This is a genomic window from Sphingomonas sp. TX0543, assembly GCF_048565505.1.
GTDB lineage: Bacteria > Pseudomonadota > Alphaproteobacteria > Sphingomonadales > Sphingomonadaceae > Sphingomonas.
On sequence record NZ_JBLZUS010000002.1, the window covers coordinates 1,824,105 to 1,880,773 of the forward strand.

51 protein-coding genes and 3 tRNA genes (2 of these 54 cut by a window edge) are annotated in these 56,669 nt (G+C 64.2%); 34 read left to right on the plus strand and 20 right to left on the minus strand.

The genetic code is table 11. From position 1 onward, the window contains the following. From rplJ to ACM61V_RS09385, 5 genes are all read right to left on the minus strand, one after another. Window positions 1-320, minus strand: the 5' portion of a protein-coding gene (rplJ, locus tag ACM61V_RS09365) for a 50S ribosomal protein L10 (protein ID WP_137785743.1). 196 nt of this gene lie to the left of the window's left edge; 320 of the gene's 516 nt are visible here — the first part of the coding sequence; it begins with the start codon at window positions 318-320; its stop codon lies beyond the left edge, outside the window. 295 nt (window positions 321-615) lie between these two features. Then, entirely contained in the window at window positions 616-1,860 is a 1,245-nt protein-coding gene (locus ACM61V_RS09370; RefSeq protein WP_249341431.1) for an alpha-hydroxy-acid oxidizing protein, read from the minus strand. 71 nt (window positions 1,861-1,931) lie between these two features. Next, entirely contained in the window at window positions 1,932-2,624 is a 693-nt protein-coding gene (rplA, locus tag ACM61V_RS09375) for a 50S ribosomal protein L1 (RefSeq protein WP_137785742.1), read from the minus strand. Window positions 2,625-2,626: 2 nt separating this feature from the next. Next, the gene (rplK, locus tag ACM61V_RS09380; RefSeq protein ID WP_137785741.1) at window positions 2,627-3,058 is read right to left on the minus strand and encodes a 50S ribosomal protein L11; all 432 of its coding nucleotides are present in this window, start codon (window positions 3,056-3,058) and stop codon (window positions 2,627-2,629) included. Between the two features lie 154 nt (window positions 3,059-3,212). Further along, on the minus strand, window positions 3,213-3,977 hold the full coding sequence (locus ACM61V_RS09385) for a CAP domain-containing protein (protein WP_137785740.1): 765 nt from the start codon (window positions 3,975-3,977) through the stop codon (window positions 3,213-3,215). Here ACM61V_RS09385 and ACM61V_RS09390 point away from each other — a divergent pair. Continuing rightward, complete coding sequence (locus tag ACM61V_RS09390) at window positions 3,967-4,284, plus strand: hypothetical protein (RefSeq protein WP_137785739.1); 318 nt, start codon at window positions 3,967-3,969, stop codon at window positions 4,282-4,284. The two genes, ACM61V_RS09385 and ACM61V_RS09390, sit on opposite strands and share 11 nt — an antisense overlap. Window positions 4,285-4,338: 54 nt before the next feature. Here the strand turns inward: ACM61V_RS09390 and ACM61V_RS09395 are convergent, their stop codons facing one another. From ACM61V_RS09395 to ACM61V_RS09415, 5 genes are all read right to left on the minus strand, one after another. Then, a complete protein-coding gene (locus tag ACM61V_RS09395) occupies window positions 4,339-5,649 on the minus strand; it encodes a HAMP domain-containing sensor histidine kinase (protein ID WP_137785948.1) in 1,311 nt (436 codons plus the stop codon). A 38-nt stretch (window positions 5,650-5,687) separates the two neighbouring features. Next, the gene (locus ACM61V_RS09400; protein WP_419714257.1) at window positions 5,688-6,407 is read right to left on the minus strand and encodes a response regulator; all 720 of its coding nucleotides are present in this window, start codon (window positions 6,405-6,407) and stop codon (window positions 5,688-5,690) included. A gap of 101 nt (window positions 6,408-6,508) precedes the next feature. Then, window positions 6,509-7,114 (minus strand): hypothetical protein, encoded by a 606-nt coding sequence (locus ACM61V_RS09405; RefSeq protein ID WP_171007492.1) that lies wholly within the window; start codon window positions 7,112-7,114, stop codon window positions 6,509-6,511. A gap of 121 nt (window positions 7,115-7,235) precedes the next feature. After that, window positions 7,236-8,021, minus strand: coding sequence for a thioesterase family protein (locus ACM61V_RS09410; RefSeq protein ID WP_137785737.1), 786 nt, complete (start codon window positions 8,019-8,021; stop codon window positions 7,236-7,238). Next, entirely contained in the window at window positions 8,018-9,550 is a 1,533-nt protein-coding gene (locus ACM61V_RS09415; RefSeq protein WP_419713958.1) for a class I adenylate-forming enzyme family protein, read from the minus strand. The genes ACM61V_RS09410 and ACM61V_RS09415 overlap by 4 nt, the downstream gene beginning before the upstream one ends. A 31-nt stretch (window positions 9,551-9,581) precedes the next feature. On the opposite strand from ACM61V_RS09415, the gene ACM61V_RS09420 reads away from it, so the two are divergent. Next, complete coding sequence (locus ACM61V_RS09420; protein ID WP_212742161.1) at window positions 9,582-10,409, plus strand: SDR family NAD(P)-dependent oxidoreductase; 828 nt, start codon at window positions 9,582-9,584, stop codon at window positions 10,407-10,409. A 135-nt stretch (window positions 10,410-10,544) separates the two neighbouring features. On the opposite strand, the gene ACM61V_RS09425 is transcribed toward ACM61V_RS09420, so the two are convergent. After that, window positions 10,545-11,753 carry an MFS transporter gene (locus ACM61V_RS09425; RefSeq protein WP_171007491.1) on the minus strand — a complete coding sequence of 403 codons (1,209 nt, stop codon included), beginning with the start codon at window positions 11,751-11,753 and terminating at the stop codon, window positions 10,545-10,547. A gap of 160 nt (window positions 11,754-11,913) precedes the next feature. Here ACM61V_RS09425 and ACM61V_RS09430 point away from each other — a divergent pair, with 160 nt between their 5' ends. From ACM61V_RS09430 to ACM61V_RS09445, 4 genes are all read left to right on the plus strand, one after another. Further along, a complete protein-coding gene (locus tag ACM61V_RS09430) occupies window positions 11,914-13,134 on the plus strand; it encodes an acyl-CoA dehydrogenase family protein (RefSeq protein WP_419713959.1) in 1,221 nt (406 codons plus the stop codon). Window positions 13,135-13,253: 119 nt separating this feature from the next. Next, a complete protein-coding gene (locus ACM61V_RS09435; RefSeq protein ID WP_137785735.1) occupies window positions 13,254-14,318 on the plus strand; it encodes an acyl-CoA dehydrogenase family protein in 1,065 nt (354 codons plus the stop codon). 104 nt (window positions 14,319-14,422) lie between these two features. Further along, complete coding sequence (locus ACM61V_RS09440) at window positions 14,423-15,727, plus strand: spinster family MFS transporter (RefSeq protein ID WP_137785734.1); 1,305 nt, start codon at window positions 14,423-14,425, stop codon at window positions 15,725-15,727. 248 nt (window positions 15,728-15,975) lie between these two features. Next, window positions 15,976-16,638 (plus strand): helix-turn-helix domain-containing protein, encoded by a 663-nt coding sequence (locus tag ACM61V_RS09445; protein ID WP_171007490.1) that lies wholly within the window; start codon window positions 15,976-15,978, stop codon window positions 16,636-16,638. On the opposite strand, the gene ACM61V_RS09450 is transcribed toward ACM61V_RS09445, so the two are convergent. Next, window positions 16,635-17,879 (minus strand): TetR/AcrR family transcriptional regulator, encoded by a 1,245-nt coding sequence (locus ACM61V_RS09450; RefSeq protein ID WP_137785732.1) that lies wholly within the window; start codon window positions 17,877-17,879, stop codon window positions 16,635-16,637. The two genes, ACM61V_RS09445 and ACM61V_RS09450, sit on opposite strands and share 4 nt — an antisense overlap. Before the next feature lie 155 nt (window positions 17,880-18,034). Here ACM61V_RS09450 and ACM61V_RS09455 point away from each other — a divergent pair, with 155 nt between their 5' ends. From ACM61V_RS09455 to ACM61V_RS09480, 6 genes are all read left to right on the plus strand, one after another. After that, window positions 18,035-19,342 carry an acyl-CoA dehydrogenase family protein gene (locus tag ACM61V_RS09455; RefSeq protein WP_137785731.1) on the plus strand — a complete coding sequence of 436 codons (1,308 nt, stop codon included), beginning with the start codon at window positions 18,035-18,037 and terminating at the stop codon, window positions 19,340-19,342. 71 nt (window positions 19,343-19,413) lie between these two features. Continuing rightward, window positions 19,414-20,502, plus strand: coding sequence for a Zn-dependent alcohol dehydrogenase (locus ACM61V_RS09460; protein ID WP_137785730.1), 1,089 nt, complete (start codon window positions 19,414-19,416; stop codon window positions 20,500-20,502). Between the two features lie 68 nt (window positions 20,503-20,570). Continuing rightward, complete coding sequence (locus tag ACM61V_RS09465; RefSeq protein WP_137785943.1) at window positions 20,571-21,557, plus strand: phosphotransferase family protein; 987 nt, start codon at window positions 20,571-20,573, stop codon at window positions 21,555-21,557. Window positions 21,558-21,571: 14 nt separating this feature from the next. Beyond that, window positions 21,572-22,351 (plus strand): SDR family NAD(P)-dependent oxidoreductase, encoded by a 780-nt coding sequence (locus ACM61V_RS09470; RefSeq protein ID WP_137785729.1) that lies wholly within the window; start codon window positions 21,572-21,574, stop codon window positions 22,349-22,351. A 15-nt stretch (window positions 22,352-22,366) separates the two neighbouring features. Further along, window positions 22,367-23,167, plus strand: coding sequence for an SDR family NAD(P)-dependent oxidoreductase (locus ACM61V_RS09475; RefSeq protein WP_137785728.1), 801 nt, complete (start codon window positions 22,367-22,369; stop codon window positions 23,165-23,167). Between the two features lie 73 nt (window positions 23,168-23,240). After that, window positions 23,241-23,750, plus strand: a complete 510-nt coding sequence (locus tag ACM61V_RS09480) for a nuclear transport factor 2 family protein (RefSeq protein ID WP_137785727.1) — start codon at window positions 23,241-23,243, stop codon at window positions 23,748-23,750. 70 nt (window positions 23,751-23,820) lie between these two features. Here the strand turns inward: ACM61V_RS09480 and ACM61V_RS09485 are convergent, their stop codons facing one another. From ACM61V_RS09485 to ACM61V_RS09515, 7 genes are all read right to left on the minus strand, one after another. Next, a complete protein-coding gene (locus tag ACM61V_RS09485) occupies window positions 23,821-25,644 on the minus strand; it encodes a DUF885 domain-containing protein (RefSeq protein WP_137785726.1) in 1,824 nt (607 codons plus the stop codon). 26 nt (window positions 25,645-25,670) lie between these two features. Next, window positions 25,671-26,564, minus strand: a complete 894-nt coding sequence (locus tag ACM61V_RS09490; protein ID WP_419713960.1) for an acyl-CoA thioesterase — start codon at window positions 26,562-26,564, stop codon at window positions 25,671-25,673. 79 nt (window positions 26,565-26,643) lie between these two features. After that, entirely contained in the window at window positions 26,644-27,771 is a 1,128-nt protein-coding gene (locus tag ACM61V_RS09495) for an acyl-CoA dehydrogenase family protein (protein ID WP_137785724.1), read from the minus strand. Window positions 27,772-27,822: 51 nt separating this feature from the next. After that, window positions 27,823-29,007, minus strand: coding sequence for an acyl-CoA dehydrogenase family protein (locus ACM61V_RS09500; RefSeq protein ID WP_137785723.1), 1,185 nt, complete (start codon window positions 29,005-29,007; stop codon window positions 27,823-27,825). Further along, entirely contained in the window at window positions 29,007-30,326 is a 1,320-nt protein-coding gene (locus ACM61V_RS09505; protein WP_137785722.1) for an amidase family protein, read from the minus strand. The genes ACM61V_RS09500 and ACM61V_RS09505 overlap by 1 nt, the downstream gene beginning before the upstream one ends. Continuing rightward, window positions 30,326-32,350 carry a 3-hydroxyacyl-CoA dehydrogenase NAD-binding domain-containing protein gene (locus tag ACM61V_RS09510; protein WP_137785721.1) on the minus strand — a complete coding sequence of 675 codons (2,025 nt, stop codon included), beginning with the start codon at window positions 32,348-32,350 and terminating at the stop codon, window positions 30,326-30,328. The genes ACM61V_RS09505 and ACM61V_RS09510 overlap by 1 nt, the downstream gene beginning before the upstream one ends. Before the next feature lie 67 nt (window positions 32,351-32,417). Continuing rightward, a complete protein-coding gene (locus ACM61V_RS09515) occupies window positions 32,418-33,641 on the minus strand; it encodes a serine hydrolase domain-containing protein (RefSeq protein WP_137785720.1) in 1,224 nt (407 codons plus the stop codon). A gap of 114 nt (window positions 33,642-33,755) precedes the next feature. On the opposite strand from ACM61V_RS09515, the gene ACM61V_RS09520 reads away from it, so the two are divergent. The 9 genes from ACM61V_RS09520 to clpX all read left to right on the plus strand — a co-directional run bounded on the left by ACM61V_RS09520 (window position 33,756) and on the right by clpX (window position 42,980). Then, on the plus strand, window positions 33,756-35,492 hold the full coding sequence (locus ACM61V_RS09520; protein ID WP_249341429.1) for a class I adenylate-forming enzyme family protein: 1,737 nt from the start codon (window positions 33,756-33,758) through the stop codon (window positions 35,490-35,492). Between the two features lie 95 nt (window positions 35,493-35,587). Next, window positions 35,588-36,310, plus strand: coding sequence for a Crp/Fnr family transcriptional regulator (locus ACM61V_RS09525; protein ID WP_137785941.1), 723 nt, complete (start codon window positions 35,588-35,590; stop codon window positions 36,308-36,310). Between the two features lie 63 nt (window positions 36,311-36,373). Then, window positions 36,374-37,642, plus strand: a complete 1,269-nt coding sequence (locus ACM61V_RS09530) for an AI-2E family transporter (RefSeq protein ID WP_137785719.1) — start codon at window positions 36,374-36,376, stop codon at window positions 37,640-37,642. 23 nt (window positions 37,643-37,665) lie between these two features. Next, window positions 37,666-37,742: transfer RNA gene (locus tag ACM61V_RS09535), tRNA-Asp, on the plus strand. Window positions 37,743-38,044: 302 nt separating this feature from the next. Next, a tRNA-Leu gene (locus tag ACM61V_RS09540) sits at window positions 38,045-38,129 on the plus strand. A gap of 61 nt (window positions 38,130-38,190) precedes the next feature. Next, window positions 38,191-39,816 (plus strand): trigger factor, encoded by a 1,626-nt coding sequence (tig, locus tag ACM61V_RS09545; protein ID WP_137785718.1) that lies wholly within the window; start codon window positions 38,191-38,193, stop codon window positions 39,814-39,816. Window positions 39,817-39,910: 94 nt separating this feature from the next. Beyond that, window positions 39,911-40,870: a glycosyltransferase family 2 protein gene (locus ACM61V_RS09550; protein WP_171007489.1), complete on the plus strand. Its 960-nt coding sequence runs from the start codon at window positions 39,911-39,913 to the stop codon at window positions 40,868-40,870. Between the two features lie 54 nt (window positions 40,871-40,924). Further along, entirely contained in the window at window positions 40,925-41,614 is a 690-nt protein-coding gene (locus ACM61V_RS09555; RefSeq protein ID WP_137785717.1) for an ATP-dependent Clp protease proteolytic subunit, read from the plus strand. A 100-nt stretch (window positions 41,615-41,714) separates the two neighbouring features. Next, window positions 41,715-42,980 carry an ATP-dependent Clp protease ATP-binding subunit ClpX gene (gene clpX / locus ACM61V_RS09560; protein ID WP_137785716.1) on the plus strand — a complete coding sequence of 422 codons (1,266 nt, stop codon included), beginning with the start codon at window positions 41,715-41,717 and terminating at the stop codon, window positions 42,978-42,980. Between the two features lie 92 nt (window positions 42,981-43,072). Here clpX and ACM61V_RS09565 read toward each other — a convergent pair whose 3' ends face one another. Beyond that, complete coding sequence (locus ACM61V_RS09565; RefSeq protein WP_137785715.1) at window positions 43,073-43,852, minus strand: helix-turn-helix domain-containing protein; 780 nt, start codon at window positions 43,850-43,852, stop codon at window positions 43,073-43,075. Between the two features lie 191 nt (window positions 43,853-44,043). On the opposite strand from ACM61V_RS09565, the gene ACM61V_RS09570 reads away from it, so the two are divergent. From ACM61V_RS09570 to ACM61V_RS09630, 13 genes are all read left to right on the plus strand, one after another. Then, a complete protein-coding gene (locus ACM61V_RS09570) occupies window positions 44,044-45,162 on the plus strand; it encodes a calcium:proton antiporter (protein WP_137785714.1) in 1,119 nt (372 codons plus the stop codon). Beyond that, window positions 45,159-45,743, plus strand: coding sequence for a GNAT family N-acetyltransferase (locus tag ACM61V_RS09575; protein ID WP_137785713.1), 585 nt, complete (start codon window positions 45,159-45,161; stop codon window positions 45,741-45,743). Before ACM61V_RS09570 ends, ACM61V_RS09575 begins: the two co-directional genes overlap by 4 nt. A gap of 384 nt (window positions 45,744-46,127) precedes the next feature. Continuing rightward, window positions 46,128-48,524, plus strand: a complete 2,397-nt coding sequence (lon, locus tag ACM61V_RS09580) for an endopeptidase La (protein ID WP_137785712.1) — start codon at window positions 46,128-46,130, stop codon at window positions 48,522-48,524. Between the two features lie 161 nt (window positions 48,525-48,685). Continuing rightward, window positions 48,686-48,958 (plus strand): HU family DNA-binding protein, encoded by a 273-nt coding sequence (locus tag ACM61V_RS09585; RefSeq protein WP_137785711.1) that lies wholly within the window; start codon window positions 48,686-48,688, stop codon window positions 48,956-48,958. Window positions 48,959-49,033: 75 nt separating this feature from the next. Further along, a tRNA-Val gene (locus ACM61V_RS09590) sits at window positions 49,034-49,108 on the plus strand. Window positions 49,109-49,305: 197 nt separating this feature from the next. Continuing rightward, the gene (locus ACM61V_RS09595; RefSeq protein ID WP_249341428.1) at window positions 49,306-49,953 is read left to right on the plus strand and encodes a PEPxxWA-CTERM sorting domain-containing protein; all 648 of its coding nucleotides are present in this window, start codon (window positions 49,306-49,308) and stop codon (window positions 49,951-49,953) included. A gap of 274 nt (window positions 49,954-50,227) precedes the next feature. Beyond that, entirely contained in the window at window positions 50,228-50,839 is a 612-nt protein-coding gene (locus ACM61V_RS09600; protein ID WP_419713961.1) for a type II secretion system protein N, read from the plus strand. Window positions 50,840-50,850: 11 nt separating this feature from the next. Beyond that, the gene (locus ACM61V_RS09605) at window positions 50,851-51,057 is read left to right on the plus strand and encodes a PDZ domain-containing protein (protein WP_419714258.1); all 207 of its coding nucleotides are present in this window, start codon (window positions 50,851-50,853) and stop codon (window positions 51,055-51,057) included. Further along, window positions 51,054-53,240 carry a type II secretion system secretin GspD gene (gspD, locus tag ACM61V_RS09610; RefSeq protein WP_137785709.1) on the plus strand — a complete coding sequence of 729 codons (2,187 nt, stop codon included), beginning with the start codon at window positions 51,054-51,056 and terminating at the stop codon, window positions 53,238-53,240. The genes ACM61V_RS09605 and gspD overlap by 4 nt, the downstream gene beginning before the upstream one ends. Further along, the gene (gene gspE, locus ACM61V_RS09615; RefSeq protein WP_137785708.1) at window positions 53,237-54,778 is read left to right on the plus strand and encodes a type II secretion system ATPase GspE; all 1,542 of its coding nucleotides are present in this window, start codon (window positions 53,237-53,239) and stop codon (window positions 54,776-54,778) included. The genes gspD and gspE overlap by 4 nt, the downstream gene beginning before the upstream one ends. Window positions 54,779-54,801: 23 nt before the next feature. Then, window positions 54,802-56,025: a type II secretion system inner membrane protein GspF gene (gspF, locus tag ACM61V_RS09620; RefSeq protein WP_419714259.1), complete on the plus strand. Its 1,224-nt coding sequence runs from the start codon at window positions 54,802-54,804 to the stop codon at window positions 56,023-56,025. A gap of 8 nt (window positions 56,026-56,033) precedes the next feature. Beyond that, window positions 56,034-56,477 (plus strand): type II secretion system major pseudopilin GspG, encoded by a 444-nt coding sequence (gene gspG, locus ACM61V_RS09625; RefSeq protein WP_137785707.1) that lies wholly within the window; start codon window positions 56,034-56,036, stop codon window positions 56,475-56,477. Then, a protein-coding gene (locus tag ACM61V_RS09630) for a GspH/FimT family pseudopilin (protein WP_137785706.1) crosses the window boundary here: on the plus strand, window positions 56,452-56,669 show its 5' portion. 349 nt of this gene lie beyond the right edge of the window; the window shows 218 of its 567 coding nt (coding positions 1-218); its start codon is at window positions 56,452-56,454; the stop codon falls past the right edge of the window. Before gspG ends, ACM61V_RS09630 begins: the two co-directional genes overlap by 26 nt.

Genomic DNA, 56,669 nt, shown 5'->3' on the forward strand with positions numbered 1-56,669 from the left:
CCCACGATTTCGAACTTGTCGTTCGTCTTCGCGAATTCGACCGCCACCTTCGCCGCAGCGACGGGATCGATCGAAGAGGCGAGACCGACCGGACCCGTGAGCAGATCGCCCAGCGAGAGATAGTCGGTGCCGTCGAGCGCGATCTTGGCAAGCTTGTTCTTCGAGACCTTGTAGCTCGCGCCGGCTTCCCGCATCTTGTTGCGCAGCTGGGTTGACTGCGCGACGGTCATTCCGCGGTTACGGGTGACAATCACCACGCCGACCTCGGAAAAATTGCGGTTGAGCTCGGCGACGGCCGCGGCCTTTTGAGCACGATCCATGCCATTCTCCACGTTCTGGGCATGAGCCGAAGCGCATGCCCGGTTGCATTTCCCCACACGCCTTGCGAGCGGATGGGTTGTCCAGCGATGGGGAATGGGAAGCAGACGCAGCCACGCTCAATCGCGGACCGCGGCAGACCGGCGCGTCACATCGATGACCAGCCGGCAAAATCCTGTCCCCGCCTCGGTAGGAAATTAAGCCGGCATTCCGGCACCTACTGTCTCGGACGGTGCCCGGCGGCACGAAGCTGCCGGGCGAGCGCGGGCCAATACAGGCTTGCGCGTGAAAGTCAATCTATCGGTCGGTCCGCCTCGCGCCCTCCGCGCGAACCGCCGCCAGATCGGGATAACCGTTCACGGCCATCAGCAGATCCGCTTCGGCGAGGATCGATTTCAACACATGCGCCGCGCCCTCCGCGCCGCCAAGCGCGAGTCCGTAGGTATAGGGGCGGCCGATCCCCACCGCATCCGCGCCCAGCGCGATCGCCTTGATCACGTCGCTGCCGGATCGAATGCCTGAATCGAACAGCACCGGCACACGGCCATCCACCGCCGCCGCCACGCCCGGCAACATGTCGATCGCGGCGATCCCGCCATTGGCCTGCCGGCCGCCGTGGTTCGAGACGTAAATGCCGTCCGCGCCGCCATCCAGCGCGCGCCGCGCATCATCGGGATGACAGATGCCCTTCAACACGATCGGCAGCTTCGTGAGCGATTTGAGCCATGGCAGATCGTCCCAGGTCAGCACCTTGCCGAAGGTCGCGCTCCACGTGTTGATCGCCGCGCGCAGATCCTCCTCCGCCGGCTTCGCCAGCAAGGCGCGGAAGGCAGGATCGACGAAATAGTTGGTCAATACGTGCCCGCGCAGCTGCGGAAAGTTCGACACGTTCAGGTCACGAGGCCGCCAGCCCGTTACCCACGTGTCGAGCGTTACCACGATCGCCCTGTATCCGGCCGCCTCCGCGCGGCTGACCAGACTGGCGGCGACATCCTTGTTGCGCGGAGTATAGAGCTGGAACATCGCCGGCGTCGTGCCGCTCGCGTGGAGCACGTCCTCCAGCGGATCGTTCGCCAATGTCGATGCGCACAGCGGCACGCCAGTGGTGGCTGCGGCGCGCGCGGCGGCCAGATCGCCGTGCTGGTCCTGAGTTACAATCCCGGTCACGCCGATCGGCGCCATGAAGAGCGGGGAGGGGAGCTTATTGCCGAACAGGTCGATCGACAGGTCTCGGCTCGTGCAATCGACCATCATGCGCGGCACCATGCCCCAGTGCCGGAAGGCCCGGGCATTTTCGTCCTGTGTGAATTCGTCGCCGCATCCGCCCTGTACATAATTGAGCACCGAGGGCGGCATCGCTGCCTCCGCCCGCGCTTTCAGCGTCGCGAAATCTACCGGAAGCGTCGGCTGCACGCCGGTGAGGCCGGCGCCGTAGATCGAATTCTGGAAATCGCCGTAATGCGGCATCCGCTGCCTCCCCCAGTCACAATTGCGTGCGGGGTTTTCGGCAGCCTTGGCGACGGCGTCAAGGAACGTTGGCATCGGCTGCCCGCCTGCAAACAAAAAGGGCCGGGATCGCTCCCGGCCCTTTTCGGCATTGATGTGTCGTAAAATCAGGCGCCGGCGACTTCCGCCACGTCCACCTTGATGCCCGCGCCCATCGTCGAGCTGACGGCCACCTTGCGAACGTACTTGCCCTTCGCACCCGATGGCTTGGCTTTCACCACGGCATCGACCAGCGCATCGAAATTGCGACGCAGGTCTTCCTGGCTGAAAGATGCCTTGCCGATGCCGGAGTGGATGATGCCGGCCTTCTCGACGCGGTACTCCACCTGGCCGCCCTTGGCCGCCTTCACCGCCTCGGCGACGTTCATCGTGACGGTGCCGAGCTTCGGGTTCGGCATCAGCCCCTTGGGACCGAGCACCTTGCCGAGCCGGCCGACGATGCCCATCATGTCCGGGGTCGCGATGCAGCGATCGAAATCGATCGTGCCACCCTGGATCGTTTCCATCAGGTCTTCCGCACCGACGACATCGGCGCCCGCTTCGCGCGCCTCGTCCGCCTTCGCACCCTTGGCGAACACGCCGACGCGCACCGTCTTGCCGGTGCCGGCCGGGAGCGTGACGACGCCGCGCACCATCTGATCGGCGTGGCGCGGATCGACGCCGAGGTTCAGCGCGACTTCGATCGTCTCGTCGAACTTAGCGGTGGCGCCCGCCTTGGCCAGCGCGATCGCCTCGTCCACGTTGTGCAGCTTCTCGCCATCGACCTGGTTGGCCTTCTGCTTCTTGGTCAGCTTAGCCATGTTCAGCCCTCCACCACTTCGAGGCCCATGGCCCGCGCGCTGCCTTCGATGATCTTCGTCGCGGCTTCGATATCGTTCGCGTTCAGATCCTTCATCTTCACCTGCGCGATTTCCGAAAGCTGCGAGCGCTTGATCTTGCCCGCGACCACCTTGCCGGGCTCCTTCGAGCCGGACTTCAGGTTCATGGCCTTCTTGATGAGGAAGGTCGCCGGCGGGGTCTTCGTCTCGAACGAGAACGAGCGATCGGCATAGACGGTGATGACCGTGGGGAGCGGCGCGCCCTTTTCCATGTCCTGCGTCTGCGCGTTGAACGCCTTGCAGAATTCCATGATGTTCACACCGCGCTGACCGAGCGCGGGGCCGATCGGCGGCGAGGGATTGGCGGCGCCCGCAGGCACCTGCAACTTGATGTAACCCGTAATCTTCTTTGCCATGTCACTCTCTCAATCCGGCCGCGCCCACGGGAGACGGCCTGGTTTCAAGTTTAGCGGTTCGATCGGGCCAGAGCCCTCCCGCAAGCATTTCCGTCGCTGTCACGAGGAAGGTGGGGCCGTTAGCCGAAACGGCGCCCGGTTGCAACCGCGCCGGTCAGACGACGCGGAACGTGTAGGTGTAGCTGGTTTGCGGCGCGCCGGAAACGCCGCTTATCTTCACCGTATAGGATGTTCCGGCCTGCAGGCCGGTCACACGCCACTGGATGCTGTTCGGCACGCCATAGCCCTGATTGTCGGTGCTGATATCGGTCACGGTCATCGCGCCGGCGGGACCGGTCACGGTGATCGTTGCGCTGGCGAAGCTGACCGCCTGATTGGCCCATGAGCTGCTGGTGCTGCTGATCGCGGTAAACGACAGATAATTGCCGAGGCCGAAATAGCGCTGCGGATAATCACCGTAGGGATAGGCGACGAAGGGGGGGATGCCGCTCGGCACCGCGGGGCTGGTATGAAAGTTAAACACCCGCATCGACGCAGCGCTCGCGCGCGATCCGTCCGCCAGCACCACAGCGACGCGACCGTAGGAGGTCTTGCCGAGGAACGGGCTCAGGATCCAGCGGCGGTGGCCGATATCGGCGGAACCGTTCTCGGTGAGCCACAGGCCGAGATAATCGTCCTCGCTGTTGAACGGCAGGCCGGTGCCCCAGCCGCCGACAAGGTTGCTCGATCCCGCGCCCGCCGCGCCGCTCGAACTGTAGCATGGCCAGGTCGTCGCCGGCGTGTGGCTGAGCTGCTTCGCCACCGCCATCATCAGCGAGGTATCCTGCTCCTGGCTGTCCTCCTCATTCGAATAGGCGACTGCCGGCAGATTGTGCAGCGCGCGGATCGTGTTGAGCTGTGCAAGGAACGTGGCCTTCACGGAGTCTTTCAACGTGCCGGAAGTGCAGGCGGTGGCATCGGGCTGCACATCATACATCGCCGCTGCCTGGCCAGCCCAGGTCGTTGAGGTGGGCGTACCGGTCGGTGTACCGGTCGGCGTTGCCGTGGGGCTGGCAGTCGGGGTTCCGGTCGGGCTCGCGGTAGGCGATGTGGAGGGGCTGGCGACGGGGGCGGCGCTGCCACTCGAGCCGGTTCCGTCCGAACCGCCGCAGCCGGAAACAAGCGTGGCAAGGGCAAGAGCGGCGAACGATCGTGAGGAGATACGCATGGGAGACGATTACCGGTAAAATACTGCGAATTCGCAAAGACCTTCGGTCAGTTCGTCGATTCGTTCGGGCGGCTCATCGCGCGGGCAGCGTAACTATCGCCTCCAGCCCTCCGCCCGCGCGATTGGCGAGCGAGAGTTCGCCCCCGGCCTCGCGCACGATCGCGCGGGCGATCGCCAGCCCAAGCCCGCTCCCCCCGGTATCGCGATTGCGGGAGGTTTCCAGCCGGACGAAAGGCTCGAACACATCGGCGAGGCGCTCGGGCGGAATGCCCGGCCCGCGATCGGCTACCGCGATCGCCACTGAAGCTGTGCCGGGCTGTATCGAAACCTCCGCCGCGCCGGCATATTTAACCGCATTCTCGATCAGGTTGCGCACCGCGCGGCGGATCAGCGACGGGCGAATATGCACCGGCAGCCGCACGGCATCGGCGAAGCTTACCGCATGACCCAGATCGCGGAAATCCTCGACCACGGCATCGACCAGCGCGGCGAGATCAACTTCGGTGACCGGCTCACTGGGGCGACCCAGCCGGGCAAGGCTCAATATATCGTCGAGCGTGCGGTTCATCTCCGCGATCGTATCGGCCATCCGGACCCGGTCGTTTTCATCGTCGACCGATTCGATACGGACACGCAGCGCCGCCAGGGGTGTGCGAAGATCATGCCCGATCGCACCCAGCATCCGGTCCTTCTCGTCGAGCATCGCGCGCACGCGCACGCGCAGCGCATTATAGGCGGCAATCACCGCGCGCACGTCCGCCGGGCCGGCCTCCGGCACAGGCGTCGTCTTGCCCTCCAGGGAGACTCGGCTGGCGTCCTGTGCCAGCGCGTTCAAGGGACGTGAGATGCGCCGCGCGAGCCAAAGCACCGGCGCCAGCACCATGATGTAGAGGAAAAGCGTCTGGGCGATCAGCCGCCACAGGATCGCGGGGCCGGGAGAGGGCCACGCCGCGCGAGTCACCAGCCAGCCTTGCCCGGGCAGCTCCACCGCGATCAGGATTGCGCGCCGTGGTCCGCGCTCCACGCCGCCCCGCAGGCGGCGACGGCGCATGTCGGGCGCAGGCGTGTCCTTGGGGCCGTCAAGGATTGCAGCGTCCACCTTGCCGCTCGCGATGCTCATCCGCGCGAGATTGGCGCGGACGGCCTCGGCCACGTCATCGCGGCGTGGCAGCGAGTCAGGGATCGGATTGCTCGCGACGTGTCGCACTCTCCCGCGATCGGACGAGATTGGCCGTCCGCCCACTTCCCGGTCCAGCGCTTCGGCGATACGCAGCGCCGGAAGCGCGGCCGCTTGCTGGATCCGGTTTGCCGTGCGATCGCGGACGATCAGCGCGAAATTCACCGCCTGGGCCGCGAAAAGCGCGATCGCCACGAGCAGCGCCATCTGCCCGGCCAGGCTGCGCGGCCAGCCGAGCTTCGGTGTCACAGGCGGGTTACGTCGGCGGTGAAGGAATAGCCGCCGCCCCATATGGTCTTGATGATTTCCGGCGATTTGGGATCGGCCTCGATCTTTCGCCGCAGCCGGCTCACCTGATTGTCGATCGACCGATCGAATGCCGCCGCCTCGCGCCCCTGGGTCAGATCAAGAAACTGATCCCGCGTCAGCACATGGCGCGGCCGGGTGACGAGGGCGAGCAGCAGGTTATATTCGCCGGTCGAAAGCGGAACGGACACGCCGTCGCGATCCACCAGCGTGCGCTCGCCCGTCTTGAGCACACGGCCGGCGAAAGCATAGGCACCGCTTTCCGGCGGGAGCTGGCGCGCGCCGCCGGCGTGCACGCGGCGCAGCACCACCTTGATCCGGGCGGACAACTCACGCGGAGAAAATGGTTTCACGACATAATCGTCGGCGCCCATCTCCAGCCCGACGATCCGGTCGGTTTCCTCCGTCCGCGCGGTGAGCAGGATGACGGGCAGCTCGCCGGTTTCGCGGATGTGGCGGCATAGCGACAGGCCGTCCTCGCCGGGCATCATGATATCGAGCACAACGAGATCGATGGCATAAGCGGCAAGCCGCGCCCGCGCCTGTTCCGCATCGGCGGCCTGCGTCACGCGGAAGCCCTGCTTCGTCAGATAGGCGGCGAGCGGTTCGCGGATCGAACGCTCGTCATCGACAAGCAGCAGGTGCGGCGTTTCCCCCATCGCATCGGCATGTAGCACGTCATCACTCCAGGAAAAGCGCCGTCGGGATAAAGGCGTCGGGTGGCCGGAGGATGCCACCCGACGCCGCCGGCCAACGCCGGTCAGTTGGTGCGCGGTGCAGGGGCAGGGGCTGGCGCCGGCGCCGGGGCGCCATCGGCCGGCGGCGGCCCGCGACGATCGCGGCGCATTTCCATCCGCTCGCGGAATTTCTCTCGCATCGCCTGATGGGCTGCCTTGCGCTCATCGGGGGTGATGCGGCCGTCGTGGTTCACATCGACGCGATCGAACCGCGCGGCCGCCTTCTGCCGCCATTCCTCGCGCGTGATGACGCGGTTCGGATCGCCGCCGCCGCGCTTGCCCATGCCGTCCCGACGGTGATCGCCGCGACCGCCCCATTTGCCGCCATCGGCGCCGGGCGCGGGCTGCGCCTGATCGGGGTGACGCGCCTGCCAGCGGGCACGCATCTTGTCCCGGCGCTGTTCGCGTGCGACCCGCATTTCGTCAGCGGTGATCCTGCCGTCGTGATTGGTGTCGACGGCATCGAACTTCCGGTCCGCCCTGGCGAGCGCCTCGTCGCGGGTGACGATGCGGTTGGGGTCGTGCGCTGCGTGTGACGCGCCCGGCGGCGGGGCGGGCGGGGTTTGCGCGAACGTCGGGCCAGCGAGCGTGGTTGATCCCATTGCAAGCGCGAGCAACAGCTTCTTCATCATGCGATCCTCGTGGTGCGGCGGAAGGATTTTCCCGCCGTTGCTCACCGATCTAGAAGCGTCTTGTCGCGCAGGTTTGTCGGCGCGTCTGAAGAATTGTCGCAAATTGTCGCGGCGGCCGTCACGCGAACAGCGCGACCGACTGCATCTGCTCCGCCACCATTTCCCCGGCCGCGTTCCAGATCCCCATCTGCTGCGAGGAACTGCCCGCGCGCACATAGTCAGCGTTCGAGCGCAGCAGCCACCAGCCATCGTCAGTGCGCGGCAGCGGGCCGAGCAGGTTGAGTATCCACGTCATCGAACTAATCGGCACGTTGCGGCCAAGCAGGCGCAACGCCGCGGGAGGCAGACAATCGCCGATCGCGATCAGCTCCACCATCGGATCGAGCCCCTCGCGATCGTTGAGCCGGGTCCAGCGCAGCCATTCCGCGGGCTTCAGCCCCGGCCCCTCGCGCCGATCGAGGAATTCGAAATTCTGCGTGAAGGCGACGTGCGGATTGCCCTTGTACGTCGTTTCGTCCGGCCCGGGCTGCGGGAACGCGGGGAGGGTGGTGGTCTGGTAGTCAACCTCGCTCTCGATCGCGCGCATGAACACGAAGGTGCAGCGCAGCCCCAGCCCCGCCTCGCTTTCGATATCGGCCTGGATGAACGCCGCGTTCTTTCCGCGTCGCAGCTTGTGCGCCGTCACCATGATCGGGCCGGCGAGCGGGCCGATGAACGATACCTGCGCCGAACGGAGCGGCGGCAGATCCGGCTCCGACTGCATCGCGCAATGCAACGCGATCGCGGCGGAAAGCCCGCCATAGGCCGTGCGCCCCTGAAGCCAGTTATCCGGGATCGTGCCGCGCCAGGCGGGAGCATCGGGCATCGGTTCAAGTGTTTCGAGAAGCTGTTTAAGGCTGGTCATGCAAATTCCCCCGCTGCGAGCCGATCGCGCAGCTCGCGTTTCAATACCTTGCCGATCGCGCTGCGCGGCAGCTCGGCCGCGACATGCAGCGCCGACAGCCGCTGCGTCTTGCCGAGCCGTGCGTTCACCCACTGGCGGATTTCCTCCGCCGGCGCCGCCGACCCCGCGCGCGGCACGAAGAAGCCGATCGGCGTCTCCCCCCATTCCTCGCTCGCGACCCCCACCACGGTGCAGTCGGCGACCGCCGGATGCTGGGCCAGTACCGCCTCGAGATCGGAGGGGTAGATGTTGAACCCGCCGGAGATAATCATGTCCTTCTTGCGGTCCATCAGCGTGAGGAAGCCGTCCTCGTCGAACCGGCCGACATCGCCGTGGCGCAGCCAGCGATTGCCCTGCGCGTCGAACCATTCGGCATCGCGGGTCGCCTGATCGCGGCCGTGATAGCCGTTCATCATCGCGGGTGAGCGGCCGACGATCTCGCCGATGCCCCCGGGGGCCACTTCGTTGCCCGCCTCGTCGAGCAGCTTCGCCTGATGCCCCGGCGCGAGGCGGCCGACGGTGTGCAGCTTGTCGGGAAACTCGTCCGCGATCAGGACGAACGACGCGCCGCCCTCTGTCATCCCGTAATATTCCACCAGCTTGCCGGGCCAGCGATCGAGCACGTCGCGCTTCAGCTCGGCCTTGAACGGCGCGGACGTGCACGTCTTGAAGCGGAAGGCCGACAGGTCGAAGCGGTCGAAATCCGGCACCGCCATGATCCGTTGATATTGCACCGGCACCAGCATGGTGTGCGTCGCGCGATATCTTTCCGCCAGCTCGAGGAAGCGATGCGCCTCGAACTTCTTCATCAGCACCACCGATCCGCCCCACGCGAGCGTCGGCAGGAAGCTGACCAGCGTGGTATTGGAATAGAGCGGTGTGGACAGCAGCGTGACGGCCGTGTCGTATCCCGCACCGGCGTTACGCGAGAAATGCTGCCAACGCATCGCATGGCTCTGCACGATCCCCTTCGGAATGCCGGTGGTGCCGGATGAATAGATGATGTTGAAGCCATCCTCCGGCGCGATCTTGACCGGGGCGGGCCGCGCCCCTTGGGGTGCGACCCATTCTTCCAGTTCCTCCAGCCGGATGATGCGCGCGGACAGCGCCTGATCGCGCAGGGCCCCGGCATTGGCGGCATCGAGGAAGACGAGGTTCGCGCCGCTGTCCCTGATCATGCCGGCGATCTGCTCGGGCGTGGCGGAAGGCTGGATCGGGGCGGCGATGCTGCCGGCGCGGAGCGCGCCGAGAAAAACGATTGCCTGCTCCACCGATGGATAGGCCACCATCGCCGCCGCCTGCCGCTGTGCAGTGCCGTCGCGTTGCAGCGCGGTGGCGACGCGATCCATCGCGCGATCCAGTTCGGCGTAGCTGATCTGCGTATCGCCGTCGGCGATCGCGAGCTTCTCCGGCTGGCTTCGGGCGTGGTGGCGAATGAGGTCCGGCAATAGCCCGAACGGCTCGGCGAGCATCGCGGCAGTGTCGATCATGGCTGAAGCCGCTAGGCGATGCGATCGGGGAATGCCATACGCGATTTTCGAAAACGAGCTGGAGAGCGTGATGAAGGGATCGGTGGCGATCGTGACGGGCGGGGGCACGGGCATCGGCGCGGCGGTGGTGCGTCGACTCGCGCGGCGCGGCGTATCCTGTGTCATCAACTATGCGCACAGCCAGGCCGAGGCGGAGGCGCTGGCCGACGAGGTGGGTGAGGGGGCGATCGCGGTGCAGGCGGATATCGTCGAGGATGCGGCATGCCGGGCGCTGGCGGCCGCCGCGCAGGAGCGGTTCGGGCGGATCGACTTCCTCGTCAACAACGCCGGGCGGACGAAGCACGTGGCGCATGAGCGGCTCGACGGGCTGGAGGCCGAGGACTTCATCGATATCTACCGGCTGAACACGATCGCCGCCTTTCAGATGACACGCGCGGCGGCAGCGGCGATGGCCGAAAGCCCGCACGGCGCCGTCGTGAATGTCGCCTCGGTCGCGGGGCTGCACGGGATCGGCTCCTCGATCGCTTATGCCGCGTCGAAGGGCGCGATGCTGACGATGACGCAGAGCCTGGCACGCGTGCTTGCGCCGCGCATTCGCGTCAACGCGGTCGCGCCTGGCTACGTCGGCACCGGATGGTTCGAAAAGGCGCTTGGCGCGGAGGGCAAGGCCGCGCTCGATTCGCGCATCGCGAGCATGACCCCGCTGGCGCTCGCTCCGCAGGCCGAAGAGATCGCCGGCCCGATCGAGATGCTGCTCGATCCGGCGACGCGCGCGATCACCGGCGAAGTGTGGCGGGTCGATGCCGGCGCGCATCTGGACGTGGGGCTAAGCCGCCGACCTGGCCGGGACATGGGGTGACGGAAAGGGGCTATAGACGGGTGGATAGCCGACGATCTTCAGACTGACGGCCATTCATTTCACGGTGCCAGGGGGTAGTGACCAACTTGCTGAGAGTGTTCCGAGCGCGCGCAGCCCGGCCGCTCGCGAACGCCATTACGCCAACGCCCCACGCCGCCGCACGACGCCCAGCCAGATCGTTACAAGCGCCAGCCCCGCCAGCGCCCCCGCGAGGAGGAAGGCCGCGCCCGGCAATCCGCGGTCGGCGCCGAACGCCAGCGATTGCGTCATCACGAGCGGGCCGACGATCGCGGCGATGCTGGAAAGGCTCGCCATGCCGCCCTGCAGCGCGCCTTGATGCGTTGCATCGACCCGGCTGGACAGGATCGCGTTGATCGACGGGAAAACCAGCCCCGCCAGCGCGCCGAACAGGATCAGGGTGTAAACCTCCCAGCCCCTGGTGGCGAACGCGATCAGGCAGAATTCCACCATGCCGACCGCAAGGCCGATCAACACCGTACGCTCCTCGCCGAAGCGCTTTATCGCGCGGCCGATCAGGAAGATCTGCACCAGCATCATCGCCGCGCCCGTCGCCGCCAGCGACCAGCCGATCGCCCGCCCGTCCCAGCCGAGCGCGATCTCGGCGTAAAACGCCCATGTCGCGGGATAGACCATGTGCGCGATCTGCCACAAAAGCGCGGCGGCCAGCAGCGGCGTGGCGCCGCCGGCGCGCAGCAGGGGGGCGAAGGCGCCGAACACATTGGCGCGCTTCCAGTCGAACGGCCTGCGGCGTTCCGGCGGCAGCGTTTCCGGCATGATGAACGCGATGGTCGTCGCATTGGCGAGCGCGAGGCAGGCTGCGGCGACGAACGGCGCGCGCGGCCCCAGTGTCGATAGCAGCCCCCCGATCGCGGGGCCGAGGATGAAGCCTGCGCCGAACGCCGCGCCGACCAGCCCGAACGTCGCGCCGCGCTTTTCAGGCGGCGTCACATCCGCGATCACGGCGTTGACCGGGCCATAGGTGGCGCCGGTGATGCCGGCGATGATACGACCCAGGAACAGCCAGCCGATCGTCGGCGCGAGCGCCATCAGCGCGTAATCGGCGGCGAAGGCGGTCATCGCCGACAGCAGCACCGCGCGCCGGCCGAACCGGTCGCCGAGATTGCCCAGGATCGGCCCGGCAAAGAATTGCGCCACCGCAAAGGCGATCAGCATGTAGCCGCCGATGCGCGTCGCCTGTGGCAGATCGACGCGCGCGAGATGAACGATCAGCGTCGGCAGCACGGGGATGACGATGCCGAAACCGATCGTGTCGATCAGGATCGCGGCAAGCGCGATCGGCACCGCGCGGTGGTGGAAACGCATCGAAACCCCTCTTGCGACGGCTCTGCACGGCCGCTTTCGTGATCGATCCGCACCATTCTAACGGCTGGCGGACGCGTTGTCCCTTTGCATATTGGATCGAGTCGTGCGATGCGGGCCGCCATACCCGATCTTCAGATTCGAACTTGTGGGAGTGATGTCGATGGCGACCGCCGCGAACCTGGACCGACCGTCAGACAGCCTGGAGAGCTTCCGACAGGAAGCGCGCGCATGGCTCGAGGCGAATTTCACGCCCGAACTGCGCGGCGCGGATAATGCCATGTCCGCCGTCGAGGGCCCTAGCGAAGAAACGCCGGCGCAGAGGAAATGGCGCGAGGCGATGGGCGATAAGGGCTGGGGCGTGCCGACCTGGCCGAAGGAATATGGCGGCGGCGGCCTTTCGCGCGAGGAAGCGCGCGTTCTGCAGGAGGAAATGGCGCGGATCGGGGCATGGAACCCGATCGGCGGCATGGGCGTGATGATGTTCGGCCCGACCTTGCTGGAATATGGCAACGAGGCGCAGAAGCGCGAACACATTCCCGGCATCGTGCGCGGCGAGGTGCGCTGGTGCCAGGGATATTCCGAACCGGGCGCCGGCTCTGACCTTGCCAGCCTGCAGACCTTCGCGGAGGACAAGGGCGATCACTATCTGGTCAACGGCCAGAAGACGTGGACGTCGGGCGGCCAGTGGGCGGATAAATGCTTCGCGCTCGTCCGCACCGACAAGTCACAGAAGCATGCGGGCATCAGCTTCCTGCTGATCGACATGACGAGCGACGGCGTGGAGACGCGCCCGATCCGCCTGATCTCCGGCTCGTCGCCGTTCTGCGAAACCTTCTTCACCAACGTGAAGGTGCCGAAGGAGAATCTCGTCGGCCGTGAAGGGCAGGGCTGGGAAATCGGCACGCGCCTGTTGCAGCATGAACGCAATTCGCTGTCGGGCGGCGGCGGTTCGGCCGGGCGGATGAGCCAGGGCACCAGCGTGCCGGAAATCGCCCGGAAATATCGCGGCACCGATGCGGAGGGGCGGCTCGATGACGCCGATCTGCGCACCCGCATCATCAAGCACGAAATGGATCAGCGGGCATTCGCGCTCACCTTGCGCCGCGCCGCGCGGGAGGCGAAGGGCAATGGCGGGCCATCCGCCGCGACCAGCGTGATGAAGAATGTCGGCGCGCGCATCATACAGGATCGTGCGGAGATCAACGTGGAGATCATGGGGATGCAGGGCCTGGGCTGGGAAGGCGAAGGCTTCTCAAGTGAGGAGCTTGAGCAGACGCGCACGTGGCTGATGGGCAAGGCGGTGTCGATTTACGGCGGCTCCAGCGAGATCCAGAACAACGTGATCGCCAAGCGCATCCTCGGAATGCTCGATCACCAGTAAATTCCTGCAATGATTCCGTTTGGGCGCATCGGGCGGAACCGGGCGCCCGGAAAGGGCAGGCGGGAGGAGAGCGCGTCAAGCGCTTTCCTCCGCGATAAAATCCGAAAGGCAAGACGATAATGGCCGCGTTGAACGAAGAACAAGTGATGCTGCGCGATATGGCGCGCGAATGGTCCGACAACGAAAGCCCGATCGCCGCATTCCGCAAACTGCGCGACAGCGGGGCCGGCAAGGGCTTCGATCCCGGGGCGTGGCAGGCGATCGGCGGGATGGGCTGGGCCGGAATCGTCATTCCCGAGGAGTTCGGCGGATCGGCGTTCGGTTATCTCTCGCTCGGGCTTGTCGTCGAGCAGCTTGGGCGCAACCTCGCCGCCTCGCCGCTCGCCTCGACGGCGGTCGCGGCCAGCGCGATCGTGATGGGTGGGTCGGACAGGGCGAAGAGCGAGTGGCTGCCCAAGCTTGCGTCAGGCGAGACGATCGCAACGCTCGCGATCGACGAGGGGGGCCACCATGATCTGAAGTTGGCGACCAGCGTTTCCGATGGAAAACTGAGCGGCGCGAAGAAATTCGTCGCGGAAGGGGACGGGGCGGACGTGTTTGTCGTCGCGGCCACCGACGGGCTTTATCTCGTCGCGAAGGGCGAGGGCGTGACCGTCGCGACGCGCCGGATGGCGGATAGCCGCAGCCATGCGGACGTGACGTTCACGAATGCGCCAGCCGAGAAACTGGGGGACACGGCGCTGACCCAGGCGATCGCCGATCGCGCCACCGCCGTCACCGCCGCCGAGATGCTGGGCATGGCGGAAAGCGCCTTCGGCCAGACGCTCGATTATCTCAAGCAGCGCGTGCAGTTCGGGCAGGTGCTGTCGACGTTCCAGGCCTTGCAGCATCGCATGGCGAAAATGCTCACCGAACTGGAACTGATGCGCTCGGCGGTCGAAGGCGCGCTGGAGGCGATCGACGCGGGCCGCTCCGATATCGATCAGGCCGTCAGCCTCGCCAAGGCTGTCGCCAACGATACGCTGCGCCTCGCCAGTCGCGAGATGGTGCAGCTTCATGGCGGTGTCGGGATGACCGACGAATATGCCGCCGGGCTTTATCTGAAACGCGCCGCGACGCTGGAGGCGATGTGGGGCACCGCATCATATCATCGCGATCGTTTCGGACGGCTCAACGGTTATTGAGAGGCGCAAGGCGGAGCAAATAAAACATAATGTTGCTCCGCGTTTTTAAGGTCGTGATTCAAGTTTCGGCACGATAACCTCGATCGGGAACGAGGAGAGGGCCGATGGAGAGGTCGACTGCCCCGCGCATCGCGGATGCGCGGGCCCTGGCATCGCGGCGGCGCGGGCTGACGCTCGCGTTGCTGACGATCACTTATTTCTTCAGCTTCATGGATCGGCAGATACTCGCCATCCTGCTCGAGCCGATCAAGGCGGATCTGAAGCTCAGCGACACGCAACTGGGCCTGCTTTCCGGGCTCGTCTTCGCGATTTTCTACGCAACGCTTGGCATCCCGGTGGCGCGCGTTGCGGATCGCGCGAACCGGCGCAACATCATCGCGATAAGCCTCGCATTGTGGAGCGGGGCGACCGCCGCTTGCGGACTGGCGCAGAATTTCGCGCAGCTGATGCTGGCGCGGATCGGCGTTGGCGTGGGCGAGGCGGGATCCGGGCCGCCGAGCCACTCGATCATCGCCGATCTTTATCCGCCGGAAAAGCGGGCCAGCGCGATGTCGATCTATTCGCTCGGCGTGCTGCTGGGCGGAGGCATGGGCATGGCGATCGGTGGCATCATCGCCAGCGCGCATGGCTGGCGCGCGGCGATGTTTGTCGTCGGGCTGCCGGGATTGCTGCTCGCGCTGATCGTGCGGCTGCTGGTGGTGGAGCCTCCACGCGGCCTCTCCGACGGGGGTGCGGTGCCCGAGCGCCATGCCGCGCCATCTCTTTTTCAGGGCATCACGTCGATCTGGCGTGATGCGGCGGCGAGGCACCTGATCGCCGGCATGACCGTCACCTCGCTGGTCGGTTACGCGGTGACGGGCTGGGGGCCGAGTTATATGCAGCGTTCGCTCGGTTTCTCGTTGCTCGATATATCGCGCTACGTTGCGCTCCCGGCCGCGCTGGTCGGTTCGGCCTCCGCCCTGATCGGCGGGTTCCTCGCCGACCGTGCCGCGCGGCGCTCCGGTATCTGGGCGCAAAGCCGCGTGGTCGCGGGGATGAAGGTGATCGCCTTCCCGTTCAGCATCGCGTTCTATTTCGTCGAGGATGCGTCGCTCGCGATCGGCTGCTATTTCGCGTCCTACATATTCGCCGGCGCCTACATCGGGCCGACTTTCTCGATGATCCAGCATCTCGCTCCACTGCGGCAGCGGGCGACCTGGGCGGCGCTGTCATTGCTGACAATCAATCTGCTTGGTCTGGGTATAGGGCCGCTCGCGGTCGGGCAGATCAGTGACTGGCTGCGGCCAGCCTATGGCGCCGAATCGCTGCGCTACGCGATGCTGGGCGTCTCGCTGCTGACGCCGTGGGCCGTTTACCATTATTGGCGGGCAGGCCATTTGATGCGTAAAATGTCCGAACAGCCTGTATAATTGTAAGAAACTCCTACCTTGGGCACTTGTTTTTAATGCTACCGCATCCTCGTTGATCGAGGGGCGGAATGGCGGATTCGGATGACGCGCCGGTCACTTTCTGGCGGGCAAGTGAAAGGTTTGCAGGACTAGTAACGGGGTTCCATCGCTTTCGTCTTGGATTACCCGTCGGCTCGGTTTTTCGTGACGTATTCTTTCCAAGCCTCGCTACCATTCGCTTCGGGATCGAGGGGCCGCAGCCTTGGTCGATGCGTCTGGGCGCACGCAAATTCGATATGCCGCTCGCCTCCTTCACCGGGCCGACCAGCGTGGCCGGCTGGATCGAGGCGACCGGGGGGACGGTCGTCGGCATCGGGATTCACGCGCAGGGGTGGGCGCGGCTGTTCGGCGGCGATCTTTCGGTTTATGCCAACCGCGTGGTCCCGCTCGCCAACCTGGACGGTTCCGCGCAGCGACTATTGGAGGCGCTCGATGGTGGCGAGCATCCGCCGATCGCGTTCGAGCGCTGGCTCGATCGCAGGCTCGCAACCGATCGCGCGCCTGACCCCTTGCTTGAACGGCTCGAAGCGATGATCGCGGACGTCGCCGTTATGCGAATTGAAACGCTGGCCGAGGAACTGCAGCTCACCTCCCGTCAGCTTTCCGTGCTGACGCGGCAGAATTTCGGGTTTACCCCCAAGCTGCTTTTGCGTCGCCGACGCTTTCTTCGCGCGCTCAGTGCGACGCTGGACGCGTCGCCCGAGGAATCCGGCGCGCTGCTGGCGGCGGCTGGCTATTGGGATCGCTCGCACTTTCTGCGCGACGCACACCTGTTTCTAGGGTGTTCGATCCGTGAATTTCGCCAGCGCCGCGGGCCGCTCAACGCGCTGGTAATGCGGACGCGCGCGGATGTGCTGGGCGCGGCGGTCTAGCCTTCGATCAAGCGATCGTCGAAAAGCCCGAAGGTGAGTGTGGAGGCATAAAGCGCGATGGCGCGTTCTCGCGGCATCGACCATGCCCATTTGCGCATATCAAACGCGGCGTTGAGAAACGCCATCAGCGCCTGCGCCGCTATCAACGAATCGACCGGGCGGATCGTCCCTTCCGCGATCCCATCGGAGATCGTGCCGGCGAAACGGCGTGCGATGCGGTTCGATCGCTCCACCATTACCTGCCGCACGCCGATCGGCAGCGCGGTTAGCGCCGTGGTGCGCAGCAGCGGCCCAAGCTCCGAGAATTGCACGTCAAGCAGCGTCGCAATCGTTCCCGCCAGGCGATCCCACTGGGTGCCGCCGCGTTCGTCAGCACGCTGCTGCGCGGTCGCGATCGTATCGAAGCTGCGCTTGTAACAAGCGACGACCAGATCGTCTTTGGCGTCAAGATGGTGATAGAAGCTGCCCTTGGTGACATTCAGCTCCGATGCGATCCGCTGCACCGAGGCGCCGCGATAGCCGAGTTCGTTGATGAGCCGCGTCGCCGCCAGCAGGAAGGCCTCGCGCCCGGGCACGGCCTCGTCATGCGGCAAGTCGACCGGAGCCGGGTTCCACACCGCACCGGAACCGGCGATGCCGTGGCGGAATACGTCCATCAGCCGCGCTTCGGCGCGTGCATATTGATCGGGATCGTACCGCACGAGCCACACCGGCAACCAGAAGGTGTTCTCCAGCAACACATGCGCGCGTGCGCCGTTCAGATCGGTCGTGCCGCGCGTGTCGGACGGCCCCCACAACAGCCGCGTACGGCGGAACACTTCCCGCCATTGTGCCATCAGGCGGGAGCGCACGGGCTCGTCCGTGGCACGCAGATCTGAGAGGCCGGCCATCTGCCGCTCCTCGCCTCGCTGCACCCGTGCAAGCCGTGCCATGTTCAGCACAAGATAACGCTCGACGCGCGCTTCCGGCGTCGATTCGAGCATCGATTCCTCGAGCATCTGAAGCAGATAGTCGAGCGTATGCTCGAACGCGGCTGCCGCCAGATCCTCCTTGCGCTTGAAATAATAGGTGACGCTGGTGGTGTTCAGGCCTACGCGTCGGGCAACGTCCGCGAAAGTCATGCCTTTCGCGCTTTGTTCGTTGATCGCGTCTGCGGCCGCGGCAAGGATCGCATCACGCTTCGCCCGGAAGCGCCGCGTGCTCGTATCCTCTCCTTGGCCGGTATCCCCCGTGCCGTGCATCCGAATACTCTTAGCATCTACATTTCGAAGAAACAGTCCTCTTTTCGTCAGCGCGCGACCGGCCGTTTCCGTTGGGGCAAAATGATGATTCATACGCTTTACCGAAAGATGGGTACGGTTTAGAGCCACTGCGAAACAGGCTTTGGAGGGATGTGATGGACTTCACGCTGAGCGAGCGCGAAACCTATTTCCGGGACCGGGTACGCGATTTCATTGATCAGCATATCCGCCCGCGGCAGGCCGAGTACGATCGCCAGCATCATGAAGGCGATCCGTGGAAGGTGATCCCGGTAATCGAGGAAGTGAAGGCCAAGGCCAAGGAGGCCGGCCTGTGGAATTTCTTCATGCCGCCGCATTCCGGCCAGCATCATGTTGACGACACGTTCGAGTTCGAGGGGACGCAGCTCACCAATCTCGAATATGCGCTGTGCGCCGAGGAGATGGGCAAGATCGGCTGGGCGAGCGAATGCTTCAATTGCTCGGCGCCCGATACCGGCAACATGGAAGTTCTTCACCGCTACGGCACGCGCGAGCAGAAGGAGCAGTGGCTCCGCCCGCTGATGAACGGTGAAATACGGTCCGTCTTCCTGATGACCGAGCCGCAGGTCGCCTCTTCCGACGCCACCAATATCGAGACCCGGATCGAGCGCGACGGCGATCATTATGTCATCAACGGCCGCAAATGGTGGTCTTCAGGCGTCGGCGATCCGCGTTGCAAGATCGGCATTCTGATGGGCAAGACCAGTTTCGAGGGTTCGCGCCACCAGCAGCAGAGCCAGATTCTCGTGCCGATGGACACGCCGGGTGTGAAGATCGAGCGGATGCTGTCCGTCTATGGCTATGACCATGCGCCGCACGGCCACGGCGAAGTGACGTTCACCAACGTCCGCGTGCCGGTGGAGAACCTGTTGCTGGGCGAGGGGCGCGGGTTCGAGATCGCGCAGGGCCGGCTCGGGCCGGGGCGTATCCACCATTGCATGCGCTCGATCGGCGTCGCCGAAGTCGGCATCGAGAAGATGGCCAGGCGGCTCGTGAGCCGGGTCGCATTCGGCAAGCGATTGTCGGATCACAGCGTATGGGAACAGCGCGTCGCCCGCGCCCGCATCGATATTGAGATGACGCGCCTGCTGTGCCTCAAGGCCGCCGACATGATGGACAAGGCAGGCAACAAGGCTGCGAAGCTGGAGATCGCGATGATCAAGGTTTATGCGCCCAACATGGCGTTGCAGATCCTGGACGATGCGGTGCAGGCCCATGGCGGCGGCGGCGTGGCGGAGGATTTCGGGTTGGCTCATGCCTGGGCCGCGATGCGCACCTTGCGGCTCGCGGACGGGCCGGATGAGGTGCACGCCCGCACGATCGCCCGCGACGAGTTCGGCAAATATGCCGACTGGAAAGCGGAGCGCCCGGCGGCGCATGGCGGCAGCGAGGTATCGAGTGGGGATATCGGCGTTTCGCGCTGATCGGCCGCATAAATGATGAAATGTAACGCCCCGGTCGCGGCCGGGGCGACGGAACCAGACAGGAGAGGCGCATGAAGGCCGCCGTATTGTTCGAAGCAAAGAAGCCGCTGGAAGTGACCGATGTGGTCGTTTCCAAACCTGGCGCGCACGAGGTGTTGATCCGCACCCTGGCGTGCGGCGTGTGCCGCTCCGATCTGCATTTCGTCGATGGCGCCTATCCGCATCCGCTGCCCGGCGTTCCGGGCCATGAGGCGGCAGGTATCGTCGAGGCGGTGGGTGACGAAGTGCGAACGGTGAAGCCGGGCGATCATGTCGTAACCTGCTTGTCGGTGTTCTGCGGACATTGCGAATTCTGCGTGACGGGGCGGATGTACCTCTGTCTTGGTGCAGAGACGCGTCGTGCTGCTGGATCGGAGCCGCGGCTGCGGCTGGCGAATGGCGACCCGGTCAATCAGATGCTCAACCTTTCGGCCTATGCCGAGATGATGCTGGTGCACGAGCATGCCTGTGTCGCGATCGATCGGGACATGCCGCTCGATCGCGCCGCGCTGATCGGCTGCGCGGTGACGACCGGGGCGGGCGCGGTGTTCAACACGACGGATGTATCGCCGGGCGAGACCGTATGCGTCGTCGGGTGCGGCGGCATTGGCCTGGCAGCGGTGAATGCCGCGAAGATCGCCGGCGCGGGCAAGATCATCGCGCTCGATCCCGTGCCGGAAAAGCGCGCCATCGCGGAGAAGCTGGGCGCCACGCACAGCTATGACCCGCTCGCGGACAATACGGTCGCCGAGGTGATCGAGCTGACAAAGGGCGGCGTCCACCATGCAATCGAGGCGGTTGGCCGCCCGCAATCGGCGGAAACCTCGGTGAAGGTGCTGCGGCGTGGTGGCACCGCGACTATCCTTGGCATGATGCCGCTCGGCGACAAGGTCGGCCTGTCGGCGATGGACTTGCTGTCGGGCAAGCGCCTGCAAGGTGGGATCATGGGATACAACCGCTTCCCGGTCGATATTCCGCGTCTGGTGAATTTCTACCAGCGCGGCCTGCTCGATCTCGACACGATCATCGCCGAGCGGCTGCCGCTCGCGCGGATTAACGACGCATTCGACGAACTCCGCAAGGGCGATTCCACCCGCAGCGTGATCGTGTTCGACCAGTGAGTGACGCGAGCCTGCAGGAAGAGATCGCCGATCGAGATCGCCTTGATACCGGTCGCCTCTCCGTTTGGATGGCCGACAACGTGCCGGATTACGCTGGCCCGCTGAGCTATGCCAAGTTTGCGGGCGGCCAGTCGAACCCCACCTACAAGCTTTCCACGCCGGGGCGCGATTATGTGTTGCGGCGCAAGCCGATGGGGGATCTGCTTCCTTCGGCGCATGCGGTGGACCGCGAATATCGCGTCATCGCGGGGCTTCACCCCACCGGCTTTCCGGTGCCGCGCCCGTTCGGCCTTTGCGAAGACGATGCGGTGATCGGATCGGCCTTTTACGTCATGGAAATGGTCGAGGGGCGGACGATCTGGGACGGCGCGTTCCCCGGCATGGATTCCGACACGCGGCGCGCGCATTACAACGCGATGATCGATACGCTGGCGGCGCTGCACAACGTCGATCACGTCGCCGCGGGGCTCGAGACCTTCGGACGCCCCGGCAATTACTTTGAGCGGCAGGTGTCGCGCTGGACCAAGCAATATCGCGGCGCTGAAACCGAGCATATGCAATCGATGGAGCAGCTGATCGAATTTCTGCCCCGCACGTTGCCGCCGCAGACGCGCACGTCGATCGTGCACGGCGACTATCGTTGCGATAACATGAAGTTCGCGCCTGGGCTGGAGCCACGCGTGACAGCTGTGCTGGATTGGGAGCTGTGCACCTTGGGGGATCCGATCGCGGACCTCTCCTATTTCCTCATCTCCTGGGTAACGGAGCCAGAGGGGCGCTCCGGCGTGATGGGGCTGACAGGGGAGGCGACGGGGATCCCGACCATCGAAGAGGTTGTCGCACGCTATTGTGAAAAGACCGGGCGACCAGAGGGATTGCCGGACCTTAACTGGTATATCGCGTTCAATCTCTTCCGCCTTGCCTCGATCGTGCAGGGGATCAAGAAGCGCTTCCTGATCGGTACAGCCTCCAATGCGAATGCAGAGGCGTCCAGCGCGCGGGTGCCGCTGCTGGCCGATGCCGCCTGGGCGTTCGCAGTCAAGGCCGGGGCATAATTGGAGGTACTGAGATGTCGCTGTTCGATCTGACCGGCAAGGTCGTGCTCATCACCGGTTCCTCGCGCGGGATCGGCAAGGCGTCCGCCATCGCCTGTGCTGAGCAGGGGGCCAAGGTGGTGATATCCAGCCGCAAGCAGGATGCCTGCGATGCGGTAGCGTCCGAGATCGACGCGCGTTTCGGCGCGGGCACGGCGATCGCGGTCGCCGCCAACATCTCCGACAAGGCGGGGCTCCAGCATCTGGTTGACGAGACGCGGCGCGCTTTCGGGCGGATCGACTGCCTGGTCTGCAACGCCGCGTCCAATCCCTATTACGGGCCGCAGGAAGGGATCGCGGACGAACAGTTCCGCAAGATCCTGGACAACAACATCGTGTCGAATCACTGGCTCATCACCATGGTCGCGCCCGAAATGAAGGAGCGGGGCGCCAGAGGTGACGAGGGGGGGTCGATCGTGATCGTCTCGTCTATCGGCGGGCTGCGCGGATCACCGATCATCGGTGCTTACTGCATCTCAAAGGCAGCCGATATGCAGCTCGCGCGCAATCTGGCGCATGAATACGGCAAGCACGGCATCCGCGTGAACTGCATCGCGCCGGGCCTTATCAAAACCGATTTCGCCAAGGCGCTGTGGGAGGATGAGGCGGCAGTGGCGGAGCGCAATCGCACCACGCCGCTACGCCGTATCGGCGAGCCGGAAGAGATCGCGGGCGCGGTCGTCTATCTCGCGTCGAAGGCGAGCGGCTTCATGACCGGGCAGGTGATGGTAATCGACGGCGGCGTTACGATTTAAGAGGAGAGTGCGGGGATGAGCAGGTTCACCGGCAAGTCGATCATCGTCACCGGCGCGGGCTCCGGCATCGGCCGCGCAGCCGCGACATTGTTTGCGGCGGAAGGCGGCAAGGTGATCGTCGCGGACGTGTCTGACAGCGTCGAGGAAACCGCGCGGGCGATTTGCGATGCGGGCGGGATGGCGGAGGCGATCCGTATGGACGCAGGGGCCGAGGACGATGTGATCCGGACGATCGCGCTCGCTGTCGATCGCTATGGCGGGCTCGACGTAATGTTCGCCAATGCCGGCATCTCGGGAGGGATGGCGAATATCTTCGACACAGATGTGTCGCTCATCACCGAGGTGTTGCGCGTCAATCTGATCGGCCCGTATCTGGCGATAAAGCATGCCGCACCCCGCATCGCCGAACGCGGCAGGGGCGCTATCGTCCTCACCGCCAGCGTGGCCGGCATCCGCTCCGGCGCGGGATCGCCGGCCTATTCCGCGTCAAAGGCGGGTGTCATCAATCTCGCGCAGGTTTCCGCGCAGCAGCTTGCGGGATCGAACGTGCGGGTCAACGCGATCTGCCCCGGCCTTACCGAGACGGGCATGACCAAACCGACCTTCGATTATGCGCGCGATGCGGGAAAGATGGATCGCGTTGGCCGTCTGAACCCGTTGCGCCGCGGCGCGCAGCCGGATGAACTCGCGAAGGTGGCGCTGTTCCTCGCTTCCGATGACGCCAGTTACGTCAACGGGCAGGCGATCGCGGTGGATGGCGGCTTGTCTTCCAGCCATCCGGTTACCAAGCAGGAATATGGGCGGACGGCTGTTTAGGGCGGGCTGACCCGCCTGCCCGGATAACCCGAAACAGCGTCGATGGCGGTCTTGAGCGGCAGAAGCCCATAAAGTGCCGAAAATCCTGGACCAGTTCGTGCGCAAGGCTCTGAAGATGGCGAGCTTTTTTGCAACGTTGTTTTCTGTGTCGGCGATCCTCGCGTCGGCACCGGTCGGCGCGCAGGCCGATCACTCCTTGCGTTGTGATGGAGCGGACACGGAGAGTTGTGCTTTCCTTCTTGCCGCTACCAGGGCGTTCACAGACATGCTCACGACGGCGGACCCGGAACCCCTGCGGCGCAATCTCGATCGACGAGCACTTTGGGTGTCGTCCGATGGCAAAGTGCGGTCCGGCGCTGAGTTTATCGAAGCGGTCCGTCGCGATAGACGGCGTGCAACGGCAAGGCTCGATCGTGCGGAAGTCCGGTTTTTTGACAACACTGCGGTTGTTTCATGGCAGGAATCGTGGACCGATCCAGATGCGGCGGTGAAGGCTGGCCACCTGGCTGGCGTGGACACCTGGGTAAAACGAGGCCAGCGCTGGCGCGTTGTTTCCACGGTTGAAACACCTCCGGCACTGTAGCTCGGTATTTTGGAACGGCCGCAATCGAGCGTTTCGGCGGCTATCGCCCCCCGACCACCCTCTCGTCCACCTACACCGCCCAGCGATCCACCACCTTCGCCAGTACGCCTAGCGGCACGCCGCCCGTCTGCACCACCGCGTCGTTGAAACCGCGCACGTCGAAGCGCGTCCCCAGCTTGGCTCTGGCCGCGTCTCGCAGGCGGTTGATCTCGTTGTGGCCGGTCTTGTAGCCGAGCGCCTGCCCCGGCCAGGTGCAATAGCGGTTGAGCTCGGATCGCGCCTGGCTGGCAGTGAAGCCGGTGGTGGCCATGAACCATTGCATCGCCTGATCCATCGTCCAGCGTTTGTGGTGGAGCCCGGTATCAGCGACAAGCCGCGCGGCCCGGAAGTTCATGGACTGGAGATAGCCGATTCGACCGAGCGGATCGTCGGCGTAGAAGCCGGTCTCGTCCGCGATCTGCTCGGCGTAGAGCCCCCAGCCTTCGGAATAAGCGTTGAAGCTAAGCAATGTGCGGATCAGCGGCAGATCAAAAGTATATTCACCCTGCCAGATATGCCCTGGAATCCCCTCATGGAAGGTGAGCGTGGGCAGGGAATAACGCGGCCAGATGCCGGTGTCGCGCAAGTTGATATAGTAGGTGCCCGGGATCTTGCCGTCCATCGAACCGGCGCCGGCATAGCCGTTGGGCGCGCCATCCTGGATCGCGGGCGGCACGCGCTTGATGTTCAGGTTGCCGTGCACGAGCTTGCCGAACGCCTTGGGCATCAGCGGGCGCACCTTGGCGACGACGGTGTTGAGATAGGCGAGAAGCGCGGCGCGGCCGGCGTCGGTGTTCGCGAAAAGCAGGTCGGGCCGTTTTCCGAGTTGGGTGAGCCGCTCGCCGGCAGTCCCCTGCGTCAGACCCTGCGCGCGAAGCAGCGGGTCCATCTCCGCCGCAAGCGCCTTGCACTGTTCCAGCCCGGCGGCGTGGATTTCCTCTGGCGTACGCTTGGTGGTGGTGCCGGCCTCGGCAAGCCAGCCGTAGATGTTTTCCGCATCAGGAACCTGCCACATGCCCGCCACATCCGGTGCTTTCGGGCGGAGCGCGACGAGGGCGTCGGCCTGCGCGGCAAGTGCCGGGGCGATCTCCCGCTCCGCGATGCGCGCGGCGCGGGCGGCCCAATCGCCGCTTAGATGCGCGGCGCGTGCCTTCTCGCCAAGCCCCGTGACGATCGACCACGCACCGGGCTTCTCCGCGCCGGCGCGCAACTGACGCGCGGTGATGTCGTTGAGGAAGTCCGGCAGATAAACGCCCTTTGCCGCGTCGGCCTTCAGCCGCTCGGTCTCGTCGCGCAGCTCCTTGGCATAGGCGCGCATCCGGGCGAGATACGCTTCCGCATCGGCGATCGAGGCGACCTGATGCTTGTTTTCCAGCATATCCGGCACGTCGACGAATGCCCCATTGCCCTGACTGACGATATACGGTGTCGAGCGGAAGCCGTTGGCGGATAGGAACGCCATATCGCCCACCGGCATCCGCCGCCAGCCGTCGAGCGCGATCTCGTACGCGACGGTGGCGGTCTCGACATGCGTGGTGACGACGGGGGAGAGGCGGGTCTGATCGATGGCGCGCAGCTCGGCGAGGCGGCTGGTGGCATCCGCCCGGCGCTGCGCCTCAGCTGCTGCGCTGTGATCCGACAGCATGGATTTGAGCGGTGCACGCTTGCCGGTGTCGATACCCAGCATCGCCGCATTCTCGGGGTAGGCGAGCAATAGTTGTTCGGCGTGGCGACCCAGCAGGTCCATGGCGGGCGCGTCACCTGGCGCGGTTGCAGCGCCGGCGCGGACGGGAAGGGCGGCAGTTGCGCCGAGCGCGGCGGCGGCCGTGACGAAACCGCGACGATCGAGCTGCATAGGATGTCCTCTGTTGGCTTGGTAACTCACGCGCGGGGCGTGCGCTGGCGGATCAGCCCTTCCTGCGCGACGGTGGCGACCAGCCGGCCATCGCGCGTGAAGATCTGGCCACGGTTCATCCCTCGTGCATGGCCCGCCCACGGGCTGTCGGTTGCGTAAAGCAGCCAGTCATCGGCGCGGAAATCCTCGTGCAGCCAGATCGCGTGATCGAGGCTGGCGGTCTGGAAGCCCGGCGTCGTCCAGTTCACCCCATGCGGGAGCATACAGGTGCCAAGCAGCGACATATCCGACGCGTAGGAGAGGATCGCGCGATGCATCGCCTGATCGTCGCCGATCGGCGCGACGACACGGAACCAGCTATGCTGGATCGGCGCGGTTGGCGTCGGCTCGAACCATTTGCGGGGATAGGCTGGCCGAATCTCGATTGGGCGCGGACGAGTGAGCTGGCGACGAAACTTCTCGTCGATGTTCACGCTTTCGCGCGCACGGATCTGCGCTTCGCTTTCCAGCGATTCGGGTGGAGGAACGTCGGGCATCGCATCCTGATGATGGAAGCCCTGCTCCGGCACCTGGAAAGACGCCGCCATGTTCAGGATCGGCGCGCCGCGCTGCATTGCGATGACACGGCGGGTAGCGAAGCTGCGTCCCTCGAAATCGCGCACGACGCGATAGATGATAGGGTAATTCTCGTCGCCCGCGCGCATGAAATAGGCGTGGAGGGAGTGCGCCGTCTTGGGCGCATCGGTCGAGCGCTGCGCCGCCTGCAACGCCTGCGCGATCACCTGTCCGCCGAATACGCGGCCCACGCCGCCACGCGACCGGCGCCCGCGATAAAGGTCGGTATCGATTTCCTCGACATCCAGCAGATCGACGAGATCGGCGGTGAGTTCTTCTGCGGTGGGCGGGGGATTCTCTGACACGCTGTTCGGCTCCTGCCTTTTCATCGTTTCGGTAGAAGAAGCAGGAGCCCTTGGGCAAGGCCGGGATGCGCGCGCTACATCAATAGCCTGCGGCGCGTGCGATCAGATCGGCGTGGAAGTTGGCATCGCCGAACATCTCGGCGAGCACCCGTTGGCGCTTCATGTAGAAGCCGATGTCATATTCGTCGGTCATGCCGATGCCGCCATGCATCTGCACGCCTTCCTGTACGCTGAGCATCGTCGCGACACCCGTCATCGCCTTGGCGATCGAGACGGCGGTATCTGCCTTCGCGTCGCCCGCATCGAGCAGTTGCTGTGCCTTCAGCACGGCGGCGCGCGCCACCTCCATCTCGCTATACAGATGCGCTGCGCGATGCTGGAGCGCCTGGAAGCTGCCGATCAGCGTGCCGAACTGCTTGCGCTCCTTGAGATAGTTGACGGTCATATCCATCGCGCCCGCGCCGACCCCCAGCATCTCTGCGGCTGCGCCGGTGCGGCCGGCACGAAGCAGCCGATCGAGCGGCGCACGGCCGGCATCGACCTCGCCGATCACCGCATCGGCATCCAGTTCCAAACCATCCAAGTCGATTCGCGCGGCGATGCTCGAATCGGCCAGCCGCTCTGGCGTGACAGTCATTTTCGCGGCGTCCTTCGGCACCGCGAACAGGGTGACGCCGGCGTCGTCATTGGCCGATCCCGCGGTGCGTGCGGCGACGATCAAGAGGTCAGCGATGTGCCCGTGCGTGACGAACTGCTTCTTGCCCGTCAACCGGAAGCCGTTACCCGCGCGCTCCGCCTTCAGGCCGACGCTTGCGCGGTGTTTGGCGCCTTCATCGATCGCGAGTGCGGCGACGGTCTCGCCTTTCAGGATACCGGGATACCAGCGTTCGGCATGGCCGGTGCCCTTGAGCGCCTCAACGGCGGCGACGGCGGTGGACAGAAATGGTGACGGCGAGAGGTTGCGACCAATTTCCTCCAGCACCACACCCGCCTCGACATGACCGAGGCCAAGGCCGCCGCGATCCTCCTCGATGAGGATGCCGGTGAAGCCCATCTCGGCGAATTGTCGCCACAGATCGCGGCTGAATCCGGTCGTGTCCTTGGTATCGCGCAGCTTGCGCATGTGGCTGACAGGGGCATTCTCGGCGACGAAATCCTTCGCGGTGTCGCGCAGCATCGTCTGCTCGTCATTCAGGAAAAGCGGCATTTGATTCTCCCTCGTTCCGGCCTGGCCGGAATCGCTTGATGTCTTCTCGGCTTACGCGCCCGGCAGGTTCAGAATGCGCTTTGCGATGATGTTAAGCTGCACTTCGGACGTGCCGCCCTCGATCGAATTGGCCTTCGTGCGCAACCAGGCCCGCGCTTCATGGCCGTTCGAGGAGCGATCGCTTTCCCATTCCAGCTCGTCCGAGCCGCCCGCGGCCATCATCAGTTCATGCCGCGACTTGTTCAGCTCGGTCCCGTAATATTTCATCATCGACGGCTGGGCGGGATGCGCACGGCCGGCTTTCAGCTCGTCAATGAAACGTTCGGACTGTGCCGCGAACGCCTTGGCCCGTACCTCGAACAGCGCGATCTGCGCACGCAATAGCGGATCGGCGAGGCGGCCATCATGATCCAGGCCGATCGTCGCCAGCGCGCCCTCGATCAGCGGGTTCTTTCCGCCCGAGCCAAGGCCCATGCCCGATATCATCTCGCGTTCATGCCCGAGCAGATATTTCGCGACGTCCCAGCCCTTGTTGAGTTCGCCGACGAGATTTTCCTTCGGCACCTTCACATTGTCGAAGAAAGTTTCGCAGAACGGCGAGTAGCCGGAGATCAGCAGGATCGGCTTGGTCGACACGCCAGGCGTCCGCATGTCGAACAGGACGAAGCTGATCCCGTTATGCTTGTTCGCGGGATCGGTGCGCACCAGGCAGAAAATCCAGTCCGCCTTATCGGCGTAGCTGGTCCACACCTTCTGCCCGTTGACGAGGAAATGATCCCCCTTGTCCTCAGCCTTGGTGGCGAGGCTGGCGAGGTCCGACCCGGCGTTCGGCTCCGAATAGCCCTGGCACCAGCGGATTTCCCCGCGCGCGATCTTCGGGAGGTGCTCCTTCTTCTGCGCTTCATTGCCGTATTTGAGCAGCGCCGGCCCGAGCATCGAAATACCGAACGACGACAGCGGGTTGCGACAGCGCAGCTTCGCCATTTCCTCGCGCAGCACCTTGGTTTCGGCCGCGCTCAGGCCGCCGCCGCCATATTCCTTTGGCCAGTCCGGCACGGTCCAGCCGCGCGCGCCCATGCGGTCCATCCACTGCTTCTGCGCGGGCGTCATCTCACCCTGGTCTCGGCCGCCCCACACCGAATCCTTTTCGGTACGGATCGGCTCGCGCATTTCGGGCGGGCAGTTTGCTTCCAGCCACGTGCGCGTTTCCGCGCGGAACTCTTCTAGGTCGCTCATCACTTGCTCCAGACTAGATCATGCGCCGCGCGCGCGGCGGCGATCGAAAGATGGTCCTGATAACGGTCGGCGATCACCTGCACGCCGATCGGCAGCCCGCCCGCGCCCATCGCGACCGGCACGCTTGTGGCAGGCAAGTTCGGGAATGTGGCAAGGCCGGCCCAGGCGAATTGCGTCGCGAACGCGGTGTCGCGCCCGTCGATCTCCAGCCTGCGCCCTGGCAGGGGCGTGTCGTCGTGCGCAAAGGCAGTGGTGCCGAAGACCGGCGCGATAACCGCATCATAAGCACCGAATAGCTCGTGCCACTTGCGGACATTGCGCGCCTGATGATCGGCAAGATCAAACCATTCCGCGAGCGTCGGCGTGCCGCGCACCGGATCGGGCGCCCCGCGTGTCATCGCGATATTCAGCATGTGCATGTAGTGGCGATGCTGCGCCGACAGATCGGGCAACAGGCCGCTGCGATAATCCACGCTTGCGCCGACACGGGCAAACCCCGCGCCGATTTTCTCCAGCGCGGCGCGCATCTCCGTCGCGATGCTGGCTTCGGGATGATCGGCGAGAATGAGGATGCGCCACTCGTCTGGCCGGCGGGCAGGTGCTGGCGCCACGGGGTGGTCGGCGAGCACGTCAAGCGCGGCGGCCAGATCGTCAGCATCGCGCGCCATCGGGCCGCAGACGCTGAGCGCGACGCGCGCGCCATCCGTCCCGGGGAAATTGTGGCCGCTGGTGGACAGCAGCCCGAACGTAGGCTTCAATCCCCATACGCCGTTGAAGGCCGCCGGCGTGCGGATCGAGCCGCCGATGTCGGAGCCGATCTCCAGCGGCACCATGCCGGTCGCGAGCGCCACCGCGCTGCCGCCGGACGAGCCGCCGGCTACGCGGCCATGATCGCGCGGATTGACCGTCCGGCCATAGATCGGATTGGTCGACTGAACGTCCGCCAGGCCGACGGGCACGTTGGTCTTGCCAAGGATGATTGCGCCGGCGCGTTTCAGCCGCCGCACCAGCGCGGCATCGCGCGTCGCGGTGAAATCGCGATGCTCGGTGAAGCCCCATGTCGTCTTGAGGCCGGCCAGGTCATAGCTTTCCTTGATCGTCATCGGCACGCCGAGCAGCGGCGCGTCGAAGCCATGCTTGATCCGCTGGTCCAGTTCCGCCGCCGCATGGCGCGCGCGGTCGAAATCTCGCACCACCACCGCGTTGAGCGGTCCGTCGCGCGCCTCGATCCGGGCGATTGCCCCTTCGGTTTCGAGCAACGCGCCGGATTCGCCCGAGCGGACGGCGGCGGCGGTCTGGAGAGCGGAGCGCTCGGTCATTACAACGGGCTGCCGTTCTCGGCAGCTGCCTTGAGGCTTTCGGCGACCTTGAAGCCATGCTTCTCAAGGCCGGTTACAACCTTTTTCAGCCCCTCGGTCTGCGCCCAGAACATCGGGCCACCGCGATAGACCGGCCAGCCATAGCCATAGATCCATACCACGTCGATGTCCGACGCGCGCTGCGCCTTTCCCTCCTCCAGGATCAGCGCGCCTTCGTTGACCATTGGGTAGAGCGTGCGCTCAACGATTTCCTGATCCGTGATCTCGCGCTTCGCCAGGTTGGATTTCTGGCGGAATTCCTCGATGATCTCCGCGACCCGCGCAGAAGGGGTGGGGTTACGTTTCTCGTCGTAATCATAGAAGCCGGCCTGCTTCTTCTGCCCCCAGCGGCCCTCGGCGGCGAGCGCGTCCCGGATGCTCTCGATGCGGGTGGGGTCGCGGTGCCAGCCGATATCAACGCCCGCGAGATCGGCCATCTGGAATGGCCCCATCGGCATACCGAAATCGACATGTACCTTATCAATCTGCTGCGGCGTCGCGCCTTCCATCAGCAGTTTGTTCGCCTCGATCTGGCGCGGAGCTAGCATGCGGTTGCCGATGAAGCCGTGGCAGACGCCAGCGACCACCGCGACTTTCCGAATCTTCTTGGCGAGCGCCATGACGGTGGCGAGCACGTCTTTCGCGGTCTTGTCGCCGCGCACCACCTCCAGCAGCTTCATGACGTTGGCGGGGGAGAAGAAATGCATCCCCACCACATCTTCCGGCCTGCCGGTGGACGCGGCGATCTCGTTCACGTCGAGGTAGGACGTGTTCGACGCCAGGATCGCGCCGGGCTTTGCAATCTTGTCGAGCTTGCCGAATATGTCCTTCTTCACATCCATATTCTCATAGACCGCCTCGATAATGAGGTCGCAATCCTTGAGGTCTTCGAGCTTGAGCGTGGGGGTGAGCAGCGCCATCGCCTTTTCCGGCGCGTCGGGCTTGATGCGGCCCCTGGCAGCGGACGCCTCGTAATTCTTGCGCACGACGCCAATGCCGCGATCTAGCGCTTCCTGCTGCATCTCGACGATAGTGACCGGCACGCCGGCCGAGAGGAAATTCATGCTGATCCCGCCGCCCATCGTGCCCGCGCCGATCACGCCGACGCGGTTAATCGGGCGGAGCGGCGTCTTGGGATCGACGTCATCGATCTTCGCGGCCTGACGCTCGGCGAAGAAAATGTGGCGCTGCGCGGCGGACTGGACGCCGGTCATCAGCTTCATGAACTCTTCGCGTTCGTATTTCATGCCCTCGTCGAAGGGGCGGTCGGTCGACGCTTCCGCGCATCGAATATTGGCTTCGGGCGCGTCGAAGCCGCGGAACTTCCGGGCGTTGGCCTTGCGGAATTCGGCGATCGCCTCCGGGTCCGCCTTCGCCTGCTTGTCGCGGATACGCGGAATCGGGCGCTTCGATGCGACTTCACGGGCGAAGGCGATCGCGTCTGCCTCAAGGCTGTCCTCGCCGACGACGCGATCGATCAGTCCAAGTTCCGCGGCCTTCTTCGCCGGCACGGGATCGCCGATCGCGAGCATCGGGAGCGCAGCCTTCATGCCGATCAGGCGCGGCAGGCGCTGCGTCCCGCCCGCTCCGGGAAGCAGGCCGAGCTTCACCTCAGGCGTGCCGATCTGGGCGGAGGGCACGGCGACGCGATAATGGCAGGCGAGCGCCGTTTCACACCCGCCGCCGAGCGCCGTGCCGTGGATCGCCGCGACGATCGGCTTGGACGAGGCGTCCATCATATCGATCACCTCATGGAGCGATGCGCCCTTCGGCGGCTTGCCGAACTCGGTGATGTCGGCCCCCGCGAAGAAGGTGCGACCGTCGCAGCGCAACACCATCGCGACGATCGAGGCATCGGCAATTCCCTCCTTCACGCCCGCTTCCAGCCCGTCGCGCACGGCCGCACCCAGTGCGTTCACCGGCGGAGAATCGGAGATGATGACAAGGATATCGCCATGGCGTTCGGTGCGGACGGGTGATGTCATGGGAAAATACTCCAGTTTGGTGCATCCCCCGTCGCCGGGGGCGTCAATCGAAAGGGCGGGTGGCCGGTCACGTCAGCGCGGCATAGATCATCGTCTTCAGTTCACGGCGGATCGGGTAGATCATCGAGGGGGACAATTGCGTCATAAAAACCATCGACAGCCGCTCGACCGGGTCGATGAAGAAGGCGGTCGAGAACATGCCGCCCCAATAATATTCGCCCACCGATCCCGGCATCATCGATCGTGCGACGTCGATCGTCACGGCGAATCCAAGCCCGAAGCCGGTGCCGGCATTCTGCGTTTCGCTGAACAGCGAATCGGACATCGCGGCGAGGTCTGCGTTACCGGGCAGGTGGTTCCGGGTCATCAGGTCGATCGTCTTGAGACCAAGGATGCGCGCGCCGTCCAGTTCGCCGCCGTTGAGGCACATCTGGCAGAAGCGGTGATAGTCTAGCGCGGAAGATACGAGGCCGCCGCCGCCAGACATGAATTTGAACGGCGTGGACCACATGCTCTCGCTCGCGCGATCGAACATCTGGCGGCCCTTGCCGGGGACCAGCGTGTAGCAGTCCACCAGCCGATCGATCTTTTCAGCCGGCACGGTGAAGAAGGTGTCGTGCATCTTGAGCGGCTTGAATATTCTCTCCTCGAAGAAGCGCTCCAGCGGCATTCCCGACACGCGCTGGACGACCAACCCGAGCACGTCTGTCGCAACCGAATAGTTCCAGCGCGTGCCCGGGGAAAATTCCAGCGGCAGCTTGCCGAGTTCGCTTATGAACCCGTCCAGGTCGAAGCCACCGTGCCAGTTTTCCAGCTTCAGTTCACGATGGGCCGCATCGATATTGGATCGGTTCTGGAAGGAATACGTGAAGCCGGCAGTGTGTCGCAGCAGATCGACCATTCGCATCGGTTCGTCGGTCGGCCGGGTCATGAACGGCACACCCGCACCGCCGCCGGCGTAAACGCCAACCCTTTTCAGTTCCGGCAACACGTGGTGCACTGGTGTGTCGAGGGCAACCTTCGCCTCCTCCACCAGCATCATGAACGCAACGGAGGTGATCGGCTTGGTCATGGAAGCGATGCGGAAAAGCGACGTTTCGTCGATCGCTTTCCGCTCGCCCTCGCGCGCCGCTCCCTGCGACGAGAAATGCGCGATCTCGCCATCGCGTGCGATGAGCAATTGGGCGTGAGGAAACTCGCCCGGATCGAGATAGCGTTCTTTCAGCAGGCGGTCGATCGCGGCGAGCCGGCCTGAGTCAAAGCCCAGTTTTTCTGGCTTGGCGATCTTCATGCCTATCCATACCCCTATTTCAAATCGGGTTCATGCCCTATCGCTTGAGCGGCGCTGAAATCAATCCTAACCTCGCACCGGACAAACCCGTTTTTCTAGTAAGAGAGGATCGCCGTGGATAAACAGTCGACAGCGCTACCGGCATGGCCGGTCGTGTCGCTGGCGGAGGCGACGGCGATTCTCACCGCGCCGGGCAGTCGTTTTGAAATGCAGACCGTTGCGATTCGCGGCCTGCCCACCCGCGTATGGAAGAACGCGCCGCCGCATATGGCCGCACTGGTCCGGCTATCACGCGGGCACGGCGCGGCACTGGCGACGATCTATGAAGACGAGCGCGTCAGCTATGAAGCGCAGTTCCGTGCGATCGCGACGCTGGCGGCGGATCTGCGCGCGCATGGCGTGGAGAAGGGCGATCGGGTGGCGGTCGCGATGCGCAACCTGCCCGAATGGATCATCGGGTTCTTCGCGGCCGCGGTAATTGGCGCGATCGTGGTGCCACTCAACGCATGGTGGACGAGCGACGAGCTTGCCTATGGTCTGAGCGACTCGGGCGCGAAGGTGCTGATCGCCGACGACGAGCGCTGGGCGCGGGTCGCGCCGCATCGCGCCGCGCTTCCCGCGCTGCGACGTGTGCTCGTTAGCCGGGCGGCAGGGCCGTTGGCTGGCGCGGAGCGATTGGAGGTCGTGATCGGCACGCCCGGCGACTGGGCCACTCTCCCGGATCGCGATCTTCCCGAGGCCGATCTCATGCCCGACGATGATGCCTCGATTCTCTATACCAGCGGAACGACCGGCAATCCGAAAGGGGCACTCGGGACGCACCGCAATTTCATGACCAATATCCTCTCTACCGGCTTTGCGATGGCGCGGATGTTCATACGGCGCGGCGAACCGTTGCCGGAGCCCACCCGGAAGGTGGCGCTGACAGTGATTCCGTTGTTCCACGCCACCGCGCTCTCGGCCGGTCTCATGGGATCGATGGCGGCGGGAAACACCACGATCTACATGCGCAAGTTCGAGGCGCTGCGCGCGATGGAGATCATCGAACGCGAGCGGGTGAATTCCACCGGCGGCGTTCCCACGATCGCCTGGCAGTTGCTGGAGCACCCGGATCGACATCGCTTCGACCTCTCCAGCCTGGAGACGATCGGATATGGTGGCGCGCCATCCGCGCCCGAGCTGGTCCGCAAGATCGCCGCGGATTTGAAGGCGCTGCCCGCCAACGGCTGGGGCATGACCGAAACGACCGCCACCGTTACCACCCATGGCGCAGAGGACTATCTTAACCGGCCGGAAAGCTGCGGACCACCGGTGGCGGTCGCAGACCTGAAGGTGATGGACGCGGAAGCCGCGCGCGAACTGCCGACGGGAGAGATCGGCGAACTGTGGGCGCGCGGCCCGATGATCGTGAAAGGCTATTGGAACAAGCCGGAGGCGACCGCCGCGACTTTCGTGGACGGGTGGGTTCGCACCGGGGATCTTGCGCGGCTGGATGAAGAGGGGTTCTGCTTCATTGTCGATCGCGCGAAGGATATGGTGATCCGGGGCGGCGAGAACATTTATTCGAGCGAGGTTGAGAATGCGCTCTATGCCCACCCCGCCGTCACGGATTGCGCGGTGATCGGCCTGCCGCACCGCACGCTCGGCGAGGAGCCTGCGGCCGTCGTGCACCTCGCGCCCGGCGTTAGCGCGAGCGAGGCGGAGTTGCAGGCGTGGGTGCGTGCCCGGCTCGCCGCCTTCAAGGTGCCAGTGGCGATCCGCTTCACCGCGGAAACCTTGCCGCGCAACGCCAATGGCAAAATCATGAAGCGCGATTTGAAGGCGTTGTTCGAAGATTGTGCGGCTGCTTGAGAAAGAGCGGGGTGTTCCGCGGAACGGTTTCGAGGGCGAAACATTGAGGCTAACGGGAGCTTTATGACGTTCGGGGGAGCAATTGCGTGGACCGCATGACGGACTTTCTGCGCGGGCGGCGGCGCAGCGAATTGACGGTCGAGGAAAAAGCGGCGCTGGAAAATGTGATTTCAGAGGTGGTGGTCGTGCCGCCGCGTCATGTGATCGCACGTCGTGGGGACAGGCTGCACAACAGCACCTTGCTGATCGATGGCTTCATCTGCCGCTACATGGATGCGCGTGATGGCTATCGTCAGCTCGTTTCCTATCAGATCCCGGGCGATTTCGTCGATCTGCACGGCTATCCGACCAGGCACATCGATCACGATATCGCAAGCCTGACCGAAGCGCGAATCGCGCTGGTGCCGCATGAGCGACTCGACGCCGTCATGGCGACGATGCCGCACCTCGCGAAGCTTCTCTGGTTCAGCACTATTCTTGATGCCGCGCTCCATCGTGAATGGATTTTCCGGATTGGAAGGCTGGATGCGTTGGGACGGGTCGCGCACTTCCTGTGCGAAACGAATTTGCGGATGGCCTGCGTCGGCCGCGCGGTTGATGGTCGCTTCGCTCTTCCCTTGACGCAACAGGATCTGGGCGAGGCGTGCGGTTTGACGAGCGTGCATGTCAACCGCACGTTGCGCCGTCTGCGAGAGGAGGGCGTCGCGCAAGTCGCGCGGGGATATGCGCACGTTCAGGATTTCGCGCGACTGGCCCGCATCGGCGAGTTCGATCCCGATTATCTGTATCTGGAAGATGGGCCGTGGCACAAAGTCTGAGCGCGCCGGCCTGATCCTCGTACGAGGCTGGCGGTGTTCACGGTTTGTCGTTAAAGTCGTGATATGGCCGATCGGTCCCCTGATGCTTTCGACACGCCGGCCCCGCCGACGCCCTCGTCAAGTCCGAGCGAGGGGGCGTTCGGGCTTCCGCTGACGGCGAATGGTGTCGAGGATGCGCGAATAGCGCTTCGGCGAGACCGCCTGCTGGCTGCGTTGACGCTGCTTGCCGGTCTTGGTGTCGCGTTGGGCACGCCCTTCGCGCTGAAAGCGGGTGCGGAGTTCTTTCTGCCCACGACGGTTGCGCTGGTGGTCGGTATCGCGCTGATCCCATTGCTGGAATGGCTGGAGCGCCGGCGCGTTCCGTCCGCCCTTGCGGCGCTGATCTGCGTGCTGCTGTTCCTGCTGGCGGCGAATATCGTGGTCGCATCGATCGTTTTCCCGGCGATCGACTTCTTCCGGCTGCTGCCGAAGCGTATCGGGCGCATCCAGGAAAACCTCGCGCCGCTCCTCGATCTCTATTCGAACCTCGAACGTTACGCGAACCGCACGCTGCACCAGATCGCCTCCACCCCGACCCGCCCGACGCCTACCCCGACCTTGACCCAGCCAGGGTCAATTATCGAATTCTTCGCAAGTTCGGCACCTGCGGCGATCGTGCAATTGTTCTATGCAGTCCTCGTCGCTTTCTTCTTCCTGTCGGGATGGACGCGGCTTCGCGAACGCACCATCACCAGCCGCACCAGTTTTGGCGGTGCGATGGCCACGGCGCGGGTGATCCAGGACGTGGTGGATCACGTTTCGTCGTATCTCGGCACGATTACCGTTATCAACATCGCGCTAGGGCTGACGATCGCTGGCGCGCTCCACCTGATCGGTATGCCGTTTCCGCTCATGTGGGGCGGGATCGTCGCGATGCTCAACTACATCCCTTATTTCGGCCCGGTCGTGGCGGCGTTTTTGATCGCGATCGGCGCGCTCATGACGTTCGGCGATATATGGACCGCGCTTGCTGCTCCGGGAATCATGTATGGTTGTCATCTGATCGAGGCGAACGTGCTAACCCCTTTGATCGTCGGGCATCGGCTGACGATCAATCCGATCCTCATCCTCATCTCGATAAGTTTCTGGGGCTGGATCTGGGGTACACCGGGCGCGCTGTTGGCCGTGCCGTTGCTGGTCATCATTCAGACGGTCGTCAGCGCCGCGGGTAAGCCGGACATCGCCGGATTTCTTTTCGAGCACGGTACGCTGGTTCGCCCCGACCGCCGGCGGTCGCGCCGATTTGAAAAAGGTTCGTCGACGGCTGTTGACAGCCCCGGATCACCCGCCTAGTTGGCGCGCCTCACGCTTTCCAAGCGGGTGTAGCTCAGTTGGTTAGAGCGCCGGCCTGTCACGCCGGAGGTCGCGGGTTCGAGCCCCGTCACTCGCGCCATCCCTTTTGATGGAAGGCGTTTTCAAACATTAGTTGGGATTGACCGGTGGTGGTTGCCCTCCGGGATCGGCAGGCGCCGGCACGTCAATGTCGGGGCCCGGCGGCGCGATCTCCGGCGGCGGAGCGCTGGGCTCCGGCGGCTGGCTTGGTTGCGGCACGTCGGGCGGTGGCGCGGGTGGCGGGTTAGTTGCCATGATCGTTCCTTCCGACAGATAAACGCGGGACTTGGCACACGGTTGCCGCGTGCCGCTTGCCGAAGCGTGCCGGGCGGTATAGAGGCGCGCACTTCGGCGGTGTCCCAAGCGGGCGTGGCGGAACTGGTAGACGCGCTGGATTTAGGTTCCAGTATCGCAAGATGTGGGGGTTCGAGTCCCTTCGCCCGCACCAGTCACCCGCACGTTGCGGGGCGGCACCTCCTCCCGGATTATTTCCTTTACGAAGGCTGACGATGCAGACTGTCGAGACGTTGAACGAAGGGCTGAAGCGCGCCTACACGCTGACCATCACCGCAAAGGACATCGACAAGAAGGTCGATGCCGAGCTGAAGCGCGTCGCGCCGCAGATCCGCATGCCCGGCTTCCGCCCAGGCAAGGTTCCGGCAAATCTGGTGCGCAAGATGCACGGCCCGGCGCTGTTGCAGGATGCGCTCAACAATTCGATCCAGGAAGGCGTGCAGACGCTGATCGCCGACAAGCAGCTCCGCCCCGCGATGCAGCCGTCGGTCGAACTTGGCGAAGGCTATGAGCCGGGCAAGGATGCCGAGGTGAAGGTCGAGCTCGAGGTACTGCCGCAGGTGCCGACCCCGTCGATCGACGCGCTGAAGCTGGAGCGGCTGACCGTACCGGTATCCGACGAGGCGGTGGACGAGCAACTCAAGAAGTTCGCCGACCAGATGAAGCGGTGGGAAGACGCGAAGGCGACGTACAAGGCCAAAATCGGCGATCAGGTGACCGTGGATTTCGTCGGCAAGACCCTGGACGGCGTTGCATTCGAGGGCGGCACCGGCACCGACATGGCGATCGAGCTGGGCGAAGGTCGTCTGATCCCCGGCTTCGAGGATCAGGTCGTCGGCGTGAAGACCGGCGACGAGCGTCAGATCAAGGTGACGTTCCCGAATGACTATCCTGCGAAGGAACTGGCTGGCCAGGACGCGACCTTTGACCTGACAGTCAAGTCCGTGAAGACGGCCGCGGAAAGCAAGATTGACGAGGATCTTGCGAAGAACCTCGGCCTCGAGAGCCTCGAGCAGCTCAAGGGCCTGCTCAAGGGCCAGATCGAGCAGGAGCATAACGGGCTCACGCGCACCTATATGAAGCGCAAGCTGCTCGATCAGCTCGCCGCTGGCCATGATTTTGAAGTGCCACCGTCGATGGTCGAAGCGGAGTTCGCGCAGATCTGGCAGCAGCTTGAGCATGAAGCGACGCACGAGGCCGATCCAAAGGCCGCGCTGGAAGAGCTGGAAGGCGACCGCGACGATTACCGCAAGATCGCGGAGCGCCGCGTGCGTCTGGGCCTGCTGCTCTCCGAGATCGGGCAGGCGAATGGCGTCGATGTAACGCAGCAGGAAATGAACCGTCTGATTGCGCAGGCGGCACAGCAGTATCGCGGCGAAGATCAACAGCGCTTTATCCAATATATTCAGCAGGAGCCGATGGCCGCCGCCCAGCTCCGCGCGCCGCTTTACGAAGACAAGGTGGTCGACTTCCTGTTCGAAAAGGCTGAAGTGACCGATCGCGAAACCACCCGGGGGGAGCTGGAAGCGGCGATCGAAAGCGATGACGGTTTCTCGACCGGTACGCACACCCACGATCACGACGATCACAAGCCGCGCAAGAAGCCCGCTGCAAAGAAGGCCGATACCGGCGCGGATGCCGCCGAGAAGCCGGCCAAGAAGACGCCGGCGAAAAAGGCCGTGGTAACCGATGAGTCGCCGGCAGCGGAAGAAAAGGCCGCCAAGCCCGCCGCGAAGAAGGCACCGGCCAACAAGGCAGCGCCGGCGACCGATGAGGCGGATGCCAAGCCGGCTACGAAAAAGGCGCCGGCTAAGAAGGCCGCCGCGAAGAAGGAAGCGTGACGCTAGCGCCTAGGCACTGGTAGTTTCATTTTCACCGAGCCTGTCCGGGTTCCGCCTTTCCTGTTAGTGAGGGGCGGGGGCCGCGACAGGCTCGATGCGTTTTTGCCCAGGGGTGTCCGTGCCGACCCAACCGACGATCGCCGTACTGCTGCCATGCTATAATGAGGAAGCCGCGATCGCGCAGACGATCTCGGGGTTTCGCGCTGCGCTGCCGGCTGCCGCGATCTACGTCTATGACAACAATTCCAGCGATCGCACCATTGAGGTGGCGCGCGCCGCTGGCGCGATCGTGCGCAGCGAGCGGATTCAGGGCAAGGGCGCCGTGGTCCGCCGAATGTTTGCGGATGTGGATGCCGACATCTACGTGATGGCGGATGGCGACGCCACCTACGACGCGGCTTCCGCGCCGGCGCTGGTGGCGCGGGTACTGGACGAGCAACTCGACATGGTGGTTGGTAGCCGGATCGGCGAGGCAACCGAAGCCTATCGGCGTGGCCATCGGTTCGGCAACGCACTGCTGACGGGGATGCTGACGCGGCTGTTTGGGCGCAGCTTCACCGATATCCTATCCGGCTATCGCGTGTTCTCCCGCCGTTTCGCTAAAAGCTTTCCCGTGCTTTCCGCGGGGTTCGAGATCGAAACCGAGATCAGCGTACACGCGCTCGAACTGAAAATGCCGGTAGCCGAGGTGGAAACGGCCTATTTCGCGCGGCCGGAAGGCTCTACCTCGAAGCTGTCCACCTATCGTGATGGCTGGCGCATCCTGCGCACCATTCTGATGCTCTATCGCATCGAGCGGCCCCTGTGGTTCTTCGGGGCGGTGGGCGCATTGCTGTTGCTGCTGGCGCTCGTTCTCGCCGCGCCGCTGATCGTCACTTATGCGCAGACCGGGCTCGTGCCGCGTTTCCCCACCGCGATCGTGGTGACCGGGCTTATCATTCTCGCGGCGCTGAACGGTTTCGCGGGACTGATCCTCGATACCGTGGTGCGCGGGCGGCGCGAGGTTCGGCGGCTGGCATATCTTGCCTATCCCGCGCCATCGCGCGGGGCTTGAACAAGGCTCACGAAGCGCCGATGTTGGCGGTCCATCACGCAAAGAGAGTTTTCCATGCATAATCCGTTCGACACCGGTGATTTCGCGGGCAAGCTGGCCAGCGCGGGCCTTGGCCTGCAGCAGACCCAGGCGGGCCTCGTGCCAATCGTCATCGAGCAGTCGAACCGCGGCGAGCGCTCGTTCGACATCTTCTCGCGCCTGCTGCGTGAGCGAATCGTCTTCGTCACTGGCGGCGTGGAGGATGGCATGGCCAGCCTGATCACCGCGCAGCTGCTGTTCCTCGAATCGGAAAATCCGAAGAAGGACATCTTCATGTACATCAACTCGCCGGGCGGGGTCGTCACGGCGGGCATGGCGATACATGACACCATGCAATATATTCGTCCGCGCGTCGGCACCGTCTGCATCGGGCAAGCTGCGTCGATGGGCAGCTTCTTGCTCGCTTCGGGTGAGCCAAAGATGCGCGTGGCGCTCACCAACGCGCGAATCATGATTCACCAGCCTTCGGGCGGGGCGCAGGGAATGGCGGCGGACATCGAGATCCAGGCGCGCGAAATCCTGCGGATGCGTCACTTCCTGAACACTCTCTACGCTAAATATACGGGCAAGCAGCTCGAAGAGATCGAGAAAGCGATGGATCGTGACAAGTTCATGTCTGCCGATGAGGCCAAGGAATTTGGGCTGATCGACGAAGTTTTCGATAAACGGCCCGCTCCCGCGGACGACGTCCAGGCGGCGGCCTGAGTATTAGGCACTTTCAGGCATTGCCGTTTTATGACGGGCCGGGTTACGGTGCCCGGCCCGAAAGTCGCTCTCATACTGGGAGCGCGAAAGGATCGATTGAATGACGAAGCTCTCCGGCGGCGACTCCAAGAGCACCCTCTACTGCTCGTTCTGCGGCAAATCGCAGCACGAGGTGCGCAAGCTTATCGCCGGCCCGACGGTCTTCATCTGCGACGAGTGCGTAGAGCTGTGCAACGACATCATTCGTGAAGAGACGAAATCCGCGCTCGTCTCCAAGAAGGATGGCGGCGTACCCACGCCGCAGGAAATATGCGACGTGCTCGACGATTACGTGATCGGTCAGAAGCAGGCGAAGCGCGTGCTTTCTGTCGCGGTGCACAATCACTACAAGCGACTCAATCACGGCGCAAAAGGCGCGGACGTCGAACTCGCCAAATCGAACATCCTGCTCGTCGGCCCGACCGGCTGTGGCAAGACGCTGCTGGCCCAGACGCTGGCGCGCATCCTCGACGTGCCGTTCACCATGGCCGATGCGACAACGCTGACCGAGGCCGGATATGTCGGCGAGGACGTCGAGAATATCATTCTCAAGCTGCTTCAGGCGTCCGACTATAATGTCGAGCGGGCGCAGCGCGGCATCGTCTATATCGACGAAATCGACAAGATCAGCCGCAAGGCCGAAAACCCCTCGATCACCCGCGACGTTTCAGGTGAAGGCGTTCAGCAGGCGTTGTTGAAGCTGATGGAAGGCACGACCGCGAGCGTGCCTCCGCAAGGCGGGCGCAAGCATCCACAGCAGGAATTCCTGCAGGTCGACACGACGAACATCCTGTTCATCTGTGGCGGCGCTTTCTCGGGGCTGGAAAAAATCATCGGCGACCGCCTGCAGGGCAAGTCGATCGGTTTTGGCGCTTACGTGGCTGCGCCGGAGGAAAGGCGCACCGGCGAGATGCTGCGCCAGACCGAGCCGGAGGATCTGCTCAAGTTTGGTCTGATCCCGGAATTCGTCGGCCGACTGCCGGTGATCGCGACACTCGAGGATCTCGATATCCCGGCGCTCGTCAAGATTCTTTCCGAGCCGAAGAATGCACTGGTAAAGCAGTATCAGAAGCTGTTCGAGATGGAGGAGGTGAAGCTTGGCTTCACCGACGACGCGCTCGTTTCGGCCGCCAAGAAGGCGATCGAACGCAAGACTGGCGCGCGTGGTCTCCGCTCGATCCTTGAGGCGATTTTGCTCGATACGATGTTCGACCTGCCAGGGATGGAAGGCGTCGACGAGGTGATGATCGACAAGGATGTGGTGGAAGGTCGCAAGGAGCCGATCCGCGTTTACGCGGAGAAGAAGAAAGCGGGCGATGCCGCCTGATAGTTTTCCAGTCTGAACACGAATAACGGGCGTCGCGATGAGCGGCGCCCGTTATTGTTCGGGGGGCGGCTTCGATCGCCCAATGCTGATCGCTATTCCATCGTCACACCTGCGACCCGCCATTCACCGTCCTCGCGTTCCAATGTCACGGTTTCAAGAACGTTTGCCTTGTTTGAGAAGGTGGTTCGGAATCTGACCACTTCATAACCGTTCGGAGGGGCGGCGAAATTCTCCTGACTGATTAGGGTGCGGGTGACAATCGCGCCAAGAGGCGCTCGCGCTCTTTCAGATGTCTCCTTCCATAGCTGGAGCGTATTCGCCTTGCGGAAGAAGCTATTTGTCGCCCGATAGCTATCGGACCATTGTCTTTGATCGATCGAGTTGAGCCAGTTCCGCGCGAATTCGACGACTTCGGCATCCGGCGTTCGATCCTGTGTCGCCGGTGACGGCAGCGAATTGAAGCCGACATTCGATATTCCCGCGAATGCCAGCAATCCAAGCGTAAGGGTCATGACAATAGCTCCTGCGATCAAGGGATAGCGGAATGACCGCTTCGCGCCGCGAACCGGCGCACCGCCCTGATCGGCTGGGGAGACGATCGTGCCATCCCCGAAAATCACGTGTCCAACTGATTTGGAGCTAATGCCGACACCATCCCCGATTTCCGCTTCAAGCAACAGTCGCGCTGCCTCACGACTGCTCGATACGGCCATCTTTCGCCGCGCGTCCCGAAGTCTCTCGTTGACCGTGTGCACCGACAGCCCGAGACTACGCGCCATCGATTTTGCGTCGTGCCCGCGGACGATCAGGCGGAGCGTCTGTTTCTCTTTTTCGGAAAGCGCCCAGAAATTTTCTTTGTCAGGCATATTCATACCGAGACGGAATTAAGATGCGCGGCTGAGCGCAGCTACCCCGAAAAATTTGTGCTTCGTCGGCGAGTTGCAGCGGGGTTCCTTCCGATCCTCCAACGGAGCTTCGGCTGCGAATTCGGCCGGCCCGGTCAAATGGGTGGAAAGATTCGCCCGCGTCATGCATTCGTTACCTGGACGCAGCGGGAGGATTGATGAGCGCCGAAGACAGCGCCTTGACAGAAGAACGAGGGTCGAAAGGTGGCGGGATCGACCTGCCCTGGTGGTCGATCGCGTTTCCGATCCTGGCCATTATTGCCGTGCCGCTTGGCCTGGCGAAGATGGGCACGATCGGCGTGGTGGTCGCGGCGATTGTGCTGATCGGCAGCGTATTGGCGGCTGTGCATCACGCTGAGGTGGTAGCGCACCGTGTTGGCGAACCGTTTGGCACACTCGTGCTCGCGGTCGCGGTGACGGTGATTGAGGTGTCGCTGATCGTCAGTCTGATGATGTCCGAAGCGGGCGATGCCTCGGCCCTCGCACGCGACACGGTATTTGCTGCGATCATGATCATCCTGAACGGCATTGTCGGCATTTGTCTGCTCGCGGGCGGTGTCCAGTTTCGCGAGCAGCGTTTCTCGCTGCGCGGCGTTTCCGCGGCGCTCAACGTACTGGTGGCGATGGCGGTTCTCACGCTGGTATTGCCTAACTATGTCGATAGCGCACCGGGGCCGACTTATGCGCCATCGCAACTCGTGTTTGTGGCGGTGGTCTCGCTGATCCTCTACGGCACGTTTGTCCTGGTGCAGACGGTTCGGCATCGCAGTTATTTCCTGCCGGAGGGCGACGCGGAAGAGGAGCACGTCGAACCTCCCGCGATGCGCACGGTGTGGACGGCTTTCGGCATCTTGCTTATCGCGCTTTGCGGCGTGGTGCTGCTGGCCAAGGGGCTGGCGGCGACGGTGGAGAAAGCGGTGCTGGAGGCCGGACTGCCGCTGGCCATGGTTGGCGTCGTAATCGCGGGTGTCGTACTCGCGCCCGAGAGCCTGGCAGCGTATCGCGCGGCGCGTCGGAATCGCCTGCAGACCAGCCTCAACCTCGCGCTCGGCTCGGCGCTGGCGACCATCGGACTGACGATCCCGAGTGTCGCAGTCGTGTCTCTATTGCTCGGCTTGCCACTGGCGCTGGGCATCGGGGTTAAGAGCCTGACGCTGCTGGTGCTGTCGCTGTTCTCGATCACGTTGTCGCTGGGCACTGGGCGCACCACGATCCTTGGCGGCGTGGTGCATCTCGTGATCTTTGCGGTTTATCTGTTCGTCACGGTGGTGCCATGACGATCTGCACGGCCGGTAACGCCGATCGGGACATGGTGGCCGCGATGCTGGCGCGTGCCTTTCAGGATGACCCGGCGACATCGTGGATACTGCCGGACCACGCTGATCGCGCACGCCGCCTGCCGCGATTGTTCCGCTTGCTGTTCGACGGAGACGCGGGCGGGATGCGGCTGATCACGCCGGGGGGAGAGGCGGCGACTTTGTGGCGCGGGCCGGGTCAGGCTGACATTTCGCTGTGGGAGATGGTGCGCAACGCGCCCGCATTGCTGCACGCGCTTGGCATGGCTGGCGCGCGACGTGCGTTGCTAGTGTCCGGTGCAATCGCGGCGCATCACCCGCCGGGTGATTACTGGTACCTGCATATCGCGGGCTGCGATCCGGCGATGCAAGGCAAGGGGCTCGGCGGCCTTGCGGTGCGGGCTGGCCTGCAGCGCGGTGCTGGACGTTTGCCAGCTTATCTTGAGACGGCGACGGAGCGTAACCTCGGATTCTATCGCGCGATCGGGTTCGAGATCGTGGACGAATGGAATGTGCCGAACGGTGGTCCGCGCTTCTGGTCGATGCTGCGTCCGGCGGGGTAGGGGCCAGTTTCAGCTTCTGCCGGCAATTGCTGCGCTTGGTCCGATATCGTTTAAATGCGCTTGAAGCATATGCGGTGGTGAAAGTTGACGCCAAGAGCATCGATCCATCAGCTGAGTGACCAGCGAATTTCCAACCTGCGAGAATTGGCGAAACGTGTTCGGGTGATCGAGGATGAACTGGGCGCGTCCTGGTAGCGGCGTTGCGAGATTGTTAAGTCTGCCTGGCATCAGGCAGCGTCTCTTTTTCTGGCGGCGACGCGACCACCGCGTTGGTGGCTAGCATCGTCGTCGGCCTGCGATACCCCACAGCAAGATTGATGCATCGCGCTGCATCACCATATAAGCCGAAAGAGCCGCCCTCATTCTGGCGGCTGTGGAGTATCCATGAGCCAGACCTATCCCGTTCTTCCGTTGCGCGACATCGTTGTGTTTCCGCAGATGATCGTGCCGCTGTTCGTCGGTCGCGACAAGTCGGTCGCCGCGCTTGAGGCGGCGATGGCGGGCGATAAGGAGATCTTCCTGGTCGCGCAGCTCGATCCCGCCCAGGACGATCCCAAGGAGGACGATCTTTACGATATCGGTGTCACCGCTACCGTGCTGCAACTGCTCAAGCTGCCCGACGGCACGGTTCGCGTTCTTGTCGAAGGCAAGACGCGCGGCCGGCTCGGCGGCCTTATTGAAGTGGACGGATATCTTACCACCCAATCCGTACCCGTCGAGGAGAAGGCGGCCGATGGCCTGGAAACGAGCGCGCTAATGCGCTCGGTAGTGGATCAGTTCGATAATTACGCGAAGCTAAACCGCAAGCTGCCGGCGGAAACATCCGTGCAGCTTGGCGAAATCGAGGAGGCCTCGCGGCTTGCCGATGCAGTTGCAGGCAATATCGCGATCAAGGTTGCCGACAAGCAGTCGCTGCTGGTGGAACTGGATCCGGTCAAGCGGCTGGAGATGGTCTACGCCTTTATGGAGGGCGAGCTCGGCGTTCTGCAGGTGGAACGCAAGATCAAGAGTCGCGTCAAGCGTCAGATGGAGAAAACGCAGCGCGAATATTATCTCAATGAACAGCTGAAGGCGATTCAGCGCGAACTCGGCAACGAAAGCGATGACGGCGATGGCGACGAGATCGCCGAGCTCACCCAGAAGATCGCGACGCTGAAGCTCTCCAAGGAAGCGCGGACCAAGGCTACCGCAGAGTTGAAGAAGCTCAAGACGATGGCGCCAATGTCAGCCGAGGCGACCGTCGTGCGAAACTATCTTGACGTGCTGCTCGGGCTGCCATGGGGCAAGAAATCCAAGCTGAAGAAAGATATCGCTGCGGCGCAGGCAATCCTGGACGAGGATCATTACGCGCTGGAGAAGGTGAAGGATCGTATTGTCGAATATCTCGCCGTGCAGGCGCGGACGAACAAGCTGAAAGGGCCGATTCTGTGTCTCGTCGGGCCGCCCGGCGTCGGCAAGACATCGCTGGGTAAGTCGATCGCCAAGGCGACCGGGCGCGAATTCATCCGTCAGTCGCTTGGCGGCGTTCGCGACGAGGCAGAGATCCGGGGGCATCGGCGCACGTACATCGGGTCGTTGCCGGGAAAGATCGTTACCAATCTTAAAAAGGCTGGTGCGTCGAACCCGCTGTTCCTGCTCGACGAGATCGACAAGCTTGGGCAGGATTTCCGTGGGGATCCCGCATCTGCGCTGCTCGAGGTTCTCGATCCCGAGCAGAACGGCAAGTTCAACGATCACTATCTGGAGATCGACATCGATTTGTCGGACGTGATGTTCGTCACCACGGCGAATACGCTGAATCTGCCGCAGCCGTTGCTGGATCGGATGGAGATCATCCGGCTGGAGGGCTATACCGAAGACGAGAAGGTAGAGATCGCCGAGCGTCATCTGATCGCGAAGCAGATTGAGGCGCATGGTTTGAAGGAAGGCGAGTTCGCGCTGACCAACGAGGGGCTCCGCGCGCTCATCCAGCGTTATACGCGTGAGGCGGGGGTTCGGACGCTGGAGCGCGAAATAGCGAAACTCGCCCGCAAGGCGTTGCGCCGTATTCTGGAGGGCAAGGCGGAATCGGTGACGATCACGCCTGATAATCTCCACGAATATGCTGGTGTGCAGAAATTCCGCCACGGCTTGTCCGAGCAGGAAGACCAGATCGGCGCCGTCACGGGTCTCGCCTGGACCGAGGTGGGCGGCGAATTGCTGACGATCGAGAGCCTCACGGTGCCGGGCAAGGGGGCGGTGAAGACCACCGGCAAGCTGGGCGACGTGATGAAAGAATCGGTGCAGGCCGCCTTCAGTTTCGTTCAGGCGCGCGCGCCGTCGTTCGGGATCAAACCGAGCCTGTTCCATCGAAAGGATATCCACATCCATTTGCCGGAGGGCGCGGTGCCGAAGGATGGGCCGTCGGCGGGCATCGGCATCGTTACGTCGATCGTCTCGACCTTGACCGGCATTCCAGTGCGGCGCGAGGTGGCGATGACCGGCGAGGTCACGCTGCGCGGTCGGGTGCTTCCGATCGGGGGGCTCAAGGAAAAGCTGCTGGCTGCGCTCCGCGGTGGCATCACGACGGTGCTGATCCCGGAGGAGAACGAGAAGGATCTGGCCGAAATCCCGCAAAACATTCTCGATGGGCTCAAGATCGTGCCAGTCGGGCATGTCGACGAGGTGCTCAAGCTCGCACTCTCAGCGCCGCTTGAAGCGATCGACTGGACGGATGCGGACGAGCTCGCCGCGTTACCACTTGCGCCGATCGCGCCGGCGGGCGGCGAGTTGCATCACTGAGCGGTACTGGCGCGGATGATCGATCGATCCGCCGTTTGGTGACGTCGCAGCGGATTCGTTTGACAGCGGCGAAACCACGCGCCTTACTGCGTCGATCGGCCGCGCGCCGCGAATCCATTATCAATTAATCCGTTTTTCCAGCCATTGGGGGGTCACTGGGCATGAACAAGCAGGAACTGATCGCGGCGGTGGCGAATGCCTCCGGCCTCGGCAAAGGCGATGCCGGCCGGGCCGTCGAAGCGGTATTCGATACCATCTCGGGCAGCCTGAAGAAGGGTGACGAAGTGCGTCTCGTCGGCTTCGGCACCTTTGCGGTGTCCAGGCGCAAGGCCTCCACCGGGCGCAATCCGCGCACCGGCGAGCCGATGACGATCAAGGCTTCCAGTCAGCCGAAATTCAAGGCCGGCAAGGTTCTGAAGGACTCGCTCAACTGAAATGATCTGACGGGCTGGACAGGCAGGATCGCCGCGCCTAAAGGCCCGCTTCCGGTTTAGTCGCTAGCGGCGGCCGGGCGCGTAGCTCAGCGGTAGAGCACACCCTTCACACGGGTGGGGTCACAGGTTCAATCCCTGTCGCGCCCACCATTTTAAGCCCGTCGGTCCCGCGACCGACGGGCTTTTTGCTGCAGTTGCGGCGATTTGTCCCAAATTGGGGCGTAGCGCTTTGGGGCGCCCGTAAAACGGTTAATTCTGTTGAAACATTTTGCGGGTCGGCTAGTTCTCGTGGGCAAGTGAAAAGCGAACTGGTCGCGAGTCGAAATTGGTCGAATAGGGAGGCCCTAATGCGTACATACCTGACGATTGCCGCTATCGCGGCTGCCGCCATGGCCGTCCCGGCCAATGCGGCGCCGGTTATCACGTCTGCCGCGGTAACGGGTCCTTCTGGAACCGTGTGGAACACCGCTGTTGACGGCTATTACACGCTGTTCGTTCAGCACCCGTACGGCACCACGCTCAACCCGAACGATAACTTCAGCTCCGCGCCTGTCGGTGCAGCAGGAGATTCGGATTACCAGGTGGCGGGCGATGGCTGGCCGCTGGGTGCCAAGTTCGGTAACTCGGACCCGTTCTATAACATAACGGTGGCTCTCACGGAGAACAATGTTACCAAGACGCTTACCGGCGTGTTCACCGAGGCAACGGGAACTTTTACCGCGATCAACGGCGTGGCGAGCTTCTCGAATGTTGATTACACGCTAACCGACTTCAACTGGGTGCGTGGTCTGTCGAACATTGTTGGTTCGTACAGCGTTGGCAGTGCGGTTTACGCCGGTCAGCCAATTGGTTCGAAGTCCGATTACCAGGGCGCGTTCACCATCAGTGCTTCCCCGGCGGTTCCAGAGCCTGCCACCTGGGCATTGATGATCGTTGGTTTTGGCGCGGTAGGTGCCACGATGCGTCGTCGCCGCTCGGTCGCTGCGATCGCCTAATCCTGGAATAGTATTGAGATTGAGCCGGCCGGTCGAAAGATCGGCCGGCTTTTTTGTTTTAATTCGACGAGGTCTGCAGTGGCGATTGCGCGCGCCCGATTTGCGCTGCGGACACCATAAGATCGCGTTTGAGCGTTTGCAGGACCGACGCACCCGTTGACGAGTGCCCGCTTCGGGCCGGATGACAGCTAGCTCGACAGAGAATTATTTACACGAGCGGGCCTTCGCGGGATAGGGTCATTTCTTCCGGCTGTGCGGGGAATGGTCACGCCACATGAAATTGACGTTTGACGCCCGCTCGCGAGCGATTTTGAGACGATTACCAGCCGTCAACATCTATTCGATGCTCGAAATCATTTTGCTCTTCGCTTTTGCCGTACAGGTTGCGCGGTTGGCGTGGGGGCTCGTCACACCTGTTGGCCCACTTGGTGAATGGCATCCTGCTAGTCCGACGATCCCGGCAGTCCCGATGGAAGCGCTTCGTGGTGCTGATCCGTTCTATCGGGCGGGTGGACAGGCTGATGGCGCACCGGCTGTGGTTACTTCTCTGCGCCTCACGCTGTTCGGGACCACGACCAACGAGGTTACCGGGCGAGGATCCGCGATCCTGTCCGGCCCGGACGGAGTGCAGAAAAGCGTAGCGGTTGGGGAAGAGGTTATTCCAGGGGTTCAGCTGAAAGAGGTGGCTTTCGATCATGTGACGATTGAGCGCGGAGGTGTGCGCGAGGATTTGTTCCTTGATCAGTCCGGCACTGCGGCTTCCCCCGGGGCGGTCTTCCCCCTGCTGCTGCGGTTGCGCCAAACGGCGCGCCGGGCGAGGCAATCAATATCCGTAAGTTTCAGTCCGAGGTCGGCTTTGTGCCCCGTATCGATGGCGGGCGGATAACCGGGCTTGTTGTGCGGCCACAAGGTTCCGGCGCGTCGTTTCGTGCCGCCGGGTTGAGAGAGGGCGATATTATTACCGCGATTGCAGGTCGGCCGGTAAACAGTCCGGCCGATTTCGATAGCATTGCAACGGGCCTTGCTGACGGCGGCACCCTGGCACTTACAGTGCAGCGAAACGGGCAGACCGAAACGATCTCCATTCCGGTGGCGGGCCGATGAGGCTGGTTTCTCTCGCAACCGCGCTTGCGCTGGCTTTGGCAGCACCGGTGTATGCCCAGACCACCCTTAATGTGCGCGATGCGGATATCCGCGCCTTCATCGCCGATGCTGCGAAGGTTACGGGGCGCGTCTTCATCATCGATGGGCGGGTGCAGGGCAAGGTTACGGTGGTTACGGACCGGCCGTTAAGCAGATCGGAATATTTCGAGGTATTCCTTTCGACGCTTCGCGCCAACGGGCTGGTCGCCGTGCCGACCAGCAACGGGGCTCTACGTGTACAGCCGCTGGACAACGCAGCGGCGCAGCCCGGCCGCGTCGGCCTCGCCGGGGCGGCGCGTAACCAGTTCGTCACCGAGATCGTCCGCCTACGTTCGATCGATGCGCAGAGCGCGGTGGACACGGTGCGTCCGCTGGTCAGTCCCCAAGGATCGGTGACCGCCAACCGAGGTGGCAATTCAATCGTCGTCGCGGATTTCGCGGATAATATCCGCCGCGTGCGGGAGGTTTTGCAGCGGATTGACAACGATAACGCCTCGACGCGCGTGATCGCGCTGAAGAATGCGGGCTCGCGCGATATCGCGACCGCGCTTCAGGGGCTGATCGGTACGCCGGCACAGGGCGGCGGCCAGCAGACGACGGTGGTCGCGGTCGAAGGGGCAAACTCGGTCGCGTTGCGCGGCGACCCCTCAACCGTGGCGCGGCTGTCGCAGATAGCGTTGGATCTTGACCAGAAAGCCAAGAGCGGCACTGAGATTCGCGTCGTTTTTCTCGAACATGCCGACGCGGCGCAACTGCTGCCGGTGCTGCAGCAACTCGTGGGACAGACACCGGATCAAATCCCGCAAACCACACTGACGCAATCGAATTTCGGCGCATCATCGTCGTCCACCTCCGGCCGCTCGGGCAGCAGTGCGCCTTTGGCATCGACTGGATCGCAGGGGCAGGCGGCGCCGGGGAGCGGTAATAGCGGCCAGGCGGCGATTTCGACGCAGGGCGGGCGGGCGCCGGCGGTGGTGACACGGTTCGTCGGCGCCAACGCGATCGTGATCGCCGCACCGGCGGACATCCAGCGACAGCTTTCGGAAGTCGTGCGACAGCTCGATACCCGCCGCGAGCAGGTGCTGGTGGAGGCGATCGTCGCCGAGGTTTCGGACACGACGGCCAACAAGCTGGGCTTCCAGTTCCTGATCGGCAGCCTGAAGGGCGGCGCGTTCGGCGCCACCAGCTTTTCCAATTCGGCGCCGAACCTGTTGACGATTGCGGGCGCGATCGGCGCGCGCCAGCTCGCGACGACGACAACGACCGTGAACGGCAGCACGACCGTTACCACCACCAACAACACGATCAGCGACGCGCTGGCGCAACAGGCGGTCAACTCGATCCTCGGCGCGGGCGGCGCGTTCGCCGGTTATGGCGGCCAGATCGGGGACACGATCTTCGGCTCCATCATCAACGCGGTGAAATCCGACACCACCTCGAACCTGCTCCAGTCGCCGAGCCTCATCACGCTCGACAATCAGGAGGCGCGCATCCTGGTGGGGCAGGAAATCCCGATCACGACCGGGCAGGCGCTGAGCCAGAATTTCGACAACGCCTTCCGCACCGTGCAGCGCGAGAATGTGGGCATCCAGCTCGAGGTGCGCCCACAGGTCAACTCGTCCGGCTCGATCAAGCTGTTCCTGCACCAGCAGGTCAGCTCGATCGCCGGGCCGGTATCCAGCGACAATTCCGACCTGATCCTCAACAAGCGCGAGGTGGAGACGACGCTGACGGTGGATGACGGGCAGATCGCGATCATCGGCGGCCTGCTGGACGATAACGAGCGCCGCACGATCGAGAAGATCCCCCTGCTCGGCGACATACCGGGGCTGGGGCAGCTCTTCCGCTCGAAGGCCAAGACCCGCACCAAGACCAATCTGATGGTGTTCATCCGCCCGACCATCCTGCGTTCGGCGGACGACAACCGCAAGGTGACGGAGCAACGCTATGGCTATCTGCGCCTGAAGCAGGGGATGCAGGACCCCGCGCGCGAGCCATCGATCGACGAACTGGTGCGCGACTATATGGGTGCCGCCCCGCCGATCCCGCCCGCGCCGGTGCCCGGCAACATCGAGGATCCGCGCGTCAACGTGCCGGTGCAGCGCAATTCGACGACGATCCTGAAGCGCGGGAAACCGAAATGAGCGACGCGGGCGGCCAGCCCGGGTTCGAGAGCGCCGAGGCCTCAGCGCCCGCACCGGCGGTGATCGCGCCCGTGCAGCTTCCCTATGGCTTCGCACGCCGCTTTGGCGTGATCCTCGACGGCGCCAGGGTGGCATTGCGCGAGGGCGCCGATCCGAGGGCGCTGATCGAGGTGCGCCGGGCGGTGGGGCATCCGTTCGATGTCGAACGGCTCGACCAGGCCGCCTTCGACCGGCTGCTCAGCGACAATTACGCGATGGACGGCCAGGCCACGGCCCTGGCGGCGGTGGGCATGGGCGATGAACTCGATCTGCTCGCGGACGGCATCCCCACCGCGGAGGATCTGCTCGACACCGCCGATGACGCCCCGGCGATCCGCCTCATCAACGGCGTGATCGCCGATGCGGCGCGGCATGGCGTGAGCGATATTCATGTCGAGCCCTACGAAACCGGCCTTGTCGTGCGGATGCGGATCGATGGCGTGCTGCGCGAAACGCTGCGCATGCCGCCGCATGTCGCGCCGGTGGTGGTCAGCCGCATCAAGGTGATGGCGCGGCTCGACATCGCGGAACGGCGCGTGCCGCAGGACGGGCGCATGGCGCTGACGCTGGGCGGCAAGCTGCTCGACGTGCGCGTCTCGACGCTGCCGAGCCGCGCGGGCGAACGCGTGGTGCTGCGTATCCTCGACAAGGACAATGCCGGGATCGACCTCGATTCGCTGGGCATGAGCAAGCGGATGCACGCGCTGATCGAAAATGCGATCCGCGAACCGAACGGCATCGTTCTCGTCACCGGGCCGACCGGCAGCGGCAAGACCACCTCGCTCTACGCCGCGCTGCGCATGCTGAACGACGGCAGCCGCAATATCCTGACGGTCGAAGACCCGGTCGAATATGCGGTGGACGGCGTGGGGCAGACGCAGGTGAACCCCAAGGTGGGGCTTACGTTCGCCGCCGGGCTGCGCGCGATCCTGCGGCAGGACCCCGACGTTGTGATGGTCGGCGAAATCCGCGATCGCGAAACGGCGGAGATCGCGGTGCAGGCATCGCTGACCGGGCATCTCGTGCTTTCCACCGTCCACACCAACGATGCGATCGGCGCGATCACGCGGATGCGCGACATGAAGGTGGAGCCGTTCCTCCTCGCGTCCACGTTGCGCGCCGTGGTGGCGCAGCGGCTGGTGCGGCGGCTGTGCCCTGCCTGCCGCGTGGCTGTCGAGGCGGACGATGTGGTCGCGCGGATGCTCGGCATCGCGCCGAAGTCCACCGTCTATGAAGCGCGTGGTTGCGAGGCGTGCGGGCATAGCGGCTACAAGGGCCGGATCGGCGTGTTCGAGGCGGTGCGGGTGGACGATACGATCCGCCGCCTCATCAACGAGGGCGCGGACGAGGCGGAGATCGCGCGCCACGCCTTCGCCGTGAGCGAAACGCTGGCAGACGCCGCGCGCGGGCTGGTCGAGCGCGGCATCACGACGCCGGAAGAGGCGGTGCGGGTGTCGCGGCATGACGCGATGGATGTGGCGGAGAGCATCGATGAATGATCGCCGCCGCCGGCCCGCCCGGCATGGCTGATTTCGACTATGTCGCGATCGACACGCGCGGAAACGAAACGCGCGGTCAGATCGCCGCCGTCGATGCGGACACCGCACGGGCGATGCTCGATCGTCGCCGGCTCTATGTCGTGCGGATCGATGCGGGAACCGCGCAGCCGGGCCGGGGAAGGCCGCTGTTCGGGTTGCAATTGCTGCGCGGCCGGATGTCGTCGAAGCAGCTTACGCTCTTCACGCGGCAGCTCGCGACGCTGAACCGGGTGGCGCCGCTGGAAGAATCGCTGCGCACGATCACGCGCCAGACGGAGCAGGAGAGCGTGCAGGCGATCGTCGCCAATGTCCATGCGGGCGTGGTCGAGGGCCGGCGGCTGGCGGACGCGATGGCGCGGGAGGAGCGCAGTTTTCCGATATTGTATCGCGCCATGGTATCGGCCGGCGAAAGCTCCGGCACGTTGCCGACGATACTCGACCGGCTGGCGATCCTGCTCGAACGGCAGGCGGAAATACGCGGCAAGATCCTGACGGCCATCACCTATCCGGCGATCCTGGCGATCGTTGCGATGGGGGTGGTGCTCGCGCTGATGGCGTTCGTCGTGCCGCAGGTGGTGGAACAGTTCGACACGGTCGGCCAGCAACTGCCGCTGCTCACGCGGATCGTGATCGGCCTGTCGAACCTGTTGGTCGGCTGGTGGTGGCTGATGCTGCTGGTGCTGGCGGGGCTGGCGGCGCTCGCATGGGCGGCGCTGCGCCAACCGGCGATCCGGCTGCGCTTCGACAGCTGGGTGTTGCGCGTGCCGTTGCTGGGCCGGCTGATCCGCGATCTCCATGCGGCGCGGATGGCGCGAACGCTCGCCACGATGGTGGCGAGCCGGCTGCCGCTGATGGAGGGGCTGGCGCTGACGACGGGGACGGTGCGCAACCGCCGGCTGCAACTCGCGACGGAGGAGATCACGATCGCGATCCGTGGGGGCGGCAGCCTTTCGGGCGCGATGCGGCGGAGCGGCGTGTTCCCGCCGCTGCTGACCTATCTCGCCGCATCGGGCGAGGCGGCGGGGCGGCTGGACGAGATGCTGGAGCGCGCGGCCGATTATCTGGAGCGCGAGTTCGATCGCTTCACCGCGACCGCGCTTTCGCTGCTCGAGCCTGCTATCATCGTCGCGATGGGCGGTGTGGTGGCGACGATCGTCCTGTCGATCCTGCTGCCGATTCTCCAGCTCAACACGCTCGCAGGCCAATGAGGAAGTCCATGATTACCAAGGAAGAACGCCGCCGCCGTCGCCGCGAGGAAGGCTTCACGCTGGTGGAGCTGATGGTGGTGATCGTCATCATCGGGCTGCTGGCCACGATCGTCGCGCTCAATGTACTGCCCTCGGGCGATACCGCCCGCATCCAGAAGGCCAAGGCCGACATCGCCAATATCGAGCAGGCGCTGGAATTGTACAAGCTCCAGATCGGCACCTATCCCACGACGACGCAGGGGCTGGGCGCGCTCGTTTCCGCCCCGCAGGGCGTGGACGCGGCGCGCTATCAGGCGGGCGGCTATCTGAAGAAGCTGCCCAACGATCCGTGGAATCGCGCCTATCTGTATGCGGCCCCGGGCAAGCATTCGGCCGCCGATGTCTGGAGCCTTGGCGCCGACGGCAAGGAAGGCGGCGAGGGCGTCGATGCCGATATCGGCTCCTGGGAATAGGGCCGCGAACCGCGCCAGCGCCCCGGCGACCGCACGGTCGTCTGCCGGACGCGGCGCAATCGCTGCGCCCGGTTCCGTCGAGCGGGGGGGCGCACCGCGCGGACGCTCCGCGCAACATGGCTTCACGCTGATCGAGCTGATGGTGGTGGTGCTGGTGATCGCGCTGGCATCGACGGCGGCGGTGCTGGCGAT

What these genes read in the sequence shown, in the direction of transcription:
- ACM61V_RS09370 (WP_249341431.1), bottom strand. Translation starts at nt 1,860, where the DNA reads ATGCCAACGTTCCTTGACGCCGTCGCCAAGGCTGCCGAAAACCCCGCA.
- rplA (WP_137785742.1), bottom strand. Translation starts at nt 2,624, where the DNA reads ATGGCTAAGCTGACCAAGAAGCAGAAGGCCAACCAGGTCGATGGCGAG.
- rplK (WP_137785741.1), bottom strand. Translation starts at nt 3,058, where the DNA reads ATGGCAAAGAAGATTACGGGTTACATCAAGTTGCAGGTGCCTGCGGGC.
- ACM61V_RS09395 (WP_137785948.1), bottom strand. Translation starts at nt 5,649, where the DNA reads ATGGCGCTGCTCGTGGCGATCGCGCTTTTCGCGGCCCAGGCGGTGAAT.
- ACM61V_RS09400 (WP_419714257.1), bottom strand. Translation starts at nt 6,407, where the DNA reads ATGGGGGAAACGCCGCACCTGCTGCTTGTCGATGACGAGCGTTCGATC.
- ACM61V_RS09405 (WP_171007492.1), bottom strand. Translation starts at nt 7,114, where the DNA reads ATGAAGAAGCTGTTGCTCGCGCTTGCAATGGGATCAACCACGCTCGCT.
- ACM61V_RS09410 (WP_137785737.1), bottom strand. Translation starts at nt 8,021, where the DNA reads ATGACCAGCCTTAAACAGCTTCTCGAAACACTTGAACCGATGCCCGAT.
- ACM61V_RS09415 (WP_419713958.1), bottom strand. Translation starts at nt 9,550, where the DNA reads ATGATCGACACTGCCGCGATGCTCGCCGAGCCGTTCGGGCTATTGCCG.
- ACM61V_RS09420 (WP_212742161.1), top strand. Translation starts at nt 9,582, where the DNA reads ATGCCATACGCGATTTTCGAAAACGAGCTGGAGAGCGTGATGAAGGGA.
- ACM61V_RS09425 (WP_171007491.1), bottom strand. Translation starts at nt 11,753, where the DNA reads ATGCGTTTCCACCACCGCGCGGTGCCGATCGCGCTTGCCGCGATCCTG.
- ACM61V_RS09430 (WP_419713959.1), top strand. Translation starts at nt 11,914, where the DNA reads ATGGCGACCGCCGCGAACCTGGACCGACCGTCAGACAGCCTGGAGAGC.
- ACM61V_RS09435 (WP_137785735.1), top strand. Translation starts at nt 13,254, where the DNA reads ATGGCCGCGTTGAACGAAGAACAAGTGATGCTGCGCGATATGGCGCGC.
- ACM61V_RS09440 (WP_137785734.1), top strand. Translation starts at nt 14,423, where the DNA reads ATGGAGAGGTCGACTGCCCCGCGCATCGCGGATGCGCGGGCCCTGGCA.
- ACM61V_RS09445 (WP_171007490.1), top strand. Translation starts at nt 15,976, where the DNA reads ATGCGTCTGGGCGCACGCAAATTCGATATGCCGCTCGCCTCCTTCACC.
- ACM61V_RS09450 (WP_137785732.1), bottom strand. Translation starts at nt 17,879, where the DNA reads ATGCACGGCACGGGGGATACCGGCCAAGGAGAGGATACGAGCACGCGG.
- ACM61V_RS09455 (WP_137785731.1), top strand. Translation starts at nt 18,035, where the DNA reads ATGGACTTCACGCTGAGCGAGCGCGAAACCTATTTCCGGGACCGGGTA.
- ACM61V_RS09460 (WP_137785730.1), top strand. Translation starts at nt 19,414, where the DNA reads ATGAAGGCCGCCGTATTGTTCGAAGCAAAGAAGCCGCTGGAAGTGACC.
- ACM61V_RS09465 (WP_137785943.1), top strand. Translation starts at nt 20,571, where the DNA reads ATGGCCGACAACGTGCCGGATTACGCTGGCCCGCTGAGCTATGCCAAG.
- ACM61V_RS09470 (WP_137785729.1), top strand. Translation starts at nt 21,572, where the DNA reads ATGTCGCTGTTCGATCTGACCGGCAAGGTCGTGCTCATCACCGGTTCC.
- ACM61V_RS09475 (WP_137785728.1), top strand. Translation starts at nt 22,367, where the DNA reads ATGAGCAGGTTCACCGGCAAGTCGATCATCGTCACCGGCGCGGGCTCC.
- ACM61V_RS09485 (WP_137785726.1), bottom strand. Translation starts at nt 25,644, where the DNA reads ATGCAGCTCGATCGTCGCGGTTTCGTCACGGCCGCCGCCGCGCTCGGC.
- ACM61V_RS09495 (WP_137785724.1), bottom strand. Translation starts at nt 27,771, where the DNA reads ATGCCGCTTTTCCTGAATGACGAGCAGACGATGCTGCGCGACACCGCG.
- ACM61V_RS09500 (WP_137785723.1), bottom strand. Translation starts at nt 29,007, where the DNA reads ATGAGCGACCTAGAAGAGTTCCGCGCGGAAACGCGCACGTGGCTGGAA.
- ACM61V_RS09505 (WP_137785722.1), bottom strand. Translation starts at nt 30,326, where the DNA reads ATGACCGAGCGCTCCGCTCTCCAGACCGCCGCCGCCGTCCGCTCGGGC.
- ACM61V_RS09510 (WP_137785721.1), bottom strand. Translation starts at nt 32,350, where the DNA reads ATGACATCACCCGTCCGCACCGAACGCCATGGCGATATCCTTGTCATC.
- ACM61V_RS09515 (WP_137785720.1), bottom strand. Translation starts at nt 33,641, where the DNA reads ATGAAGATCGCCAAGCCAGAAAAACTGGGCTTTGACTCAGGCCGGCTC.
- ACM61V_RS09525 (WP_137785941.1), top strand. Translation starts at nt 35,588, where the DNA reads ATGACGGACTTTCTGCGCGGGCGGCGGCGCAGCGAATTGACGGTCGAG.
- ACM61V_RS09530 (WP_137785719.1), top strand. Translation starts at nt 36,374, where the DNA reads ATGGCCGATCGGTCCCCTGATGCTTTCGACACGCCGGCCCCGCCGACG.
- tig (WP_137785718.1), top strand. Translation starts at nt 38,191, where the DNA reads ATGCAGACTGTCGAGACGTTGAACGAAGGGCTGAAGCGCGCCTACACG.
- ACM61V_RS09550 (WP_171007489.1), top strand. Translation starts at nt 39,911, where the DNA reads ATGCGTTTTTGCCCAGGGGTGTCCGTGCCGACCCAACCGACGATCGCC.
- ACM61V_RS09555 (WP_137785717.1), top strand. Translation starts at nt 40,925, where the DNA reads ATGCATAATCCGTTCGACACCGGTGATTTCGCGGGCAAGCTGGCCAGC.
- clpX (WP_137785716.1), top strand. Translation starts at nt 41,715, where the DNA reads ATGACGAAGCTCTCCGGCGGCGACTCCAAGAGCACCCTCTACTGCTCG.
- ACM61V_RS09565 (WP_137785715.1), bottom strand. Translation starts at nt 43,852, where the DNA reads ATGAATATGCCTGACAAAGAAAATTTCTGGGCGCTTTCCGAAAAAGAG.
- ACM61V_RS09570 (WP_137785714.1), top strand. Translation starts at nt 44,044, where the DNA reads ATGAGCGCCGAAGACAGCGCCTTGACAGAAGAACGAGGGTCGAAAGGT.
- ACM61V_RS09575 (WP_137785713.1), top strand. Translation starts at nt 45,159, where the DNA reads ATGACGATCTGCACGGCCGGTAACGCCGATCGGGACATGGTGGCCGCG.
- lon (WP_137785712.1), top strand. Translation starts at nt 46,128, where the DNA reads ATGAGCCAGACCTATCCCGTTCTTCCGTTGCGCGACATCGTTGTGTTT.
- ACM61V_RS09585 (WP_137785711.1), top strand. Translation starts at nt 48,686, where the DNA reads ATGAACAAGCAGGAACTGATCGCGGCGGTGGCGAATGCCTCCGGCCTC.
- ACM61V_RS09595 (WP_249341428.1), top strand. Translation starts at nt 49,306, where the DNA reads ATGCGTACATACCTGACGATTGCCGCTATCGCGGCTGCCGCCATGGCC.
- ACM61V_RS09600 (WP_419713961.1), top strand. Translation starts at nt 50,228, where the DNA reads ATGAAATTGACGTTTGACGCCCGCTCGCGAGCGATTTTGAGACGATTA.
- gspD (WP_137785709.1), top strand. Translation starts at nt 51,054, where the DNA reads ATGAGGCTGGTTTCTCTCGCAACCGCGCTTGCGCTGGCTTTGGCAGCA.
- gspE (WP_137785708.1), top strand. Translation starts at nt 53,237, where the DNA reads ATGAGCGACGCGGGCGGCCAGCCCGGGTTCGAGAGCGCCGAGGCCTCA.
- gspF (WP_419714259.1), top strand. Translation starts at nt 54,802, where the DNA reads ATGGCTGATTTCGACTATGTCGCGATCGACACGCGCGGAAACGAAACG.
- gspG (WP_137785707.1), top strand. Translation starts at nt 56,034, where the DNA reads ATGATTACCAAGGAAGAACGCCGCCGCCGTCGCCGCGAGGAAGGCTTC.